This window comes from Methylomonas sp. Uni0009, from assembly GCF_054188105.3.
The window spans coordinates 2,238,515-2,294,456 of sequence record NZ_JBTAFN010000001.1; the positions used below are offsets into that span (position 1 = coordinate 2,238,515).

The window sequence follows — 55,942 nt, forward strand, 5'->3', positions numbered from 1 at the left end:
CGTTGAAACACAGCTTCGCCCGCGACATCGTGTTGATGAAGCTGGTAGGTATTAATCCTATCGTCGTGCATGGCGGCGGGCCGCAAATCGGCGACTTGTTAAAACGCCTGGGTAAAACCTCGGAGTTTATCGACGGCATGCGCGTAACCGACAGCGAAACCATGGATGTGGTGGAAATGGTGTTGGGCGGTCTGGTAAACAAAGAGATCGTGAATATGATCAATATGCAGGGCGGCAAGGCGGTAGGTCTGACCGGTAAGGACGGCAATTTCATCCACGCCCGCAAAATCAACATGACCAAGGCCGGCGCGACGCTGGATGATGCACCGGAAATCATTGATCTCGGCCACGTCGGCGAAGTCAGCAGTATCGATCCGGCGGTGGTGGAAATGTTGGGTAACAGCGACTTTATTCCGGTGATTGCGCCGATTGGCGTGGGTAAGGACGGACATTCCTATAATATCAATGCGGATTTGGTGGCTGGCAAGGTAGCCGAAGTGTTAAAAGCTGAAAAGCTGATGCTATTGACCAACATCCCCGGCATTATGGACAGACAGGGCAATTTGCTGACCGGTCTGACCTTGACCGATATTGATAATCTGATTGCCGATGGCACGATTTCCGGGGGGATGATTCCGAAAACCCGCTGCGGCACTGATGCGTTGAAGGGCGGTGTGACCAGTGTGCATATCATCGACGGGCGGGTTGAGCACGCGGTGTTGCTGGAGCTGTTCACCGACCAGGGTGTCGGTACCTTATTGTTGCGCCGCTAAGCTGGATTGAATGAATGGTGCAAAGGCTTGGCGAATACTTTGCGCCTTTGCTCCTGAACATAATTCGTTGCCCAGGCTGGATTGGCGGCAGCGAATATCCAGAAATATCTGCAAAGTGTTGTTACGCTCCAGTAGCGATACCGACAAGCTTAAATCGTCGTCTTTTTGTGGTGCTGCGCGCATGATCAGTTTCTCGCTTTCCACGTCTTGGCCGGTGGTGGAGTGAGTCGCGACAAATTCGCCGGCGATTTTCCAGGCTTTTTCGCATTGCCCGGCGTCCTGGCAAACAAACAGGCCTAACTCGTTGCTAGCGTTACTGGCCGCTAAACTATCGCCGTTAAGCGGTTTTCCGTCGTTGTTGTTGGCTTGGGTGAGGAATTGAAAGCGGGCTATGTCGGCTTTGAATTCTTTTTCGCTGTTTTGTCTGTCTTGTTGGTGACGCAAAAGCTCTTGTTTGCCCGCTTCTATCTGTTGTTTGCTGGCGGCAATATCCGCCAGTAATTTCGGCGGTATCTTGCTGCCGCCACGCTCAAGATTGGCGGCTTGTTGCTGTTGTTGCTGCAATTGCTGCTGAGTGCGTTCGATATTGCCTTCAATCACTTTTTGCCCGGCATCGAAGGACGCCATTTTATTGCTCAAGGCTTTATTCATATCATCAATGTTACGAAAAGTGCTCAGCAGGACTTTGTCGTTGGCGTTTTGCCTGGCAATGATCTTTTCCTGTTCCTTGCGTAGCGCATCCAGCCGCTTTTGCTGGGCTATTTGTTCGGCGGTTTTGGCTTTTTCCAGTACATCGAGCACACGGGCTTTCTCGCTTAATGTTTCCCGTTTGTGCTTTACCTGATCCGGCGGTACTTGGTCTGAGAAATAGACGTTACCGTTTTCATCCACCCAACGATACATTTTTTTGGCATATGCCGGCTGACCCAATGCACATAGCAAGGCTAGAGCGACAAATGAGGTTCGTTTGAAGGGGGCATGTCGCATGGTAATACAGGCTAGAGGCCTAGCCCAGTAGGCTGACCAATTGATGCAAGGGCGGCAAAATCATCATTTTTGCCAGTTGCAACAATACCAGCGCCACCAGCGGCGATAAATCTATCCCGCCCAGGTCAGGTAAAACCTTGCGACACACGTTCAGCAGCGGATCAGTCAAACTGTACAAAATCGATGAGGCGGAGCCGTAGCTGCCGGGGGCGAACCAACTGAGGATGGCGCCGGCAAAAATGGCGTAAACGAAAATATCGATCAGCATTTTCAGCAAGTCGGTAAACGACAATAACGTCAATGCCACAAAACTCACGGACAAGCCTTTAACAGCCAGTATCGAGAAGTTGGCGACTATTTGCAGCAACAAGGCCAGTACCAGAGAAGAGCTATCGATGCGGCCGATAGACGGGATGAAACGGCGCATGATCCTTAGCGGCGGGTGGGTGATTTTCACCAGAAATTGCGACACCGGGTTGTAAAAATCGGCCTGGGTCCATTGCAACAAGAAGCGTAATGCCACCGCTAAAATATACAAAGAAAACAGGGTGTCTATCAGGAACACTATCGGGTCGGTCATGTAATTGCTGCCCATTAGTCGGCTCCTAGTTGTTTTGACATTTCAATGGAACGGTCATTGGCGGCATGCAAGGCTTTGGCAACCAGTTCGACAAAACCGTTTTGTATAAATGTTTCTATGGCTTGCTGAGTGGTGCCGCCCGGCGAGGTAACTCTGGCGCGCAATTGGGCGGGCGATTCGGCCGATTCCAGCGCAATTTTGGCGGCGCCCAGCGCGGTTTGCTGAATCAGCAGTCTAGCCGAGCGTTCGTCCAGGCCCAATTCCAGGGCGGCTTTTTCCATCGCTTCCATCAGCAGGAAGAAATAGGCCGGTCCGCTGCCGGAGACGGCGGTCACCGCGTCAAGTTGGTTTTCGTCGTTGACCCACAGGGCCAAACCGACAGCACGTAAAATATTTTCGGCCAGATCTTTTTGTTCGTCATCAACATTGGCGTTGGCGTGCAATGCGGTTGCACCGGTTTGCACCAGTGCCGGTGTGTTTGGCATGCAGCGCACGATAGCGACCTCGCTACCCAGCCACTTAGACAGGCTTTGTTGGGAAATGCCGGCGGCAATCGATACGACCAGCACATTCTTTTGTTTCAGGCTGGGAGCGATTTGCAAAGCAACATCGCGCAATATTTGCGGTTTAACTGCCAGCACCACGACTTCGACTTCGTTAATGACTGTCTCGTTGTTGGCGGTAGTATTGACATGAAGTTGATCGGTGTGAGCCTGCAACGTGGCGGGCGCGGTATCCGACACCCATATCTGCTGCGGTGAATGGCCGCTGGCAATCAAGCCGCTGATTAGACTGGTTGCCATATTGCCGCCACCAATAAAACCGATTGTTTTTGTTTTCATAGCTTACTGATTAGTCTGTTGAATTGTTACGGAAACCGCTTTTCGCGATGCATTCTACATGACAATGGTGGCGTCGCAGAGAATCTCAAGTCGTTACGGATTTTTGCAAGCCGATATGCCGGGGGCGGATACCTAACAGTACCAGCGCCGAACTATAAATCAACATTGCCAAGCCGATTGTTATCCCCAGGTGCAGGCCTCGTTGTGATGCGCTCCAATTCAGCCAAAGCGTCACGTCGACAAAATAATATAAAAACGCCGACATCACTGCGTTGGCCACCACAACCCGTATTATGAATATTAGCCATTGCTCGCAAGGCTGGTAAATTCGGGTTTTTAACAACGTAAACAAAAGCAGGAGCGCGTTTAGGTATGCAGACAAGGTAGTTGCCAGGGCGATGCCAAGATGAGCGAAGGGAAATGCCAGCAGCACACTCAATATGATATTCGCGACGATGGAATGCATACCAAAACGCATTGGAGTTTGTGTATCCAGGCGGGAAGTGAAGCCTGGAACCAAGATCTTGATCAACATAAAGGCCAGTAAGCCTAGCGCATAAGCCATCAGGCTTTTGCCTGCCATCCGCACATCGTCGCTGCCGAATTCATTATATTGAAACAACGTCGATAACAAAGGCTCAGCCAGCAGTGTCAAACCCAGGGTGGCCGGTAAGCCGATCAGTAACACCAGTTTCAAGCCCCAGTCCAACGCTTTGGAAAAGGCCAGGGCATCTTCAGCGGCATGGTTCTCGGACAATCTCGGCAAAATGACTGTCGCCAGCGCCACACCCAAAATTCCGAGCGGAAACTCCACCAGCCTATCGGAGTAGTACAGCCAAGAAACGCTGCCCGAAGTTAAAAATGAGGCTACCAGAGTGCCGAACAGTAAATTGACTTGCACCACGGAGACCCCAAAAATGGCGGGGAGCATCTGCTTGAGCATGCGTTTCACCGCCGGGTCTTGGTAGCCCCAACGCGGCCTGGGTAGCAAGCCGAGCCTTATCAGTGCAGGGATTTGAAATAACAGTTGCACTACGCCGGCGCCAAATACGCCCCACGCTAAAGCCATAATCGGTTCGGCCATTAACGGCGAAATCCAGATTGCAGCGCCTATCATGCAAATGTTCAGAAATACCGGAGTCAGTGCCGGAATGGCGAATTTGCCACGTGCGTTCAAAATCGCGCCGGAGAATGCAACCAGCGTAACGAAGAACAAATATGGGAAGGTGATGCGCAGCATTTGCACAGCCAGTTCGTACTGGTCGCCTTCCCACAGAAAACCGGGCGCAAAAAGCAGGATCAGCAACGGCGCTGCAATGACGCCCGCCACTGTGAATAACACCAACAATACTGCCAAGGTGCCGGCGGTGCGGTCGATAAACAGTCGCAAACCTTCCTCGCTGTCTTTTTCGTTATAATCGGACAAAGCTGGTACAAAAGCTTGGGCGAACGCGCCTTCCATGAACAAGCGGCGCAGGAAGTTTGGAATCCTGAAGGCCACGAAAAACGCATCGGTTGCCGCGTTAACGCCAAAAATGTTGGCAAATAGCATGTCTCTTACAAAACCCATGATCCGTGAAATCATGGTCATACTGCTAACGATTGCGGTGGATTTAAACAGCTGCTTGCTCACTGCAGGCCTCAGATTGAGTTTGGGAACACTAAAAATTTGACAATCATAGCATCCAAAATGATAATACGCGGTTCCAGATTAACTCAAAAGAACTGATAGACTATGGCTAATTCACCACAAGCTAGAAAAAGAGCGCGTCAGGCTGAGAAAAGCCGTATTCGCAATGCCGGACAGCGCAGCAACTTACGCACTTTCGTTAAAAAAGTGATCGCCGCTGTTAGAGCAGGCGATAAAGAGCAAGCTCAAGCCGCGTTTAAAACCGCTGTTCCTGTAATTGATTCGGCCGTTAACAAAGGCCTGATCCACAAAAATAAAGCCGCTCGCAGCAAAAGCAGACTAAACGACAGACTGCGCGCAATGGCTTGATCTCGACGCAAAGTCGATAGATCAGCAAGGCCTATGCAACAGATGTTGCTTGGGCCTTTTTTATGCGCGGCGGTTTTATCTCGCGCAGATACCAGATGCTCTGGTTCCTAATCTTTCCGATAATCAAAGGTTGTTAGCTTTCAAGCAACTTATTTGGAATAAGTTGCTTGCGGCGCGTGGACATGCTGCTAATCTGATAGCTTTCAGCTCATCAGTCTAAGGTACTGTCATGAATAACCAAGACCAAGCCAAACTGCGTTGGGGCATTCTCGGCGCGGCCCGCATCAACGAACGCTTATTGCCGGCAATAGTCGAAGCATCCAATGCCGAACTGATTGGTATCGCCAGCCGCCGTCCCGGGGCTGCGGCGCAAACGTTGGCTAAATATGCCCCCTGCCATCCTGAGATACAGAGTTACGACAATTTAGATTCTCTGCTCAACGACGATGACGTACAAGCCATTTATTTGCCAATGGCGAATCATGAACACGCTGAATGGACTTTACGCGCCATCGAGCATCGCAAGCATGTGTTATGCGAAAAACCGATGGCGCTGACGGTTGCCGATATTGATGCGATAGAAACAGCGGCTCGCCGTTACGGGGTGACCGTGATGGAAGGCTTTATGTATCGTTTCCATCCGCAACATGCCCGTGTATTGGAGTTGATCGGCTCCGGACTGATAGGCGAAATTCGATCGGTACGTGCCAGCTATTCGTTCATGATGCGTCCGGCCCGGATGTATCGTTTAGCCGACGATGTTTCGCATGGTGGTGGTGCGATGTGGGATATTGGCTGCTATGCAATTCATTCGCTGCGAATGTTTTTTCAGCAATCCCCTTGCCGGGTAATGGCGTTGTCCAAATACGTGGAAAGCGGCGCCGACATCGCCACTAGCGGCGTGCTGGATTTCGGCGAAGGCAAATTCGCACATTTCGATTTCAGCTTTGAACGGGCTCGGCGCTGCGAATACGAAATCATCGGTACCCAAGGGGGTATCAAATGTCATGTGGTTTGGCAATTGCCCGGTGATGTGCCGGTGATTTCTTGGTGGACCGAGGACGGTCGCCAGTCCGAAGAGCGCTTGCCGGCTTCCAATCACTTCCGTCTGGAGATTGAACATTTCAGCAATTGCGTGTTGAGTGGTCAGGGGCCGCAGTTGTCCCTAGCCGATGCCCGGGATAATTGCAGAACGATAGTGGCCGCATTGCAATCGGCGGCGGAAGGTCGGGTCGTCGAAATTTAATGGCAACAAGGCGAGGACGTCTGAGCGAGTGCTGTCAAACTCTGCAAAAAGTCCATGTCTTTGAGCCTCGTTCGCGTTTAATTCATATGAGTTTGCGGCCTCAGGAGCTTGTCGATGAACGAAATATTATCCAAAATTGTTCGGTGTGATGTCTTACGTATCGTCGTGATGCTGAGTGTTCTTCAGGTGGGTTCTGTATGCGCCGTTGACGTGGTACAAGCCCGGAAAGATTTGCAGCAAATGGGTGTTGAATACACGGAACAGCAATTCGCGGCCTCCGCTGGAGCGGGCGATATGGCGGCGGTGCGATTATTTCTGGATGCGGGAATGGATATCAACGCTGGCGATAGTGCCGCTTTGGGGTTGGCGGCCGGTAGAGGGCGGACGGAAATGGTGGAACTGCTATTGGCGAACGGCGCCAAGCCGACAGCCAATGCGCTACAGTTTGCGAGAACCCGAGGTCATCGGGAAATTGCGAATATGCTGCTTCGAGCCGGGGCGAAGGAATAGCGGCCATGTACGCTCAGATTTGAGCGATTGATGGGCATGCCACGATTTTTCAACAAGAACGGAAAGGCGCGACTCCCTCAGAATAGCTAGAGGGAGTCACGCGGAGACTTAACGCGCGAGTTTTTTTCGGCCGTTGATTCCCAAAATACCTACGGCTGAGCCAAACAACCAAATCGCCGCTGGTACGGGCACTGCGGCAATATTGCTGGCGAACAACTGGTTATGGAATTCGATATTGCCGTTAAACGACTGAGCAACCAATTGGCCGTTCAATTGTCCGTAACCGCCAAATACGTTGGCCCAGGGCGCTAGAATCGAGCCCTGAGGGTTCTTGCTGCCCGCTAACGTTAACGACGTTGCGTCATAGAAATTGTAGATGACGTGTGTGGCGTCTATGCCGTTAAGATTGACTTGGCCGTTTTGAAATATCTGGCCGGTGCCGCTGACATTGATCAACACGGTGGAGTTGCTTGGAGCGCTGATGTTGATCGTATTGCTGGCGGTCAGTTCGGCGCCGTCTATGTCAAACACATTGAGTTCGCTATTGTTGCCGGTCAGATTCAGCGTACCGTAATTGTTACCGACACTGCCGTTGGCGGTCAAAGCGTTCCAGGCGTTGGAGATATTTTGATATTGGGTTTGCGCACCGGAAAAATCCACCAATGTTTGCGCGAAGACGCCGCCATTGGCGGTAAAGCTGCTTAGCAGGGTGCCGCCTGCATAGATGCTGCCGTTCTGACCGTTGCCTACACCGCCGTTGTTGGCGGTAAGCGTGCCGTTGACGACCAAACGGGCTGCGTTGCCACTGATTTGCGAGGCCACCGAATAGTTGGCCAATGTAATATTGCCGCCGGCAGCTAAGTTGCCTTCTGTATCGGAATTTTAGCTGATGAAGTTGCCGAATACGAAAATATTGTAGTCGCTGGCCGGCCCTACCAAGGCTGCATGGGCTGGAGAGATGGCGGCAGCCAATAATAAACTGGTAGTTGCTATAGTGTGTGACAAACGCATTTTCCTTTAACCTTGAATAAGTATGATGGCGGGATGCCTTAAATTGATAATGTGTCGACAATATCCGTTCCCATGCGGAAATGTCTTAAGCAAAACCGACGGTTCAAATAAGAGCGTGGCGATAAATACCTGACCACGCCGTTGATCGACCGGGGAAGTTGGCTTTTACCGATTCGAGACCTATATTAAGTGACGAGCCGTTAATAGTCGCTTATCCCGGATTGCGGCGATAAACCATGCACTTCCGGCGTCCATTCTATCTGATTTGAATTTCGGGTGATACGGCCGTTGGTACAGGTGACTGCCGGGTTAGAAAACTGCTAATCCGGCAGCTTATTCCAAGCCGTTTTTATTGGCTAAATGTCAATCCGTCATTTGCGACATCGATTTTGATCGAGTCCCCAGGGATGAAGCGTCCTGACAAAATCTCATTAGCCAGCGGATTTTCCAATTGCCGTTGTATCGCCCGTTTCAAAGGCCGTGCGCCGTAAACCGGATCGAAACCGGCTTCGCCGAGTAGATCCAGTGCGGTTTCGCTGACTTCCAGACCAATGTCTTTTTCCTGGAGACGACGGCGCAACAATTCGATCTGAATTTTACAGATGGCGCGGATTTGGCCCTGGCCGAGCGGATGGAAGACCACTGCTTCATCGACCCGATTGATGAATTCCGGTCGGAAATGCTGAGCTACAATCTCCATCACCGCATCTTTCATTTCGACATAGTTGTCTTCGCCCGCCAGTTCCTGGATCACGCTGGAACCCAAGTTCGACGTCATCACCACCACCGTGTTTTTAAAGTCCACAGTCCGGCCCTGGCCATCCGTCAAACGGCCGTCGTCAAGCACTTGCAGCAATACGTTAAACACATCGTTATGGGCTTTCTCGATTTCGTCAAGCAGGATGACCGAGTAGGGTTTCCGGCGCACGGCCTCAGTTAGGTAGCCGCCTTCTTCATAACCGACATAGCCGGGAGGTGCGCCGATCAAACGGGCCACGGAATGTTTCTCCATGAACTCCGACATGTCGATGCGCACCATTGCTTCCTCGGTATCGAACATGAATTCGGCCAAAGCCTTGCACAGCTCGGTCTTACCGACTCCTGTTGGCCCCAAGAATAGGAACGACCCGTTGGGGCGGTTCGGGTCCGACAGGCCGGCGCGGGAGCGGCGGATCGCGTTGCTGACGGCTTTCAGGGCTTCGGTTTGGCCGATTACCCGTTTGCCCAGCTCTTCTTCCATGCGCAGCAATTTTTCGCGCTCACCTTCCATCATTTTCGAGACCGGAATGCCGGTCCATTTCGAAACCACTTCGGCGATTTCTTCTTCCGTGACCTTGCTGCGCAGCAGGGTGGTTTCCTGCATTTCTGCTTGCGAAGCCAAGTCCAGTTCTTTCTCCAGTTTGGGTATGTCGCCGTATTGCAGCTCGGACATCCGCGCGTAATCCTGGCTGCGGCGGGCCGCTTCCAGTTCCAGGCGGGCATGTTCCAGGCGTTCCTTGATCGTTGCAGTGCCTTGCAATGCCGCTTTCTCGGCTTTCCAGATTTCTTCCAAATCGGAATATTCTTTTTCCAAGTCGGCGATTTCCACTTGCAGGATTTCCAGGCGTTTTTTTGAGGCCGCGTCGCTTTCGTTTTTCATGGCCTCGCGTTCGATTTTCAATTGAATCAAGCGCCTGTCGAGTTTATCCATCGATTCCGGTTTGGAGTCCATTTCCATCCGGATCCGGCTGGCGGCTTCGTCGATCAAGTCGATAGCTTTGTCCGGCAATTGCCGATCGGAAATGTAGCGGTGCGACAGCATGGCGGCGGCAACGATGGCCGGGTCGGTGATGTCGACGCTGTGGTGGATTTCGTAACGTTCTTTCAAGCCGCGCAAGATGGCGATGGTGTCTTCGACGCTCGGTTCGTCGACCAGTACTTTTTGAAAGCGGCGTTCCAACGCGGCGTCTTTTTCGATGTATTGCCTATATTCGTCCAGCGTCGTGGCGCCGACGCAATGCAGTTCGCCGCGAGCTAGAGCGGGTTTCAGCATGTTGCCGGCGTCCATCGCGCCTTCGGCCTTGCCGGCGCCGACCATGGTGTGCAACTCATCAATGAACAAGATGATTTGGCCTTCTTGTTTGGCAACGTCATTAAGTACGGCTTTCAGACGCTCCTCAAACTCGCCGCGAAACTTGGCGCCGGCGATTAATGCCGCCATGTCCAGCGACAATAGTTGCTTGCCTTTGATACCTTCCGGTACTTCGCCGTTAACGATACGTTGCGCCAGACCCTCGACAATGGCAGTTTTGCCGACGCCCGGCTCGCCGATCAGCACCGGGTTGTTTTTGGTGCGGCGTTGCAAGACCTGGATGGTGCGGCGGATTTCGTCGTCACGACCGATCACCGGGTCCAGCTTGCCTTGTTCGGCACGTTCGGTCAGGTTGATGGTGTATTTTTTCAAGGCCTGGCGTTGATCTTCGGCGTTGGCATCGTTGACGTTCTGGCCGCCGCGCATGTTTTCGATGGCTTTTTCCACGGCCGAAGCGGTGACGCCTGCTTGCTTGAGGATTTTTTGTAAGGAGCCGCTGGCCTCCAGGGCTGCCAGCAAAAATAATTCGCTGGAGATGAACGCATCTTTACGTTTCTGCGCCAGTTTGTCGGTCAGATTCAACATCCGCGACAATTCGTTGGAAATCTGCACATCGCCGCCGGCGCCGGAGACGCTGGCCAGACGATCAATCTCCTTGCTTAACTCATTACGCAAGGCGTTGACCTGAATGCCAACTTGCATCAGTAAAGGTTTGATACTGCCGCCTTCCTGATCGATCAACGCCAACATCACGTGCACCGGCTCGATGAACTGGTGGTCCTTGCCTAGGGCCATGCTTTGCGCGTCGCTGAGCGCCTGTTGAAATTTACTGGTTAATTTATCCATTCGCATGCTGCGTACCTCATTTGGGATATAAATTGTGTTGCCGCAGAGATGGGGCGCTACGTAACGCTTTTCAAGCGAGGGCTGGTGGATAATTCCACTATTTTTCGGGTGAAATTATTGCTACTGATTGGTGGCTTGAGATGGACATCGTTGGTAGCCTTGATAAATGATTCAAAGTACAATGCTCGCGCTCAGATAACAGATGTTGAGGGATTATGGCCTTTGCTAGTCAGCAGGTCCGGTTGTCAATATTGTCGGTCTGCGTAACCATTAGTTTTATTTTGTAGGAGTTTTAGAAATGGCAACAGGCACTGTAAAGTGGTTCAACAACACCAAAGGGTTTGGATTTATCGAGCCTTCCGAAGGCAAGGAAGATGTGTTTGTGCATCATTCCGTAATTAAGGGCGAAGGTTTTAAAACCTTGTCTCCAGGCCAGTCGGTTCAGTTCGATATCGAATCCGGTCCTAAAGGTTTGACTGCCGCGAACGTCCTGCCCAGATAAGCGTTAACGGTTACGGGTAAAAAGGCTCTTGCTTGCAAGGGCCTTTTTTATGCCTGTTACAAAATGGATTTTTCGGTCGAGGACAATATAACCAAGCTATAATGCAGCCATCCCTTCCAAACCGGCGTAACTGACTATGGCACGCGAATTTTCTTCTTTAAAACAAATGGATACCCCGGTCAAAGTGCTGTTTACCGGCTATTTGACTACCGTGGCGGTTGGCTATCTGATGGCTTTGATCCAAATTCTGTTTACTCATGGTATGGCTGACGGCAAGTTTGGCCTGTCGATTGACGACATTGTTTACAGTTATTACGGCAACCGTTCGGGAACCGTGCTGGAAACCAAGCTGAACGGGTCCATGAAGGAGAATGCATCCGAACAGGAACGGTTTGACATTATCCAATGGGTACGCGATGGTGCCGACAAGGACGATTTTATCGACGATGGTATCGAAAAAATCATTCAGGAACGGTGTGTGATGTGTCACAACAAAGACGCACCCGTTCCGGATTTGAGCGATTTTAAAGTGTTGAAGGAATTGACCAAGGAAGACGAAGGCGCGACCTTTAGTTCGCTGACGCGGGTGTCACATATTCACTTGTTCGGCATCAGTTTTATTTTCATGTTTGTCGGCTTGATTTTCAGTTTTTCGGAAACCAGTACCATCAAGTACAAATGTATTGCGATCGGTATGCCCTATATGTTTTTGCTGGTGGATATTTTGTCGTGGTGGTTGACGAAGCTGAACCCGATGTTTGCCTGGCTGGTGATTGTGGCGGGCGGCGGTATGGCGGTGTCGTTTGCGTTTATGTGGACGGTGTCCGTCGCGGAAATGTGGTTGTTTGATAGGGTGTTTCTGGATGCTGACGGTCAGCCTAGAGTGCAGTGGAGCACAGTAGTAGAAGCCAAGTTTAAGCAGGTTGGCGGAGAGGCGGCGGCGAAAAAATTAGCTGAGTTACTGAAGCAAGTCGGTGTTTACGGCTGGTCGAAATTTCAGAGCCAAGGCCTGCCATTTCTGAAAGATATCTACGTAAAAATAGTCAAGAAAGACAAATAGTTACGTAAGTGTGACTAGGTATGCAAAACGCTGTTGAGAAGTTAAAGTTCCGCGCTTGGCAAGCCGATAACCGGGGCGGTATGATGCAATCTGGATTTGCAGGAGGTGTACCATGATTAGCAATGTAATGAATAGCGCAACCAGTCTGATCAGTAATGCTCAGCAGAAAGCCAGTACCGCGGCGCAAACGATTGCAAATTTGCCGGTGCAAGCTCAGGAAGTCGGCGGTTCAAAAGATGTCGGTTCGGCTGACTTATTCAAGCCGGTGCTGAGCTTGAAAGAAGCTGAGCTTGAAACTTCGGCTGGTGCCAAAATGATCAAGGTTCATGAAAAAACGCTCGGATCTCTTCTCGACGTGACGGCCTAATGGCTAACGCTGACATCATAGCCCAGCGCTTTGATGTCAGCGGCAAACGCATTCATTTCTTCAACACTCATTCTTTCCAGTTCGTCCGCTTCCATTTGAAACGATTGCCTGGCCACGCTGTAAAGCATAATTTCTTGCAGTTTAATCTGGCCAAACCGTAATTCCTGCAAAAGCCCTAAATAGGCCTGTTTTTCGCTGTCAGACCACGCTTGCCGATAATGCAACATGCAGGTTTGTAGTTTGGTTGGACAAAGGCTGGCGGCAATTTCTAGACGTTCCAATAACTTTTGCTGACTTTGGCCCGTGCTGTTGATCAACTTGCGGCCCTGTTCGGTCGCGCTATCCAGCTTGAACCATAATTCGCCGTTGTGTCTGCTCAATTCCGCCAAGCCCGCTTGTACTGTCGATTGGTGTATCAAACTGCCATTGCTGATCAATACAAATTTGCTGGCTGGAAATACGCCGGATTCCGCGGCGATCTTGCCGATCAGATGCACGGCTTTGTCAAAATCTATCAAGCTGGTCGGTTCGCCGTTGCCGGAAATGGCAATATCCTTGATAACGCGGTGATCGATTTCGACGTTAAATTGCTCAAAAAAATCGCCGTGTTGCACGTAATTTAAAAAGAAGCGCAGTTCCTGCTCCAGTAAGGCAAAATCCATTTCCGGCGCATTACCGCGCTGTAACTGCGGTACTTGGCAGTAAATACAGCGCCAGTTGCAGGCATTGTTCGGATTGAAATTGACACCTATCGATAAACCACCCGCACGGCGGGAGATGACCGGGTAAACATATTTCAGGCCAGCGACATTACGGTTGTGATTTGTGGTGGTGAGTATCGGTTTCACTTGAGATGCGCCGCGCAAACCGTAACGGGTTTGCGCGGCCATGAGTTAGATTCGGACTAGCACTTCGCCGCGTCCGGTTTCCGCCATATCGCCGCCGTAACGCTGCACGCGGTTAAACGCCGCACCACTGTCGGCAAAACGGGAGTTGAAGGATTTGAACGATGCGAACAGTATGGGCAGGAAGGCCAGTGTGTGGGAGCCGCAGTCGTTAAAGGTCGCTGATAATTGCGGCTGATTCCATAGCAACAAAGTGCCGCGCCGCATCGCATAGCCCAGATAGCGGCCGGTGTTACCCATAACCGCGATAGTGCCTGCCAGCATCCGAGAGCCGCAATAATCGCCGGCATTGCCTTCGATCAAAATCTGGCCTCGGCGCATATGGTCACCGGCACGCTGGCCGACATTACCTTTCACTAACACCGTACCGCCTTTCATGCCTTGCTTGTTACCGGGTAGGGCCCCGCCCAGAAAATCGCCGGCATCGCCTTCGATTTGAATCAAGCCGTTTTTCATTTCACATGCAGCATACAGGCCTGCATCGCCACTGACGTTGATCGTGCCAGATTTCAGTTGCATGCCCAGATAAGCGCCGGTATCGCCTTGTACGCTGATGCTGCCGCCGTCCAATTCCTTGCCAATGAAGTCCAGCTTGTTATTGCTATAGGCGATAATGATTTCTTGGGTGTTCATGCCGGTGATGTAGAACAGCTCGTCGACCCGGCGGCGGCTTTTGCCATTCTGTAGTTCGATGGCGGCAATCGCATCGACGTCCAAACCTTGCAGCTTTTGACAAACCAGCGGCGACATGTCGATACGCTGGTCGGTTGGCTGTTTCAGGGTAAAGGTTAACGCGCTCATGCCATGATCTCCTGCAAATGAAAGTGGAACGGTCCCAATTTGCCGCCGTAGTTGCCGGCGCTGATACGCTTGATGCCGTTAGCCGCGCCCAGATCGCAAACCGCTTGAATACCCACGCGCATAGCCTTGTCGATGTCTTCTTTGCTCAAGCCGTCGATGACGATCTCCATCACCGATTCGATTTCCGGCGACAAATCGGTTTTGGTCACACCTTTTAAAGTCGGGCAAAAAGCATCGTTTGTTGATGCGCCCAATGAGGCGTATTTTGAGCCAACCTTGGAGCCCGAGCGCACCACGCCGCCGGGGAAGGGCATAATCACATTCGGAATTTTGCGCATTTCCTCGATCGCCGCCTCGCAGGCTGCCAAAGCTTGTGGTTGCGATTCTGCTAGCACCAGGAAGTTGCCGCCGCCTACCGCATCCACCATGCCGGTGGTGGCTTCTGTAAGAAACTCGCCGTCCATGACTGGTACGCGCCAGTAGCGCTTGCCGCCGATCTTTTTTGCAATTTGAAAGCCATCGCCGAAGTAACGCAGGTTTTTACCCAACGGAATTGGCTTGCCGCCTTCGATGCCGGCAAATAGTGCCGAGGTTGGCGAGGTCAATACGCATTGGCCGGCGCGGGTTTCTAATTGTTTGGCCAGACCTTTGCCGCCCATCGCGTAAATCATGATGGCGACGCCGGGCCGTCCGTCGGGCGTTTCGTTCGGGCTCAACACTCGTTCGATGCCCGCCTCGCAGCCGCAAGCAATTACAGAGGTCGCGAAGCCGGTCATCGCTTGCGCGGAAATCATCGCCCATTTTTCGTTTTGCGCGGTGATGATGGCCCGCGTCGCCTTCATCGGAAAGGCTTCGGCGAAGGTTTTGTCTATGGTTACGCCATTAATGATCATGCTGCACCTCGCAACGGATGCGCCGTCAAGCTGCCGCGCCCGTCTTCGCTAATTTCGTCGTCGCTGATTTTAAAGTTGCCGAGTTTCATGGTCAGGTATTTGTCGAAATAAGGTTTGAGGTCTTTTTCGATGGATAGATCGTAGTCCGGTTTGACGATGTGGGTCGTGCCCCAGGTAACTTTCACCACTTCGCCGTCTTTGACGACCAGTTCGCCGTCCTTGAACACGTAATCGGGTTTGGTGAACATAGTCTGGCGGTCAGCGTTTTCGGTGTAGACAGTGATGTCTGCGAAGTTGCCTGCACTCAAAGCGCCACGGTCTTTCAGGCCGATGATGCGGGCTGCGCCGGCGCGGGTCATGATGGCGATTTCGTTTAACGTGTATTCGCGCTCGATCGAGGCTAGCGTGGTCATTTTTTGCGCTTCCGGATGGATGGTCGCCAGCATGTCGTTCCGGAAGCTGCGGTCCATCAATAGGCGGATCAGATGCGGATAGCTGGTGAACGGCGCGCCGTTGGGGTGGTCGGTGGTCAGGAAGATTCGCCAAGGGTCTTCGACCAACAGGAATATTTCTAAACCGATGGCCCACTGTAAGGCATTGACGAAGTTTTGGTCTTTGTATTTAAACGGCACCACGCCACAGCCGGCGTCGCATTCGATGTCCATGCACACCCATTTATTCGGGCTGGCGAAGCGGTGGTTAGCATGCTGGCGCATGTTGTCGCCGGACGCGGTGACAGTTTGGCCGAACAGGATTTGGCCGACGTCGGCGGTGATGTTCGGATTGCTATTGATTGCCTCGGCGATCTGCGCGGCACCGGAGGAGAATTTGAAATCGCCTTCTTTACCGTAGCTATGGAACTGAATATGCGTCAAGTGCATCGGCAAGCCGTCGATACCTTCGATGGTATTTAAGGTGGTTTCCAGATTGCCCGGTACGCCTAAATTGCAGCCATGCACATGTAAAGGATGAGTGATGCCGAGTTCTTGCACCGCTTTAGCTAAGGTTTGCAAGATTTGACGGGGCGTGACGTCGTAATGGCTGTTCTTCTCGTCCAAATCCAGTTTGCGCTGGTTGAATTTAAACGCATTGATGCCGCCGGCATTGACCACCTTAATGCCGATGCCTTTGGCGGCGTTCAGCGTCCAGGCCACGTAATCATTGATGGCTTTTTGATCTTTGTTGGCGGTCATCATGCGCAGCAAAAAGTCATCGCTGCCCAGCATCACGTAGCCGCCCTTGTCGACTATCGGTGTGTCGCCCATTTCCATATGTGCTTGGCGAGCGTTGATCGGCAAAACCGCCGGTTCGAAGCAGGCGGTGTAGCCCATTTCCGCATAGCGATAGCCCGCAACATAGGTGCTGGGCATCGCGTGGCCGTTACCGGAACGGGTAATCGATGTGCGGTGTACTGGGTCCTGGCGATGATCTTCCGGCAACAGGGTGCGGGCGATATTGCCTTTGCCGCCGCCGATGTGGGTGTGCATGTCGATGGCGCCCGACATCACCACTTTGCCGCGCAAGTCGTATTCTTTGTCAACCGGTCTGCCGTCTTTAGGCGCATCGATAATGCGGCCGTCCTGCACGTAAATGTCTTGCTGTTGTCCGTCGATGCCGCTGGCCGGATCGTAAACGGTTCCACCTGTAAGTTTTATCAACATGTGTTTGATCCTAAAGTGCTTGTTCGATAGCGGTCAGGACTTCGGCGGTACTGGGCAGGCCGGAGTCGCGCAATTTTTTCAGGCGGATCGCCACCACATTGTCCAGGCGGTAAGCGTGGCCGGAGTGGTCGATGCCGGGGGTGCCCACGGGAATAAACACATCCGGTTCTTTCTCAAACTTCATGCCGGAGCGGGCGATGACGATAGTCGGTAAGTGGGTTTTTGGGGGCAGTGCACTGCTGTTAAACGCCTGAACCCACAGCAAGGCATCGGCTTCGCCGTTACTTAGCAGTGTTTGGCTGTCGTAAAGATAAGGATCGTACTCTGGGTAGCCACGGGCAAAATTGACGCGCGCGGGGTAGCCGGTAGTCCAGCCGCAGACTTGGTTGGCGGTTTGGTCGCCTTCCTTGCCGCCCAACGGAAAACCGGAGCAGCGGGTGCCGGCTTGGTTAAGGTCTTTAACGATATTGCACAGCGTTTGCACGGTTAGCTCAGCTTGATCGAATGCCAATGCCGCCGCACCCCATAGAATGACACCATACTGTGCGGCCTTCAGTTTGTCGGCGATAAGCTGTAGTTCGCTAATGGCGATGCCGGCGACACTTTGTGCGTGTAACAAGTGGCCTTTAACCAGGGCCGACAATGCGGGTGTTACTTCTGGTAAATCGGCGTCCGCGCAATTTAGAACGGTGGCTTTTTGGCCGGACGGCGATGTCGAGGCGTTTCCGGAGGGGGCTTTGCCCAGATAAATAATTTCCCGGTTGGCCGTGTTGTCGAGGAACATGGCTTCCTCATTCCACACATACTTCTCGAAAAAACGCGGGGCAAAGGCCTCCAGATCGGTGCCGACCACCAGCAATAAATCGCAACGGTTTTTCAGTTCGGCTAACGTGGTATTCATCCAGCCGGAGTCCTGCAAAGCCAGTAAATTGCGGCGTGCGTTATTAAAATTGAGGTTATCGACCACCGCGCCGCTTTTGTCGGCTAAAGCCAGCAATGCGCGCATGCCGTTGACGTCGGTGGCGCAGCCGCCGATCACAGGTTGATGGGTGTTTCGTAGCAATTCCGCAGCTTTAGTGGTCGCCGCTTCCAAACTCGCTGCCTGCCCGGCAATGCGCGGCACGGTGTCCGCTATGGCTTGTTCGAATGCCGGTGTATTAACCGAGCAACCGTTTGCGGTCACTTTCAAGGTTGTGCCGTCCACCTGTATGCTCAGGTCGTCGGTACCCATGCCGCAAAAAGGGCTGGGTACCTCGGTTATTTCAGTCATGGAAAGTCCTCAATCTTTTTTAATATATTTGAATCGTGGATCGTCGGGCGTGCCTTCCAGGATGCCGGCGGAAGTTTCTGCCGCATCCCACATCAACACGTCCTCAATTTTTTGGGCTAACAGAAAATCTTTATCGGTGATGCCTTTTGCCGAATGCGTGACCAACTTGACGATCACAAATGCGTACGAAACGGTTAAATCCGGGTGATGCCAGGCTTTTTCCGCCAAGTGGCCGACGGTGTTGGCCACCATTAAAGTCGCTTTCCAGCCGCTGGTTTTGATTTTGCGGCGGATCCAGCCGTTTTCGTAATACCAGTGCGGCAGTTCCTGTGCTAAACGTTCGGCGATTTCGGTCTCGCTATAGACCTTGGCAGTATCGTGCGACATCGTTTACCCCCCGGATTGAAGTGACTCGGCATTCTATCGCACAGTTTAGTCGGTGTCTTTACGGTGTACAGGTGTTTGGCTGGATTTCAGTGCCAATTGTCGGCAACTGGAGGGGGCTTTTTTTAACTGGCTTGTTTAGGCGGGTTAAGGGAATGCCTCGGCGCAGAGGCATTCTTTTCGGCATGCGTTTGTTATTTGACCACTCTTAGTTGTGGTTTTTGCGGAGGTTTGGGCTCTGTCGGTGTCGGCGGGGTTTCGTCCTCATTCTCTTCCGGGTCGAAAATCATACCTTTGCCATTTTCTTTGGCATAGATGGCCAACACCGCTTTGCACGGCGCGATAATGCGCATGGGTTTGCCGGCAAACCGGGCGTTGAATTGGATTTCTTCATTGCCGAGCACCAAACCTTGAATGGCTTCCGGGCGCATATTCAGTACGATTCGGCCGTCTTCCACGAAGTCGCCCGGCAGCGTTACGCCGGGGTAGTCGGCGTTGACCAAAAGATGGGGGGTCAGGCCGTTGTCGACGATCCATTCGTAGATGGAGCGAATCAGATAGGGTTTAAGTGGGGTCATTTGCTTGGGGCTTGCATCATGTCTCTTTCTTCGCGGCTCAGGCTTTCTTGAAAAGCCCGTCTGGAGAAAAGTCGGTTGGCGTAGGCGGTGATGCCTTTGCCTAGGCCGGCAATGTCAATACCGATGCTGGGAAGTCGCCACAAGAATGGTGCCATCGCACAATCGATCAGAGAGTACTCGTCGCTCATAAAATACGGTGTCGCTTCAAATACCGGTGCGGCAGCCAGTAAGCTTTCCCGGAGTTGTTTTTTAGCCTTGGCGGCTTTTTTGTCGCCGTTGACCAGCACGTCATCCAGCAGCGGATACCACTCCTGATCGATGCGTTTGATCAGCATCCGGGCGTTGGCGCGGGAGACCGGGTCCATTTGGTGCAAGGCGGGGTGCGGAAAGCGTTCATCCAGATATTCCATGATGATGCGGGCGTCGTACAGCACTAAGTCGCGTTCCACGAAAGTCGGGGCATTACCGTTGGGGTTCAGTTCCAGCAGATCTTCCGGCGGGTCATTCGGGTCGAAAAACTCAACTTCCGCTGGCACGCCTTTTTCGTATACAACTAGCCTGGCGCAGTGGCTCATTATGCAGGCTGATGATGAAAAAAGAGTCATTGCGGATTTTCGGCTGGTGATGTTTGCCACGAAGTGAACCTCTTTGAGTAACAGGATTTAAACCGGGGCAGATTGTAGCATGGATGTTGGGGCTTTTGGGGGCGATGCCGGACGCATTCTGCCCTTGAAAATAACGGGCTGCACCCGGCTATTTTAAACGGCTTGCCGCACTATTCAGCCCAGTTTGACGATGATGTCTTCCAGTACATTCGCAGTGGCATGAACCTTGTCGGCGGCATTGGACAAATGCCGATAAAGTTCGCGTTGTTTAAACATATTCAAGTAGTCATCGCCTTGGAATAAATCGGCGATGGCCTTGCAGTACATCTTCTCGATGCGGCGCTCCGAGTGGCGGGCGGCAAAGGCGTGTTGCTCGGCCTCAGCAGGGTCTTTGCCTAATACGGCGAAGCCGCGCTCCAGTGCTTTGATGCCCACTTGCAACTCGATGACCATCGCTTGCGAATGGCTGTCGGGGTTCAGTTCCAGGGCTTCCATCTCGTTATACGTGCTTTTGCAATAGGTAACGATGCTGTCCATAGAGGCGATGGCGCGATAAATGTCTTCGCGATCAATCGGTGTGGCAAACGAGCTGTTAAGTTCGTGCAGATTGTGCATGCGGATTCGGTCGGCTTCGTGCTCGTCTTCTTTCAACATCTTGCCGGCTTCGACTGATTCGCTGGCCATGAAACGGGCCAGATTATCGACGGTGACGCACACCTGCTGGCACTGTTGGTGCAGCAATAGATAGAAGTCGGCGGTTTTCGGGAATATTCTCTGAAACAGCCGGGAGGCCAGTGAAAGCTTGGGAGATGACATGAAGATTACAGCGGCTATTTGAGAAAGTAGTCGAATATCAGAAAACTGATGCAGGCGATCATGGCTGCGCCGGGGATGGTGATCAGCCAGGTTCGCAAAATTTCCAAGGCTTTTCCCCAGCGTACCGCTCTGGGGCGATCAGATGCACCAATACCCATGATGGCCGATGCTACAACATGCGTCGTGGACACCGGGGCGCCAAGTAGTGAGCTGCCGAAAATAGTCAGGCATGCGCTCAGCTGTGCGTTTAGCGCGTGGATTGGGCGGATTTTATAAATGGCAAAACCCAAGGTCCGCACGATACGCCAGCCGCCGGTCAATACGCCTGCTGTCATTGCGCTGGCGCAAAACAGCATGACCCAGCCGGGCACTTTAAAGCTGTCGATTTCGCCGCTAAGCAACAAAATCAAGGTCAACACGCCCATGCTTTTTTGTGCGTCGTTGGCGCCGTGCGAAAAGGCCAGCGCGGCGGCGGTCAGCCATTGGACGTTACGAAGCTGCTGATTAATGCTTGGCGCTGCGGACCGCAATAAGAACATTGTCAGTCGCTGAATGATAAAGCCCACCAGAAAGCCCAGGACGGGCGAGAGCAATAAAGCCAGTAGAATTTTACTGAAGCCATGTATGCGGCCTTCACTTAAAGCGTTGAATCCCCAATCTATGGGTTTGCTGCCTATGCCGATTAGCGTGGCGCCGATCAAGCCGCCCATCAGCGCGTGAGACGACGACGATGGTAAGCCGCGCCACCAAGTAAATAAATTCCAGAATACTGCGGCGAAAAGTCCGGAGACTACGATTAACAGCGCATCCGCTTTCGGAATGGAGGATAAATCCACCAGGTTGCCGACTGTGTTGGCGACGGCGGTTCCGCCTAGCAGCGGCCCCAGGAATTCGAAGATTGCCACCACCAAAACCGCCTGCACCGGCGTCATAGCGCGGGAGGCGATGACGCTGGCAATGATATTGGAGGCATCATGAAAACCGTTGGTGTAATCGAATACCAGCACAATGATGATCGCAACACCGATAAACGAAACCAATGCCTCCAAAATAGTGACGGCCTAATGCAGATTAATTGACGACGTTATGGCCGCGCTGTCTCAGGCAGTTGCGATAGGCATTTTTGTAGCGGTCGTTGGCTTGTATGCCTTGCTGAGCGCCGCCGCCGATACCGCCGGCCGCTGCACCAATGGCTGCACCGGTGCCGGGGTTGCCGACTACCGCGCCAATGGCCGCGCCGCCCGCAGCGCCTATCAAGCCGCCAACTGCTGCGCCGGTGGCAGTGTCTTTAACGGTACTGGACGACTGCGAAGCCAGTTGCTCGCATTCCTGCATATCCTGATTCAAGCGGAACGCATTGGGATCGTTATAGGTGTCCACCGTGGGAGTCCAGCCGGTGGTGGTGGCGCAACCGGCGACTAACAGGCTGGTTGCTAAAATCGATTTAAGCGGTAATTTATGCATGACAAGTCTCCTTCATTAATGCTGAATGCATTGACAGTGTTCCAGAGAGTAGTCCATTTTGCACTGTTTTGGAAATTTACAAGTCAAATTGACACTGGCAAGCCTGTCACGTATGATTCGCAGCCTTTTTTATCCGTTTTTATCACCAAAGGCAGCAGCACATGAAAAGAACTTATCAACCCAGCAAAATCAAACGCGCTAGAACTCACGGCTTTCGTGCCAGAATGGCTACTGTGGGCGGTCGCAAAGTGATCAATGCGCGCAGAGCTAAAGGCCGCGCATCGCTGACGGTTTAATTGTCGGCGGAAGATTTCGGCTTTCCCGATCAGTATCGGCTAGGGACGCCCGCTGAGTATAAAAAAGTATTTACCAATCCCGTAAAGTCCACAGATAAATATTTTACGGTGTTGGCGACGAACAATATCCTGCCGCATCCGCGGCTGGGTTTGGCGATCGCAAAAAAAACTATAAAAAAAGCAGTCGCAAGGAACCGCATAAAAAGGGCTGTCAGGGAAAGTTTTAGATTACAGCGTCAACATATCGTCGGCATTGATATTGTTGTTTTGGCAAGAGGTGATGCAGCAAATGCAGCCTCGCCGATATTGAGGAAGTCATTGGAAAGGCATTGGCATAAACTGGTAGATCGATGCGATTCCTGCTCATAACCCTGATCAAGGTTTACAAATACTTCATAAGTCCTTTGCTGGGACCCAGATGTCGTTTTTATCCCAGCTGTTCAAGTTATGGCTTAGAGGCAATCCAGATTCATGGTGCTTTCAAAGGCTCTTACCTCACGCTTCGACGCTTATTAAAATGCCACCCGTTTCATGAGGGTGGCATTGATCCTGTTCCGGAAAAATTGAGTAAATAACAATGGATAACATAAGATTTGTACTGGTCATGGCGATGTTGATGATCTCCTACATGCTGTGGGAATCGTGGCAGATCGATTACGGCCCCAAGCCGCAGGCCCTGGTTTCTGATAAACCCGTATTGGCTGGCGATGTAGCAACAGTGTCCCCCGGACAAACGGCGGGAGATGCCCGAGCTGCTGCGGTGCCGACTGTCGCCCAAGTAGCTGCTGAAAATGTTATCAAAGTCAAAACCGATGTTTTCGAGCTGGAAATTGATCCTCAGGGCGGCACATTACGCAATCTGGATTTGTTGAAATATCCGCACGAGAAAATCAACACCGTAGTCGACAAAGCTTATGCCCTGATCGGCATGACGCCTCCGGAGAAAAACCTAAATCCGATTCGGTTGTTCGACAGCAATCCCGACAGCTTGTACCTTGCCCAAAGCGGCCTGATTGCCAATGCCAATTCCTTGGCTGCCCCCGATCATAAAAGCCTGTTCACCGCCGAAAAAACCGAATATCAGTTGCTTGATGGGCAGGACGAGCTGAGAATCCCCCTGACCTGGACTAACCCACAGGGATTGACGGTCACCAAAACATACACCTTCAAACGCGGCAATTATGCCGTTGGTCTGGAGCAAAAGGTCAGCAACCATTCCGCTCAGGACTGGTCCGGCAAGCAGTACAACCAACTGGTGAGAACCCAGTACAGCGACAAAAGCAACAACAGCTTTATTCGGACATTCTCCGGCGGCGTGGTTTACACCGAAAAAGACAAATTCCAAAAAATCAAATTTGAAGATATGGCGGATGACAAGTACGACGTCAAAGCCAAGGAAAACGTGCACAGCAAAGGCGGTTGGAGTGGCATGATCCAACATTATTTTGCAGCGGCGTGGATTCCACCAGCCGATCAGGACGCCCAGTTTTACACCAACGATCTGAAGGATTCCCGTTTCCAGGTCGGTTCCTTATCCCCCGATTTGACGGTTCCAGCCAATGGCGAAGCCGTGTTTAGCAGTCAGTTGTTTGCAGGTCCGAAAATTCAGCCAATCATGGAAGCTTTGGCGCCAGGTCTGGAACTCACCGTCGATTACAGCTGGTTGACGCCGATTGCCAAAGGTATTTATTGGCTACTTAACCAAATCTACGGTTATGTCGAAAATTGGGGCGTGGCGATTCTGGGCGTCACCTTTGTCATCAAGGCCTTGTTCTTTAAACTGTCGAAAGCCAGCTTTCAGTCGATGGCCAAAATGCGCAAGATTCAGCCGCGCCTGAAAGAACTGCAAGAGCGTTATGGTGAAGACCGCCAGAAATTCAACACCGAAATGATGGCGATGTACAAAAAAGAAAAGGTCAATCCTTTGGGCGGTTGCTTGCCGATTATGGTGCAGATTCCGGTATTCATCTCCTTGTATTGGGTATTGATTGAGACCGTCGAAGTGCGTCAGGCCGATTTCGCCCTGTGGATTCAGGATTTGTCGGCGCAAGACCCGTTCTATCTGCTGCCGATTTTGTACGGCATCACCATGAAAATTCAGCAAAGCTTGAATCCGGCGCCTATCGATCCGCTGCAAGCCCAGGTGATGAAAATGTTCCCTATCGTGTTCACCGTGTTCTTCCTGTTCTTCCCGTCCGGTTTGGTACTGTACTGGATTTGCAACAACAGCTTGTCGATCATCCAGCAGTGGTATATCACTAAACACGTGCTTGAAGAGGATGCGCACAAGCATAGCGTAGTACCTTAATGCTAGGCGGCGACACCATAGCCGCTATTGCCACGCCGCCCGGTAACGGCGGCGTCGGCGTCATTCGCATCTCCGGGCCATCCGCGTCCGGCATCGCCCAAAGCCTCACCGGCAAAACTCTTCCCAAACCCCGCTACGCCCAGTTTGTTCACTTCCTTGATGCCGATGGCCGGGTAATCGACAGCGGCTTGCTGCTGTATTTTGCCGCGCCGGCTTCGTTTACCGGTGAACAGGTTATCGAGCTGCAAGGCCACGGCGGCAGTGTGGTGCTGGATATGCTGCTGCGACGGGTGTTGGAATTGGGTGCGCGTTTGGCTAACCCCGGCGAATTTAGTCAAAGAGCTTTTCTAAACAACAAAATCGATCTGGCGCAAGCCGAAGCGATAGCCGACCTGATCAGCAGCGGCACCGAACAAGCCGTGCGCTCTGCGCAGCAATCCATGCAGGGCGTGTTTTCCGAACAAATCAACGAACTGATAGACGAACTGATCGAGCTGCGGGTGTTTATCGAAGCGGCCATCGATTTTGTCGATGAAGAAATCGACTTCCTGGGCGACGGCGTGGTGGCTGGGCGCATAGCACGCTTGCAAAGCAAACTTGCCGGCATCGGCAAAACCGCCCAGCAAGGCCGGCTGTTACACGACGGCATGACCGTGGTATTGGCCGGCAAACCTAACGCCGGCAAATCCAGCTTGTTGAATGCCTTGGCCGGTCACGACGCGGCGATTGTCACCGACATCGCTGGCACCACCCGCGACGTATTACGCGAACGCATCCAACTGGATGGCATGCCCTTGCATGTCATCGACACCGCCGGCTTGCATGACAGCGATAACCCTGTCGAACAAGAAGGTATCCGCCGTGCTCGCCAGGAAATTGCCAAGGCCGACCGGATTTTATTGTTGATAGACAGCACCGACCCGGACAGCGCCAGCTTGGATGCCAGCCTGCCGGCCAACATTGCGGTCACCAAAGTTTTCAATAAAATCGATCTGATCGGCGGTCAACCCAGGGTCATGGAAACTCAGCAAAGCACCGAAATCCATTTGTCCATCAAACATAAACATGGTCTGGATTTGCTGCGCCAACACCTGAAACAAAGCATGGGTTTTACGGAAAGCGTGGATAACGTATTTGTCGCCAGAACCCGCCACATCCAGGCCTTGCAACTTGCCGCGCAAGCCGTGGACCGCGCCGCCGAGCAATTGCTGCATCAAGCGCACGAACTGGTTGCGGAAGAATTGCGCCAGGCGCAAACCAGCTTATCCGCCATCACCGGCGAATTTACCTCCGACGATCTACTAGGCGAGATTTTTTCCAGCTTTTGCATTGGTAAGTAAGCGACTAACGCGGACTTATCAATCGATTTGCTCCAATACCACCGGCTTGGCGCTAAAGACTTCGGCAACCAATTCCAATTGCGCGGCAAACAACGGCAGGGTCGGAATTTTCCAGGCTTTGCCGGTGAACTTGGCCAGGATGTTGTTCAGCCAAGGCCGGTCGGAGCTGGCGTGGTGAATGATGAAACGGTAGGACTCGCCGTCGTTGAATACTGCAAAATCTTCCAGGGTCACTTCTATGGTGTGTTCCTCACCGTATAGCCGGGTTTGCACATACACTTTCCTGGCATCGAGATCGAAGTTGAACTGGGTCAACTCGGCGATGCCTTTCATGATGATGTTCGCCCCCCAAATGATCAGCGCGTTGGGGGTCAATTTGATGACGAAACGGATCAAGCTGGATTTAAAACTCATGGCGGGCCTTTAGTGGTTGGCTGGGTAAAGCCATGATTTTAAACATTGTCGGCGGGATTGTTGCGTAAATATTTCAACGATTGTCACTCAGGTGCCAAACCTCAAGCAAATCAGGCGCTGGCGGCCGACTCGCTCAAATGCGCATAGGCCGGAAAGGTTTGCAGCCGGCTGTCGTCCAGCGGTTCGCCGATAGTAAAATGATACAGGCTTTGCCAGCCGTTATCTTTTAAACCCAACACACCGTGTACCGCATCGTCAAAAAAACAGCCGATGCCGGTGCCGCGCACGCCGGCGGCTTCCGCTTCCAGGTATAAAATTTGCCCCAGTAGGCCGCTTTCCCAGAACAGCCGGCGATAGCGCCAGGCTTCGGCGTCCACATTGTCGGCAAAGCGCGCCAACATCCCTAAGCTAAACGCGCTGTCGCTGGCGATGGGTTGGTGGCAGGACAGGGTTTTTGCGGCTTGCCTGACGCTGCCGGCCGTCAGCCGATAAAATTCGAACGGTGCCTCGACGGCCTGCCATTCGTAATCGGCGGAACAAAGCGGTTTTAATTCCGTCGCCGCATCCGCCGTGCGCGGCAGCACATATAAGCCCGGTTCCAGGCCGGCCACCCGATGCACAAATAAGACGATATTGACTTGCGCCGGCCAATTCCAGGCAGTAAACGGCGGTTTGGCGTTGGGCAGCAGCGCGGCCAGTATTCTGTGAAAATCCGCCAAGGGCAGCTCCGGGGATTTGCCGTTAAAGTGCTGCGCGCTACGGCGTTGGCGAATCAACACGCTGGCAGGCAGGTTGTGGCTGGGCGCCGGTAGATCCAGGTTCGGCAGGGTTAAACGTTCGGCAACTGTCGTCGGCTTGACGGCTTGGGCGGAGACTTCATCGATAATCGGCCAACGGTAAAAATGCCTGCCGCTCAAGCGCTCGGCCTTCCCGAACCATTCGGCGCTTTGGCTAAGTGTTGCTAAATGTGCGGTGGAAAACTCGCCGCCCGCCGTTTGGCTGGCATGCAGCCGGCAGAATAAATCCGGCGTTTCGTGTTCGGTCGCGACAAAATCCTCGCTGCGATCCAGCCCCAGCCAGGCGGCGATGTCGGCATCGGCAGTCTCGCTCAGCAATTCTATCGACCAACCCAAGCAGGCGGCGGCATAACTCAGCGCGGCCAGTGCATGACCGATGTCGTGTTGGCAGTAGCGAAAGGCCCGTTCCCCGTATTTCCAGGCTTCCCGCCAATGAATTGAGGACAGGCCAATATAAACCTCTTTAGCTGCCGTTTCCGCAGTAAACCGGCTGCGCCGCTCCAGATGATGATCGTGACTGACGTAGTGATAGACGCCAGGTGGCAATAGCTCCGGATCGGTACAAAGCACATACGCTTCCGTGGGATGCAAATTGCCGCTGGACGGATTGCAGCGCAAAGCCCAGCGGTCCGGACCAAATTGTTTCCAGGCCGACAAGCCGAACGACAATTCCAATAACAGGCCCAGATTGGTTCGGTTTAACGGCTGCGGTGCTATCTGTTCCGGTTTGTCCAAGTCCGCGAACAAACAACTTAGTTCGGCACCAGGTGGCGGCAGTTTTACCGCTTCACAACCGCTAAAACGCCGAAACGGATTGGGCTGGTCGTCCCAATCCAAAGACTCCGGGCCTTTGGCGTAGGCGTTTAATTGGTGTTTGGTACGGTTGTGGTAGCTAATGACAGCGTCTGCAAGGTTGTTCATTGGGTTCTCTCTATACATTCAATGCTGTGTGGATGGAGCGGAGTATTTTCTGAAAATTAGCAATGTTCAGCATGTTTCGTGCCTGATCTCCCACGATTATATGGGCTGCCGTCCGGAGGTTTAAAGTCTCAGGCTCGCAACAGAAATATTCGCGTTCTTCAAGGTAAGCAAGTGTTGGTGGATTTCCACTATATACCCGTCTGACGCTCGGCTAATTAACATAGTTTCGATAGTAAGGGGTGGCTGTTGGCGCTGAAAAATTTTATAAAGCACTGTTTTTTATAGATATTTTTTGGATGGTCTTGTTTTTGCCTTGGTTGGGTTCGATAGTTTTGCAAGCATCCGGCTTGCGCTTTGGTCCGGATGGGGTGCTGGGTAGACAGCACTATTTTATTCAGCGTAGTTAAAAGGTTCGGGAGCGTCGCAATGTCCACAAGTTATCCTTTTGTGTCGGAACAAAAATTGTCCGACAAATTAGTGTCGGGGTCCTTTCTAGGCAATTTCAAAACCGCTTTCAAGAAAATCACTCTGCGCAAGTGTCTGTTGAAATTGCATCTGTATATTTCCTTGTGGTTGGGTACGCTACTGGTGATTGCCGGGGTTACCGGCAGCCTTCTGGTTTACGAGCATGCTCTGGATAAGTGGCTGAATCCCGACATGATGAGCGTGGCCGTTGGCGAACGCTGGTTACCCATTGCGGATTTAGTGGCAATCGCGAACCGCGTCTCGCCCATTCCAGAGCCACCCTCCCATCTACAGATGCCTGAGGACCCGAGTGAAGCGCTCATCGTGCGTTATCAAGCGGCGGCGATGCCGGGCCACAAAGGCCACAATCATCACTTTCACGAAGTTATGGTGAATCCGTACACCGGTCAGGTGCTTGGTGATCGGGATAGAAACGACGCCTTGATGACATTTATTTTGCGCCTGCATTTCAGCCTTTTGGCGGGTGATTTCGGTAAGCTGGTCATGGGGATTACCTCCTTGCTGACCTTGGTATTGACGGTTACCGGCATTTATTTGTGGTGGCCGAAACTCGGCAAAATCAAGCAGGCTTTTCTGATTAAACGTAACGCCAGCGCCACGCGCTTTAATTTCGATCTGCACAAAACCACCGGTATCTATACCGCTATAGTCATGTTGGCAGTGGCCTTCTCCGGGGTATATTTCAATCTGCCGCAGTTGTTTAAACCGGCGGTTAATTTTTTCTCACCTCTCGAAGACATGCCGCGCGGCATCAAATCAACAGCAAATGGCGGCACGGTAATTCAACCGGAGATAGTCAAGGCCAATATTCAAGCCGCGTATCCAGGGATTCAGATTCAACGGATTTTCCTACCGGTCGGTGAGAACGGCAGTTACATGGTCTCTGCTCGGCAGTCCGACGAACTGCGCAGCAAAGGCTCTACCAGCTTTTGGGTCGATCAATACGACGGCGCGATTTTGGCGGTGCGCGACCCGAAAAAATTCAACGCCGGTAACGCTTTTATCAATTTGCAACTGCCTTTGCATAACGGCGAGATTCTCGGTACTCCAGGGCGCATCGCGGTACTAGTGGCGGGGTTTGCGCCGTTAGTGATGATGGTCACCGGCCTGATCCATTGGTTGAAAAAGCGTAAAGCTAATCGTGCCCGTCGAACCGGTTTGAAAGCCGCCGCTAGCTAACGTTTTTCCCACGATGACGAACTAACAAAATCCGGCGCGTGCCTGCGCGCCGTTGAGGAGCTTTTGTGCTCAATCCCGACCCTTCCGTAAACTTTAAAGGACTTTGAGGTTATCGATGTTACCTGCTCGTGCCACCACCAAAAACATTGCTGTGGTATTACCTTTGATCATGCCGTTGAATTTGGCCGCTGTGGAAAAAGCGCCTGATGAGTTGGATGAAATGGTGATTACCGCAACCAAAACCGAACGCAGTATTCGCGATGTATCGGCTACGGTGACAGTGATCGATAGGGAGCGTATCGAAAAATCCAACGCGACAACCGTCGATCAATTACTCAAGGGCGTGCCGGGTGTGTATGCCAGCCGCATGGATGCCTCGTCTCCCAATCGGATTGCCCAGACCTATACCCGAGGCCTGCCGGGCAATGGCCGCACCTTGGTATTGATCGACGATGTGCCTATGAATGTGTCCTACGACAGTCAGGTGGATTGGTCGCAACTGGGCACTATTGACGTGGATCGAGTGGAAATTGTCAGAGGCGCCGGTTCGGCCCTTTACGGCAACCATGCGATGGGTGGTGTAATAAACGTTATTTCTAAAGCGATTACGCCCGGCGTGAAAGGCAAAGTGGATAGCGAATACGGCAGCATGGAAACTATCCGTGAAGCAGGTATCGTCTCTTACGGCGGCGAGCACAGCGGCGGTTCGGTATCAACCAGTTATTTGGAAAGCGACGGCTATAACATGTGGCGTCCGGATACGAGTGTGGCTTCGATTCCCTTATCGCAACGCGATAAAACCGGCACGCGAAAAACCAATGTAGGCGCCAAATTTACGCACGAATTTGATGCCTCTAATCTGCTGGATCTGAGTTTTTCCTATTTGAGCGACGTTGCAACAGGCTTATATCGAATTCCTGATTACATAGCCCAAGATAGAGAGCAATACCTGGGTTCGGCACGTTATCGCTATTTGGGGGAGCGTTCTGAAGCCACGGTAGTCTTATACAGCCGTATTGGCCGAATGGATGCCGATAGTGCAAACGCTGCCAATGCAACCAGTCCGGATGTGGCCCGCCCCGGCACGATGGCCGCCAGTCTGATTTCCTATCGCGGCGATTTTGACGATATGGAAGCCGGTATTCGCGCGCAATATAGCCATTACATAGGCAGCCATCACAAATTGACGGTGGGCGGACAACATGCAGACAGTCAAATGACCATGACTAACCAGTTTCCCGCGGAACGCGGCAGAGAACAGCTTGTCGAGGGCGGCATTCAATTGAGCGGCATATTTTTGCAAGACGAAATCAATTATGGACCGTTGAACGTAAGCTTGGCCGGGCGTTGGGATCTGTGGCAGACAGACGGCCAATTCAGAGATACCAAAACCAGTTTCCCTGGGCAAGGCCAATGGGGTAATCATGCGGAGGACTCGTTCTCGCCTAAGGGTGGGTTTTCGTACAAGCTCACCGATGATTTAGTGCTGCGCGGCTCGATAGGTCAGTCGTTTAACACCCCGGATGTTTCTCAGCTCTACGGCAATAGCAGGCGGGGTGGGACGACCGTGGCTTACGGTAACCCGTATTTGACTCCCGAAAAAGCCGTTTCCGGCGATATTGGCTTGGATTATTACTTTGGCCGGCAGGGATATATCAAAACCACGATCTATAACACCACCGCGGAGGATTTTATCGCCACAGTGCAACGAAGCGGCGCGACGGTCGGCACCACCGACAAAATTAATATCGGCGCCATTCGGGCCGAGGGTATTGAGGTCGAAGGGATGTGGAAGCTAGGCGATTTCCTGACTTTGTACGCGAGTTATACCAAGAACGATTCGATTGTCACCAAGCACGATAGGAATCCTAATTTGATCGGCAAGCAACTTACCAATGTGCCGCAAGATCAAGGTAGTTTGCGGGCTGATGTTAGCCTGCCTTACGGCTTTTCGGTTTTCGGTGCTTTCAATTACGTCGGCGACCGATACTCTACCGAGACCAATTTACCTACCGCACCGGGCGGCTCTGCCGTGTATAAAAGCTACGCAACCTACGATTTAGGGGTGGCCAAGACCCTAGTCAAGGATGTTACCGCCCGGATGACCTTCATGAATATCGGTAACGATAAGTATGAAGGTATTGGGTATATCGCGCCGGGCGCCACCATTACCGGCGGTATCAGCGCCAAGTTTTAAAATTGAACCGGCGCGAATAGGTTGTCGGGCGATTTTATAAGGGCGAAATGCGGTTAATGGGTAAGCAACTCTTTTTCCGGAACGACCAAGTCCTCGGTCCAGCACCCAATCGGCCGGCCCAGATTTAGGTCCTGGTCTTCGAAGCGGACTAAAAACACGGTGAGTCCAGGATCTTCTTCAACATGGCCTTTCATCACGATCACGCCGCGGGCGCCTTCTTGCGCCAGCACTTCGCCTTCTTCGCTGTCCGGCATACTGCCATCGTCAATAATCGTATGCGCGGCATATACCACGTCGCCCAAATCCAAATCTTCTACGTTCATGCTGTGCTCCTGTGAGAGTTTTGTAGTAAAGCCGACAAAAACCTCGGGTTTGTTGTGAAACGGCGTGCCGATTAAGGTTGGCCTGCTGCCTTTGGCTGAGTAATTTCAGCGTCTTAGCTGAAATTTTCGCGTATGGCATGCAGGTTGCTTTAACTGTTTACAAGATCAATGCCAAACCGTTCAGGAGACTTAAAGATGATTACATTAACCGAAAGCGCCATCCAAGCCGTGGGTCGTTTTATCAGCAGTTCCGACAAGCCGACCGGTGGGCTGCGCATCGAAGTGACCGATGGCGGTTGTTCCGGTTTGTCTTATGGCATGAAACTGGAAGCAAAAGAAAATGCGGACGATACCGTCATCGACTGCGGCGCGGTCAAAGTATTTGTGGACCCGCTAAGCTTGCCCAGCCTGAATGGCATGTCCATCGATTTCGTCGACAGCCTGGAAGGGTCCGGCTTCAAATTTACCAATCCCAACGCGGTGAAAAGCTGTGCCTGCGGATCATCATTTACCACCGGCGAAAGCGGCGGCACACCAAAAACCTGTTCTTAAGCATTCGAGGAAATAGCTATGTGGGATTATTCAGATAAAGTAAAAGATCACTTCTTTAACCCTAAAAACGCCGGCGCGGTGGCGGGTGCCAACGCGATTGGCGAAGTGGGTTCCATCAGCTGCGGCGACGCTTTGCGGCTGACTTTAAAAGTCAATGACGACACCGAAGTGATCGAAGATGCAGGCTTTCAAACCTTTGGTTGCGGCTCGGCGATTGCCTCGTCTTCGGTGCTGACCGAAATCATCAAAGGCCTGACTTTAGACGAAGCGTTGAAAGTCACTAACCAGGACATCGCCGCCGAATTGGACGGCCTGCCGCCGGAAAAAATGCACTGCTCGGTCATGGGCCGGGAAGCCTTGCAAGCGGCGGTGGCTAACTATCGCGGTGAAGAATGGAAAGACGATCACGAAGAAGGCGCGTTGGTCTGCAAATGCTTTGCTATTGATGCGGTGATGATCGAAGAAATGGTCTGGGCAAACAAACTACGCACCGTTGAAGACGTGACCAACTACACTAAAGCCGGCGGCGGTTGCGCGGCCTGCCACGAAGACATCGAAGCGATCCTGGAAAAAGTCCTGAAAGAGCGCGGCGAGACTTTCGATCCGAATGCGGCGCCGGTCGCCAAACCCGAGCCTGTGGTTGCCAAAGGTCCGCTGACCAATCTGCAACGCATCAAGAAAATCGAAGAAGTGATCATGTCCTTCCGGCCGCAATTGATGGCCGACGGCGGCGACGTCGAATTGGTGGAAGTGGTGGATAAAACCGCTTACGTCAACATGACCGGCGCTTGCAACGGCTGCCAAATGTCCGCCATGACCATTGCCGGTATTCAGCAACGCTTGATGGAAGTGATGGGCGAATTCATTAAAGTCGTGCCGGCCTCGCAAATGCCCAAGTTGGTGACGATAGAGGAGGCCAGTCATGCCTGATATTTATCTGGATAACAACGCGACCACCAAGGTGGACAGCGCGGTGGTCGATGTGATGATCCCGTATTTTACCGAGTACTTTGGTAATCCATCGTCTATCCATCGCTTCGCCGACGGCGTGGCCAAGGCCATCAAGAAAGCGCGCTCGCAGGTGCAAGAGTTGATCGGTGCCGAGCACGATTCCGAGATTATTTTCACCTCCTGCGGCACGGAGTCCGATTCCACGGCGATCTTGTCGGCGATCAAGGCTCAGCCCAATCGTAAGGAAATCATCACTACCTCGGTGGAGCATCCGGCTATTTTGGCTTTGTGCGAAAACCTGGAGAAAGAGGGCTACACCATCCACCGCATGCCGGTGGACAAATGCGGCCGCTTGAATCTGGAAGCCTACAAAAATCTGTTATCCGATGAAGTAGCAATTGTCTCGGTGATGTGGGCGAACAACGAGACCGGCACCATCTTTCCAGTGGTGGAAATGGCCGAAATGGCCAACGCGGCCGGCGTGATGTTTCATACTGACGCTGTACAGGCGGTCGGCAAGATTCCGATGATGTTGCAAGACACCAAGATCGATATGTTGTCGATTTCCGGCCACAAATTGCACGCACCGAAAGGTATTGGGGTGTTGTACTTAAAGCGTGGCACACGCTTTCGCCCGCTTTTGCGCGGTGGACATCAAGAGCGCGGCCGCCGAGCCGGTACTGAAAACACCGCGTCGATTGTCGGCTTGGGTAAAGCCTGCGAATTGGCGATGGAGCACATGGAATACGAAAACGTGCAGGTCAAAGCCATGCGCGACCGGCTGGAGCAAGGCATCGTAGCCGCCGTGCCGCACTGTTTTATCACCGGTGATTTAAACAACCGCTTGCCCAATACCACGGACATTGCGTTCGAGTATATCGAGGGCGAAGCGATTTTGATGCTGTTGAATAAAGCCGGTATCGCGGCTTCCAGTGGTTCGGCTTGTACATCGGGTTCTCTGGAGCCGTCGCACGTGATGCGGGCCATGGACATTCCCTACACCGCCGCGCACGGCACCATCCGCTTTTCGTTCTCGCGCTATAACACTATGAGCGAAGTCGACGAAGTGTTGAAGGTGATGCCTAGCATCGTCGCTACTTTGCGGAAATTGTCGCCGTATTGGGACAGCATCAACAACGAACCGGTTGCCGACCCGGAACAGGCTTTCCAACCCACTTATGCTTGATTGAGTGTATTGATTGGTCGGGTTTGCTCTGGTGATCAATCACGCCAGGCGCAATCCGGCCAGTTTGGTTTTGAATTTTGAGTCAACGCGGTTTAAGCCTGTGTTGACACCAAAAATTTTCACTGAGGATTGTTATGGCTGAAACGCTTGCTGATTTACGCGCGGTATTGTCCAAGATGGAAGCTGCATTGAGTTCCATCACCGAATTCAACGCCGAGGTGCTTGAGTTTGTTGATGTTCACTATTCGAGTTTGCTGAATGATCAAAAAGTCGTCCAGGTTTTCAAGAATGTTGGCGATGCTGAGGATGAACTGCAAAGACAACTGAATTTTCTGCGCTCGCGTTTGACTGCCGGCATAGCAGAATTTAAAGCAGTTTGTGAGGCGGAAGGCTGAATGCTGTAAGCCAGCAACTTGGATTAAATCGGTAGCGAAGACCTGTTTAACCCCCAGCAAATTGAGATAGTTCTGAGCCGTTTATTGCATTGGAGGGCATCCAATGTCGGCTTAAGCCCCGATCACAGAACCAAAAAAGGCGGTTGTTCAACCGCCTTTTCTGTATTTTGGCAGAGCAGTTCGCTCAAACCTTTCTGGTTTTTCGGTTAAGGCCCAAACCAACCAACGCACTGCCGAAAAGCCATACCGCACCGGGTACAGGCACAGCGGCGACATTGAAGTTGATATTGTTAATACCGTTGTTCCAATCGGTGCCTAGGATAATTCTGATCGAATGAGCAGTAACGCCAGGGGTGAAAGTATGAGGTGCGTCGCCGGGTACTGCATAAGGTGCATAATCGACAAAAATGTTGGTAGGGTTGGTACCATCAACCACTCTCAAGTCGCTCGCATTGCGAGTGAAATTTCCCGGCCCTGGATACGCAGCAACGTCGAAGCTTTCCAAGGTGACGCCCTGATTTGGATTGATTGCCGTCAGCGTAATGCTCAAAAGCAGGCCTGATGTATGAGCAAACGCCGCTGAGTTTAAAGTGGCATAACCGGCATTCCACAATAGAGCATCGTTATAAGCCGTTGTGCCATTGAGGTTTAGACTGGAATACGATACCGCCACGTCCGCGGTAGAACCGTAACCTGCTGGAACCGGGGCGTAATTGTCAAACGGCTGTAGCGCATCGAAGTTAATCGTCGCGGCTTGTGCGTTGAATGCGGCGGTAATCAGTATTAACGGATAAAGCTTTTTGGATAACATCGGCGACCCCTTCAAACGGCGTAAAAATACGCCTATCAATTGACAGAAACTCAAGAACAGTAGGCGCTGTTCCTGATTCCGAGATTAAAAGCAAAATACGTTCCATTTTGTATGTTGTTTGTTTTTGCCAATAACTTCAATAGGTTGAGTTAGCAGGTATTGAGCGGTATTAGGATAATGCCATTTAAAACGTTGAGTGATGTAAAAAATGCCGACATCGGTAGTGCGCAAGCGCAGACATCAAATTCGATATACCTTAGTCTGTTAGAGGATGTTTCGCGCAACCGCAGCAGCCAGGCCAGCCTTTTTACTGCTGCCAACCCAGCCGGCAAATCCGGAAACAAACAACCAAATACCTGCCGGAATCGGTACGGCCGCCGGTGCGGCTACGTCAAAGGCGATCTCGCCAATTTCCGAAACCAGATAGGCTTCGTAATAAGAGTTGATTTGTAAGCGCACATAGCGCGCTTCGCTGTCAATCAAGTCGAACACCGTTGCCGGGTAGGGTGGTGTGGGGTCCAAATCGCTGGGCATTTCGGGGTTGGTGAAGTCGCCGGCTTTATTGGACGTGGAAAAATCGGCTTCCAACGATGTGAACAAACTGATCGACGCGACGTTGGCGCCGCTGTTAGAGGCCATATTCCATAAAGCCATTTTCTGTATCTTGTAAATGGCCCCCAAATCGAAATCCAGAATACCGGTGCACGGGCAATACGCCGGGCTGATCCAGCCGTTACCGATTTCCGGGCCGGCACCAATATGTGTTGGGTTTAAGTTCATATAATCGGCAAACGCGGTGGCGCCACTGCTAAAACCGGCGGATAGACCGGATTGGTTAAACATAGGCTTTTCGTCGGTTTTGGCCGGAAATCCCGCAATACCCGAATAGTTGCCTATGGTGTTGTTGATCACCGCCACCGGTGACAAGATGGTGCCGGCTGCTGCCGGTTGTGCCAATGTGACAATACCCAACAGGCCAAACATGCAAGCCCAACCATTTTTACGTGAAGTCATACGTGTTCCTCCTAAGTGATGTATCCGGAAACATGCTGAATAGGCGGCGCCGGCGCTACCTGCCGGGCCTCCAAGTCAAGAATGTAAGCTAGTAAAAATAATCAGTCAAAATATTTTCGAGGCCAGTTTTTTGAATATAAGAAATGTGTGTCGGCTTACTTTAACTACCAGTACGGTGGGCATTGTGGAATTTGCGTACCACTGGCGCAGGCTGCGAACAGACCATTGTCGGGTTTGCGACAATTTGCCTTTGCGGTTGCGAGGTTGTCTTGTCGATAGTCTGCCAATCACACAGTAAAGCCCAAGGATTCCGCAGATTTAGCAGTTGGCAAGCGAATTGCTTAATCACTAGCAAAGGAGTAGCCAATCTGGTTGCTCAGTTTTAGACACCGGCAGTATGAGGCTTGGCGATGACTTCTGATCCCCGCACCATCATTATCGACGACACCACGCTCCGCGACGGCGAGCAGTCGGCCGGCGTGGTGTTCTCGTTGGAAGAAAAGTTGGCGATTGCCAAGCAGTTGTCCGCGCTGGGTGTGCCGGAGTTGGAGATTGGTATTCCGGCCATGGGTGTACAGGAACGCGACGAAATCAAAGCCATTGCTCAATTGAAATTGCCCAGCAATTTATTGGTATGGTCCAGGATGCGTGAAGAAGATTTGCAACACTGCCTGGGCTTGGGCGTCGGCACCGTGGATTTATCGATTTCCGCGTCCGATCAACATATCCAACATAAACTGAAACAAAGCCGGGCTTGGGTGTTGGCTACCATCGAGCGCTGTGTGAAAACCGCGGTCGATGCCGGCATGCGGGTTTGCGTGGGGGCCGAAGATGCGTCTCGCGCCGATAGCGACTTTCTGGCGCAAATGGCCGAGGCTGCGCAAAGCGCCGGCGCGATAAGAATTCGCTTTGCCGATACGGTCGGCATCATGGAACCGTTCGGCGTATTTGAAGCGATTCGCAAACTGCGCGTCGTCACCGACATGGACATCGAAATGCACGCCCACGACGATCTGGGCTTGGCCACCGCCAATACTCTGGCCGCCGCATATGCCGGCGCTACCCACGTCAATACCACCGTCAACGGTTTGGGCGAACGGGCCGGCAATGCAGCACTGGAAGAAGTGGTTGTAGGCTTGAAGCAACTGTACGGTTTTGAAACCGGCGTGGATTTGCGCAATTTCCCCGGCCTGTCGCGTCAGGTGGCGACCGCTTCCGGCGACACGATAGGCAGCCGCAAAAGTTTGATCGGTCGCGATGTGTTCAGCCACGAAGCCGGCATCCACGTCGATGGCTTGCTGAAAGATCCTAACAATTATCAAGGTGTCGACCCTGCCTTGGTCGGCCGTAGCCACCAGTTGGTGCTGGGTAAACATTCCGGTAGTCAAGGCGTGATGCACGCCTACAAGCAACTAGGTATCCAAATTAACCGCTGGCAGGCCGGCCGCCTGCTGCCGCTGATTCGCGAGTTTGTCAGTTTGCACAAACGCGCACCGCAATCTACCGATTTGAATCAATTTTTACACAGCCTATAGTGAGGTGTCAGATGAGTAGCAATCGTCAAAAACCAGCCGTGCCCAGCACCGCAAAAGTGGACGTGCCGCAGCAAACTGTGGCGCAGCACGAACTGCCGGATGACCGTTACCCCGGTTCGTTCTTCCGGGTGCCCGGCGTGCCTATGCCAGGTAAAACCACCTGGAGCTTGGCAAAATGATGTTCTTCTCGCCGTCGCATCCCAGCGTTGCATCCGGACTCTGGCAAGACTGGCGCGACGATGTGGCTTGCGTGTTTGCCCGGGATCCGGCAGCACGCGGCTTACCGGAAGTGTTACTGGCTTACCCCGGCGTGCATGCCGTGTTGCTGCACCGAGTCACCCATCGCTTGTGGCACGCCGATTGGAAATTGACGGCGCGGTTATTGGCGGCCTTTGCACGCTGGTTGACCAACGTCGATATTCATCCGGGCGCGACGATAGGCAAACGCTTTTTCATCGATCATGGAGCGGGCGTGGTGATCGGCGAAACCGCTGAGATCGGTAACGACGTGACCATGTATCACGGCGTGACGCTGGGCGGAACCACCTGGAACAAGGAAAAACGCCATCCGACGCTAGGTAACAATGTGTTGATCGGTGCCGGCGCCAAGATCCTCGGCGCGATCAATCTGGGCGATAACGTCCGGGTCGGCGCCAACTCGGTGGTGATTAAAGACGTGCCGCCATGCTGCACCGTCATCGGCATTCCCGGCCGGATTATCCAGCAAAAAGGAATAAAAATTCAGGATCCACGCGGTATCGACCTCGATCACCATTTAGTGCCGGACCCGGTCGGCAAAGCGCTGAGTTGCTTGGTGGACCGCTTGGACGAATTGGAAAACAATCAAAAACGCTTTGTGGTAGCGGAAGAAACCTGCGGCAGCTGCGAAGCGGAAGGTGTCTGCCACGGCGAAGAAGTGGTGGTCCTGAAGCAGGCGGCGGGTGGCAAGTGATGGAAATGGATCTGTTGCAATTCGACGCCAAGGATCTGTACTACGAGAAGGCGGACAGCCAGGAAGTGGAGGATTTGATCCAATACGCTTCCGAACTTTACGCCAGCGGCGAAGCGGAACTGCCGTTATTACAAGCCTATTTGCGGGCGCCGGAATCCTTGAATGTGCTGGTGTCGCTAAATCGATTTTATTACTACCAGCATCGCTTGGCCGAAGCTTTGTTGATTTCCGAGAGAGCGTTGGAGCTGATACGGCCCGGCATCGATTTCCCGGAAGATTGGCGGCAATTGGAAAGAGCGCATATCAGCGAAGCGCCGAAAGACTTGCTGACCCGGATCAGGCTGTATTTATTTACGTTGAAATCCATCGGCTTTTTGAATATGCGCTTGGAGAACCTGGAACTGAGCAAGGCGATTTTTGAAAAATTGGTGTCATTGGATGACAAAGACCGGATTGGCGCGCGAGGTTTGCTTGAGTTAGTCGTGCGTCGTCAAGAAGCGGCAGAAGGCATTTTCCGGATGCCGGAAGTTTTCGGGTAGGCATCGCCCACTAATCAGATGCAAACGATAAGTGATGTTTGTTGTTCCGCGCAATTAACCTAAAGGTGATCGCCATGATGAAGAAACAAAAATCCGATCCATTTTTGGCCCAAACAGCTGTGATGCTGGTGGTTTTATTAGTGGTGTACGCATTGGGAGAACAACCTGCCAATCTTGATCACCTGATGATGAGGTAATGACGATGAGTTTAGAAGAAGATATGGAAGAGCTGGAAGCCGCGGAAGATTTTCTGCGGTATTTCGAGCTGGAATACGATACTACCGTCGTCCACGTCAACCGGCTACATATCCTGCAGCGCTTCCACAATTATCTGAGTCAAGCCGGCGAGAACATGCCGGAAGACGAAGATGCGCAACGGGAAGTCTACAAAAAGCTGTTGCATCGGGCTTACAGCGACTTCGTGGACTCCGACGCACAGACCGAAAAAGTATTTAAGGTCTTTAAGATGATGGAGCCGCAAACCGTGTTTGTTTCCCTAGGGGATATTAAAACATGATAGACGAACGTTACGATGAAGAGCGCTTCGAATTCGGCGAGCGTGTTAGGCTGACACGTAACGTCCGCAATGATGGCACGTATCCGGGCATGGATGTCGGCGACTTTTTGCTGCGCCGGGGTAGTGTCGGCAACGTGATTGAAGTGGGCACTTTCTTGCAAGATCAAGTGATCTACACCGTGCATTTTTTGGATGCGGGACGCATGGTAGGGTGCCGGGCCGAAGAATTGATCCCGGCCGATGCGCCCTGGAACCCAAGCCGTTTCGAGTTCCGCGACCAGGTGGTGTGCACGATAGACATCCCCACCCAAGAGGGCAGTTACCCCGCCGGCACCCAAGGTGAAATCCTGAAAGTATTGCGGGACAGCGATCCCATGCTCTACCACGTGCGTTTTCCGGGTAAAACCATGCAGGTGCCGGAAAGTGTATTGGAGCCGGCGGATCCGGCCACCTTCAAAGAACCGGAGGCATAATGATGAGCCAGACGTCGATAGAGCCTTACACCCTGTTGCGCGCCGCCTTGAGCCTGTTCCAGAAAGCGCCGGCCGAATTGGAGCAACTGCAACTGCGCCAGGTGGAAGTGCAAGCCAAAAACGAATACGAAATCGAAGGCCGAGTCCTGAACTCCGCCGAAGCCACCGGCGTGGTTATTTCCGATACAGAGCTGGACCGCGCTTACAAGGAAGTGCGCGGCCGCTTTGAAGATGAAGACGCTTTTTTAGCGGCATTGAACGCCAACAGCCTGGATGTCGATATGCTGAAAGCGGCTTTGTATCGGCAGTGCAAAGTCGATGCGGTGATGGATAGAGTGGCCGCCCGCGCACCCAAGGTTAACGAGGTGGAAATCGGCATTTTCTACCACTCGCACCCGGAAAAATTTCATAAACCCGAGACGCGCCAGGCCAGACATATCTTGATCAGTATCAATCCGGATTACCCAGACAATACCCGCGAGGCGGCGTGGCGGCGGATTAATGAGATTCTCGGCACCTTGAAACGTAAGCCGCATAAATTTGCCGATTTGGCGCTGAAGCATTCGGAATGTCCCACGGCAGTGCAGGGCGGCGAAGTGGGGACGATGGCCAAAGGCACCTTGTTTCCGGAGCTGGATGCGGTATTGTTTAATTTGAAAGAAGACGCCATCAGTGATGTGGTGGAAACCGAGATGGGTTTTCATGTGATTCAATGCCTGAAAATCATCCCGGCCGAAACCATGTCGCTGAAAAAAGCGACACCGAAGATTCAGCAGATCATGCAGGATCGTTACCGCAGAAATTGCCAGCGCACGTGGCTGGCCAGTCTGCCCGCAGTCAACAGGAGTGCCTAACATGTTAAAAGAACCCAAACATTGTTCGTTTTGCGGTATCGAAGCGTCGGCGGCCGTGCCGATGATTGCCGGCACGGAAGGCTACATCTGCGAAGCCTGCGTGATGTTGGCCAGCCAGGTGGTATCCAGCTGGGGCAAGAAGAAAGAATTAGCCGATATGCAAGGCCCCTTGCCCAAGCCCGCCGAGATGAAAGCCATGCTGGATCAGTATGTGATCGGCCAGGATTTGGCTAAGGAAATTCTGTCGGTCGCGGTATACAACCACTACAAGCGCTTGAAAAACGTCAGCCGTAAAGTCGGCGGTTTGGGCGAGTCCGACAACAGCGTGGAAATCGGTAAATCCAATATTCTGATGATAGGCCCTTCCGGTACCGGCAAAACCTTGCTGGCTAGCACGCTGGCGAAAATCGTCGGTGTGCCGTTTGCGGTTGCTGACGCCACCACGCTGACCCAGGCCGGTTATGTCGGCGACGACGTGGAAAATATCCTGGTGCGCTTGCTGGATGTGGCCGACGGCCAAATAAGCAAAGCCGAATGGGGTATGGTGTATATCGACGAAGTGGACAAAATTGCCCGCAGCCCGGAACAGGCGTTCGGTACCCGCGATGTGTCCGGCGAAGGCGTGCAGCAAGCCTTGTTGCGGCTGGTCGAGGGCTCGCATGTCAAGGTTCCTTCCAAGGGCCGGCGCAAGGATCACAGCGGTAATGATTCGGTCATGGTGGATACCAGCAATATTCTGTTCATAGCCGGCGGCGCGTTTCCGGGCCTGGAAAAACACGTGGAAAAACGTTTGTTGCCACCGAAAACCGCTATCGGTTTTCATGCCGAAGTCAGCAACCCGGACGACAAACCGACGCTGGAAGCGATGCTGAATGCCACACAGCCGGACGATTTGAAACGCTTCGGCTTGATCCCGGAATTTATCGGCCGCTTCCCCGTGTTGGCGCCGTTAGAGCCCTTGGATGTGGATGCCTTGATCCAAGTCTTGACCGAACCGAAGAACGCTTTGGTTAAACAATACCAACATCTGTTTGCCTTCGATGATGTGGAGCTGGAATTCACCCAGGATGCCTTGGTGGAAATCGCCGAAAAAGCCATCGCCCGCAACACCGGCGCCCGCGGTTTGCGCGGCATCATGGAGCACGTTTTGCGCCGCACCATGTTCGATTTACCCTCCAGACCGGACGTCGAGCGCTGCATCGTCAATGCCGAGGTGATACGCGGCGAAGCCGAAATTGAAGTCGTGCCGCGCGACAAACCCACAGACGGTGACGGTTTGAAACGCTTGTCGGGCGGAGAGTGAATTTGGCGGCCGGGCTGCACAAGCTGAAGCCCGGTCGTTGCATTGAAAAGTTTTAGTTAATCGAGAAACCTACTATGAGCGTTAAAGAAAAAATCTTGCAACAACTTGCCGAAAATCCGGTGATTATTTACATGAAGGGCGTGCCTAGCGCTCCGGAATGCGGGTTTTCCGCGAAGACTGTCGGCATCTTGAACGAAACCAAGATCCCTTACGCTTATGTCAACGTCTTGCAATCGCCGTTCATCCGCGAAAAGCTGCCGTCCATTTCCAAATGGCCCACTTTCCCGCAAGTGTTCATCAAAGGCGAACTGATCGGTGGCGCCGACATTGTCGAGGCCATGTACAAGGAGGGGACTTTGTTGCCGCTGTTGCAAGCGACCGTTCAGCCCGCCGAGAGTGCGGACGCCAGTCAAACCATTACCCATTCCGAAGTGGAAGCCTTGATTCTGGCGGCCTATCCGGGGGCGACCATCGGCATCGAAGGCGCCGGTTGCGATTTGAACATCACCGTGGTCAGCGAATTGTTCGCCGATCAACCCATGATCAAACAACATCAAGGCGTAATGGCCACATTGAGTGCACCGCTGGCTTCCGGCCGTTTGCATGCCGTCACGCTAAAGACACATACGCCTGAAGCTTGGGCCGCTCAGCAACCGGCGGCAAATCCGGGCTTACTGCAAATTCAAATCTGATCTAGTTAACAAGGAGACAACACTATGGCAAAAGTAGGCATTTTTTTCGGTACCGATACCGGCAACACACGCAAAGTAGCCAAGACCATTGCGACGAAATTGGGCGATGTGGCCGACAAGCCGGTCAATATCAATAAAGCCTCCGTGGACGATTTGTTGGCCTACGATGTCTTGATCGTCGGTTCGCCGACTTACGGCGAGGGCGAACTGCCGGGCATGAGTGCCGGACACGATAACGAGAGCTGGGAAGAATTTCTGCCCACATTGGCGGGCGCCGATTTCTCCGGCAAAACCGTGGCGATCTACGGTTTGGGCGACCAGGAAGGTTATCCCGGCAATTTCGTCGATGCCTTGGGCTTTTTATATGACGCCTTTGCCGACGCCGGTGCCACCATCGTCGGCATGACCAGCAGCGAAGGTTACACTTTTAAAAAATCCAAAGCCTTGCTGGGCGACCAATTTGTCGGATTGGCCTTGGACGAAGACAACCAGAAAGAACTCAGCGAAGGCCGGCTCAGCGCTTGGCTGGATTCTATTTCCTCCGCCTGGGCTTGATAGGCTAGCCATGATCGAAGAAGCGGCCGTCGTTACCCGCGTTAGCGATGGCCGTACCTGGATCAAAAGTCTGCAAAGCAATGCCTGCAGCGGCTGTTTGCAACAACAATCCTGCGGCACGGCGACACTGGCAAAAGTGCTCCCCAAGCGCGAATTTCCAGTCGATTGCGACATAAACCTGCAAGCCGGCGACCACGTGATGGTGGCGATAGACGATGGTCAACTGCTGCTCACGTCGCTGTTACTCTATCTGGTGCCGTTGATTTTTATGCTGCTCGGGGTGGGTTTGGCCGAAGCTTGGCTTCCCGCTCCGTATAACACGGGTTACTTGCCCGAAGTGGCGTTAAGCACATTGCTGGCCGGTTTTTGGTTGATAAACCGCTGTCAAAATCTGCTACTGCTCCATCTTTGTTTTAAGCCGCAGATCGTCAAGAAACTCGGTAGCGATTGATTCTTCGCTTGTTGATGCGGATTCCGATAAAAACCGCCATCCATTTCGATACAAATTCAGCAAGATTTTGAGTGCCACGGATCGGCCAAAACCCGCCGGTCGAGGACGCTTTCCAATTTCAAAAATTAAGGCATCCAAAAACCACTTGAGTGTCCGGATTTAGGCGAGCAATTTGATGCTATGACTGTCTTATCCAGACTAAAACCCACCCGCCTTCCCTAGGAGCCTGTCCGAGAATGCAGAATCATAAAAATTGAACACAATATACAGTGGTTTATTTGAATAATTTACGCTGTATATTGTGTTAAAAATTTTAATTCACTTGTTCTCGGACAGGCTCCTAGGGAAGCGCTGATTAAATCCCCTTCGCCAGGAGATGAGATAATAGCCCTTATCTGATAGTACCGAGACAAACCGATGAATATCTGCCAGGTATGAGTCACCGACACATAGCCACAATCCGGAACTGACTTTAATTTTGCAGTTGATGTTCACGTAGCTGATGTTGTTCGCGCTCGCGCTCACGCTCTTGTAACTGCCATGATCCGTCTTGTTGATTGCGTTCTTGCTGCATTTCGCGGTTTCTCTCCTGCATTTGTTGTTGCTGGTTTTCCCGGCGCGGGTCTGGATGCGTTTGCCATACGCGGCCTTGATTGCCTCCGCCTTGCCGTCCACCGCCACCCGGTGCCGCCGAAACGGCGCTTAAAAAACCAGTTAGGAAAATTAACAATGCTATTTTGTATGGATGATTTTGGTTCATGGCTTCAACTCCTAAAGCAATTCGGACCGATAGTGCAAGTAAGCTCAAACTATCGGTCGCCTAAGCTATTCTAATTTTATGGTGTTTGGGCAGAAGACGCGGCAACTACATGTTGAGCGCCAGACGCCAGTAATAGGGTATTAAATACCTAACTGTCAGTAGTTGTGTACTCTAGCCTTTCAAAAACTGGGGAACTTTAACTTTTTCAAAAGGTTTACTATTTCACAACAGTAGTAACAGTCGCCTGATCAATATCTGGGTCGACGTCGCTGATGGTCGCATTCCAGGTAATGATACCTTTGGCAGCCGCTTTATAGGGTTCGAAGTTGAAGCTCGTGCTGCCTTTGCTGTTATTGTCATAGACATTCAAGCTGCGGCGATACACTTCCACACCATTCTGTACACCCACCACGGTAGCCAAAGCCTGCCCCAGGACTGCGCCCGGATTCTCGACCGAGAGCTGAATTGCGATGGTTTTGCCGAGCGTGGTTGTTTTAGTCGCCTTTAGCGCGGCGATGTCCAGATCAAGCACCGCGCCTGCGGAAATCGTGGCAGTGGTCGAATTGCTGTTGCTAACGCCTTCGTCATCGACCACCGTCAGGCTTACACTATAAGTGCCCGCCACGCTGTAAGTATGTTGCGCGGTCATACCTGTGTCTGTAGTGCTGTCGCCAAAATCCCAGCTGTAGCTGGCAATCGCGCCGCCATCACTGTCATAGGATCCGCTACCATCGAAAGTAATAGGCACATCCACATAGCCCGAATAAGGTCCGCCTGGGACCGCAACCGGATCGCCATTAGCCGGCGGATCGTAGGGAAGGGGCACGCTGGAAGGTACGCCAATTGACGTGCCAATGGCCACACAATTAGCACCCAAGGTACCATAAAGCGGGTTATTCGCACCCGTCGTCCAACCAGGCTGGGCGCTGGCTTCGATTTCTTGCAGATTGGTTGATCCGGAAGAATCGCTGTCCGAATTCACGCCTTCTATGGAAAGTAGATAGTTCGTTATATCAGCAGGCACGGTGCCATCAAAAGAACGGCAGAGTTCTGCGCCATAGGCGTTAAGATTACTGGTACTGCTGCCGTGACAGACGGCACAATCGGCATCGCCCGTGGATGTCAAAGTGTTTGGATAAAGGCTGTCCCAGTTCTTGCTAAAACTGTTGAGCGCCTGGGCGGTTGGAATGGTCACCAGTAATCCGGTAGTTAATAGCGAAAAGGTCAGTTTTCGCAAAATGGGTAAGTTTTTATACGACATGGTTAGGCTCCTCTTGTTCTTACTTTCCGGCAATTGCCCTTGCAATGTGCTGCGGGAATAGCCGATATGACCGGTAATTTATGGGGCACCTGCCCGGAATAAATTCCGAGCAGGTGCGATAGCGAGGTTACTAATTAGCGGGTGTACCATCTCCACTGCCTTGACCAAATATCCAGGCATCGATAGAGGAAATGAAGTCGTCAATCCACCACACCCTGCGCGCCATGGCATCGGACTCGGTGACAGTACCAGTCGATTCGTCCCATTGTGCCCAGACACCATAGAGAAACTGGCCACCAGGGTTGGCCGTCAGGCTGGCTTCGCTGGCTTGCAAGCCTTGGATACCTTGGTCGAACTGATCGAACTCATTGCAGAAACCAGACCCAACCAGTTCAGCCGGCACTTCGTTGCCATGTGGGTCGGATGGATAGCATACGCTGGTATCGGTCTCTTCCGCCCATACTTGGTAATGATCGCCAAATTTCACTGCTCGGCTGTAAAAGAGGTCATCCGGCTCTGGTTCGCCCTCGGCAGTGGTATCGTTGTCGCCAGTCTCGTAGACAACAAAGTAGCGCGATGGATCTCTTACGTCCTCACCGTAGGGATTAACCGCCGTGCCAAACGGATTAGTCGTGTTGCTAACACCCTGAGGCGAACCGGTAATGGCAAAGCGTGGATCAAGCGTGGTGGTTTTCATCGACTTGATCTGAGTCACGTTGCGAGCCTGTTCGGCAGCCCCCGCCGTATAACTGTTGCACACCTTGGGTTCGGTCGGATCAGCATCCCCAGTGACAAGGCTGCGGAAGCTTTCGCAGGTAACCGTGCCGGTACCGGAGTACTTAGCGTTATCCCAGGTAGTAAAGTTTTTAGGCAACGTCGTCCAGCTGGTAGCGCCGTCAAATGAGCGGCGGATGTAAAGGTCGTAACGGTCGTTACCCACGCGATTTAAGCGCCAGTTGGGTGACCAGGCATATAGCATCATCACAAAGTCGCCATCCAGGAAGCCACGGTGGCCTTTGGCCAGATCCAGTGGGTTGTACCAGGATTGGTCACGCAGAGTGCCGATAGCATTTTTCGAACTGGTGTCAGTTCGCAGGTCGTTGTCGCAGTTGACCAACACGCTGCCTTCTGTGGAGCTCACCGTGGTAAAACTAGCTGGACATTGGTGCCAGGACAGAACCTTGGTGGTATTGCTCTCATTCTGCACGAGACCTTGCAGGATCGGATTGGTGTTGCCAATACCAAAGCTGGTGCCTTGCGTCAAATCGATCGAAGGGCAGGCGACGGTTGTACCCGTTCCGGAATCGGTGCAGGTGTCAGGGATGGTAGCCGACAGGTTGATGGCCGGATCAAGGCAGACGCCCCCAGGGTAGTAGGGGTTTGCAGTTTCCGCCCATTTGCTACAAGCCATGTTGCGGAATGCATAAGGATTACCGTGTTCGCTGAGTAACCAGGCGCCTTTTTTACCAGGAATCACGATGCGACGTGACATCACATCGGCAGGACCGCCCTGGTTCATAATGCCTTGTTTCCAGGTGGGCAGGGCGAGCAGGCCGTTGACTGCCTTGGAGGTGTCCTTATGCACCTTGTAAATATCTTGACCTAGCCAGCTACCACGACGGGCGATTTCGGTATTGTAGATGTTGTAATTGTATCCACCGAAGTCCCATAACTCGCTGGTGTTTTTCACTGGATAAAACTCGCCGGTTTGCCAGTTCACCTCAGGTTGATTGAGCATATGGCCGGCTTGGGTCAGGTTGGCCAATAAGGTGTCCTGGGTCTTGCCGCCGACGGTATCCTTCAGAGACATACCAAAGGTGAAATAGCGGATATTCTTGCCTTCGTCGAAGGTAAAGCAATCCGGATCACTGTTCCCGTCCTGTGTGCAAGGGTTGCCTGTCGCATCGAAGGTAAATGCGCCAAGCCCCTTGTCTTCCTCGGCCACGACGACCGCAAAGGCATTGTCGATCACCGCGTCTTTCACCATGCCGTTAGAATCATAGCCATACAAGCCCAGGCGGGGACGGGTCGAAGCGGTGTTGCCGATCATGGCCAAACCGTTGGCGGTCACACAGACCGGTGTAGGCGTATCATCCTTGCCTGTTGGAATGTCAATGGTATCGGCGCACATATCCTTCATACCATAAGCCAAAGGATTTTTGACATCAGGAAAATTCGCCGAAATAGCTGAACCATTACAGTAAGGCTTAGGATTGGTCGTATTACATTTGGCGTTGTCGGTTAAACGCATCGGCATGGCGAAAGGCACAAAAGGTTTAGGCTTTTGCGTGATGTCGCCGATAGCTGCTGCCTCATAAGCGGCGAAAGTCATGGGCGTTGCACCCGTTGCATCCGTGGGGTTCTGCACCACATCGAAATGTTCCGCGTCGATATAGGAATACCAGACGTCGGTTTGGCTGTTGGCAACCGCGCCGCTCCAGCCTTCCCCAGGACCTTCACCTTGACCTGGACGCAAGCCTTCGGGATCTTCTTGCCAGGTAATGGCGCAACCGGCACCCGCAACGCAAACGGTTTCAATGCGGTTGACATCACGCACGCCGGAAGTCAGCCGTTCGGCTTTGAACCAGCGCATGTAACTTTTCTCGACGACGTCTGTGGTCCGCGGATCGTCACCGTTATTGAGTTCGCCACGCGCGGTCCACAAACAGTTGAATGGCACCACGCCGGCAGGGTGATTCAGCTCGAATTTGTCTTCGGCATAATCGACAGAACCTTGCTGGCCGCCGACCCCGTACATGTCGATTAGGTAAAGGTCATCCTTGGAAGCATTGGCTAGGTCGATACCCAGATGGGTGGCAATGGCCGCGCGGCGGGCAGCTTGTTCAGGCGTTGGTGCCGCCGTATCGAGGGAATAGCTTGGTTGACCGCTTGAACAATAACGGCTGGGCCAAGCCACCAACACTTTGTTACCCATGATGCTGTGAAAGACGTTGACGACGTCGCCGGGATAGGCGCCGGTTTCACCAAAAAGAGGGATGTCGGTGCGGACAACATCAGAAGACACTTCAGAAGAAGATTCGGAAAGATTGGTTTTTTTCCAGGTAACGCCGTCGTCCAGACTCACCGATGCAAAGGCATCACGCTTGCCGTGACCGACGAAACCTAGCCCATCAATAGTTTCCACAGGGCCGTTGATGTAGACATTGACCAAGGGTTTAGCGAGGGTGCGCGTCGTCACCAGTGAACCATCGACATTTTTATATTCGCCTAATGCCGCCGTGCCGTCGGATTTTTGGGCGTTGACATAGAATTTCATCATGCCGGTGAAGGCGTGTTCGGCCTCGTCGACATATCCTTGAACCGAGGGAGTTGCTTCGTGGGACATGCTTTTTCTAACGAGGTCACCATCATCGGCAAGCGCTTGACCGCCCCACAGTGTCAACACACTGGATAGTAGAGCTAGTGAGAGTTGCCGGGGATTTTTTATAATTTTAGTTTTCATGTGATACCTTCCGTAGAGCGAAAAACTGCATTAAATGTATTTACCAAGTTAATACTCAACTCGGCAGCTTCCGCGATGCGGCCTTGTGGTTCGCCATCGCTGCTAGTTTCTTCATTTGCAATACCGCATCATGTAAAACGCTCACCGTTATAAAGCCGCGGTTTATCGGGATTTCGAACGTGCCAGCACGCTATTTCATAAGAAACTAATATGCTTTCTACGCCGATGATGTCCTAAAGGCCATGTCTAAAAATGGGATATTTAGGGGTATGAAATGGGTAGAAAAACTACCCATTCAGAAGCAATTGTCAGAAGGATTAATGCGTATTAGTCAGACAATGATTTGAGATAAACCTGCAAATTGTCGGATTTATTCTCCAAACCCAGTTTCTTGCGGATTTGTTTTCGATGTACGCTAATCGTGCCGGGTGCGATGTTTAAGGTCAATACGATCATTTTTGTAGGCAATCCGTGCCTGATCAAAGTGGCGACCTGGACTTGAGTGGGCGTCATGTGTTTGAGCGCAGACGAAAAGGTTTCGGCGTGTCCATAGGACGCCACAAGATTCATCAGGTTGCTCTCTATAATATCGATCAAGCGGGTGGACTGACGGTGCCCCGTGCTTGCGCCTTTTAATTTTTTCAGGAAAGGTAATACCGTGGCCTCGACTTCATGCAGAAGCGCGTTTTGCGCTTCTTCTTTATCGGATCTCTGCTGTTTCAGCAGAACTTTGAGCGCCGTATTAATCTCGTTGATTTCTCTGGTACTATGCAATAGTGCGTTTTGCGCATCAGACACCTGTGTTTCCAGACGGATACGGTTTTCATTCAACGCGGTTTCAATCTGTTTTTCTGAGGAAATATCTCTGAAAGCCCCTACATAACGGATAGTTTGGGTGTCTGCATCAATTACAGCAGTGACTGTCAACGATAAGGGGAATATTGCGCCGTTTTTATGTTTGTCCCAAATTTCGCCTTGCCAATAGCCTTTCTCTGCCACGGTTGACCACATACGTTGGTAGAACGCCGCATCGTGTTTGCCTGAATGCAAAAACGTCGGCTTTTTGCCAATCGCTTCGCTTGCGCTGTAGCCAGTAATGCGGCTAAAGGCTTTATTCAAACGCAAGATGGTTTTATCGGCGTCAGTCACGATCATACCGTCTTCGTTTTCAAATGCGGCGGCGGCAACGCGTCGGGTTTCTTCCTGGTTAATACGTTCGGTGATGTCAGTCAAACACAGCAGCATGATGGGCGCATCAGCTGATAACACATTCCGGCAATCAAGCGATACTATTAAATTCCTCCCATCGTTGCAGAGCAGAGATAACTCGCAGTGTTGACCGACAGTTTGTTTGCGTGCGTTATTAAAAAACAGGTGCCAGCGGTCAGCCTCTGAAGGACATAAATACTGGGTAAATGGCGTGTCAATCAAGGTTACTCGTGCAATACCGAATAAATCGCTAGCACTGCAATTGGCAGTGAGAATTCGACCGTTTTCGGCGATTGTCAGAAAAGCGACGGGAGCAAGCTCATAGAGCTGTACGTAATTGCGGTAAATACTATCCAAATCCGCATAAGCCCGACACAACGCATGATTCTGCATTTCCAATTCGAGTTTATGCAGTTCAAGCACTTGCAATACATTCTCGGTCTTTAGCGCATTACTCATTCAACATCCTTCTTTGAGAAAAACGCGACGGGTATCCAGCGGTGAATGAGCGCTAAGCTTTCCCATAATCACCGACATCTCAATCCGGCTAACAGCGCCGTTGTAGTAAGCAAAAGTGCATTTCCCAGACTGGCAAATAGGCTGGTCTTTTGGGTATTCGGGTTTTGATTTGGAAAAGAAAATCCAGCAGAGTTAGTCTTTGATAGGCTGTCTTTAAGCAATGACCCGACATTGCAATGTGTTAATTGAGGACAATTAACACAGTTCGATCTTGCCTCGGACAGAAGACCGGTTTGCCCTTCTTTTGCAATGGACTCAAGTAATCGTGTGACAGATGCCAGGTCAGATGTCTGCGGGGTAAAATGAGGGTAGTCTAAAGCGTACAATAATGCGCCTGCCAACTGCGCTTTGAGATCGCAGACGTCACACATCGACACTTCTTTCAAGTATCGTGAAAGCGGGCAGTCCTTGCCGATTGCTGGTTTGCTCATTATTAGTAATCGTTGGCTTACAAAAATAAGCCAATACTAAAATAATGAACTTATAAAACAATCCCAACGATGCAGTAGTTTTCTACCGCGTTTGTGTAAAGTTCGTCAGGCTTGGGCCTCCTATTTGCCAATCAGCAGATCATGATCAATGGCAAATCGCGTCACTTCGGCGGCGCTATGCAGATCAAGTGTTGCCATGAGATTTCGGCGGTGCGTAATGACGGTTGCCTTGGATAAATTGAGGCGGTTGCCGATTTCCGCCGAGGTCATCCCGGCGGCAATCATCCCGACAATCTGCCGTTGCCGCTTGGTCAGGCTATCGGCAAGGTTGGATTTTTCTATTCTGCCTGGCGAAGGCGACAAGCTTTCGCGTATCAGCGATTCGAATCGCTTCAGCAATTCCGAGCCTTCCTCATTCAGGCGTTTGCGCTGGGTAATATCCAAAATCGTGCCGACCATGCGCAGCGGGCTGGTGTCTTTATCCCGACGAATAACCTTGCCTCGGGCTTCGACCCAAACCCAATGACCCGCCTTATGCCGTAAACGGTGTTCGCTTTCGAAGTTGGCCGTTTCACCCTGTAAATGTGCTGCAAGCTTTTGCCTAAAGCCTTCAAGGTCGTGGGGATTGATCAAATTCAGCCAATCCTCTTCGTCGTTGCCCAACTCCTCAGGGGTGTAGCCGAGCAATTCGAACCAGCGATTGCCTGCTATGACCTTGCGCTTAGGAATGTGCCAATCCCACAACACCAATCCCGATCCCTCCAGGGCCAGTTCCAGACGTTCATCGCTCTCACGCAGGTTTAATTCGACTTGCTTGATGTCGGTGATGTCCTGCACTGTTCCGACCGCTTTGACCAATTGCCCGCTATCATCGAATTGCAATTCCGCATGAGCCCGAATCCAGCGAATCTGGCCTTGCACCACAATGCGGTAAGTCAGGTCATAGGGGGCACCTTGTAAAGCAGCTAGCCAAGCCGTTTCTACTTTGTCTTGGTCGTCGGGATGCACTCGCGCGAACCATTCTGCGAAGGTGGTAACGCCGGTATTGTCAAGATCGAACAACCGGGCGGTTTCTTGGGTCATGCTGAACGTTTTAGTGTCACTATTCATCCCAAAACTGCCAATTTTCGCTACCGCCTGGGCACGATGCAGCCTTTCGTCACTTTCCTGCAGGCTTAATTCGACTTGCTTGAGCCGGGTGATGTCGCGACCGACCGATTGAGTTTTCTTGAGGACACCCGCAGCATCGAAAAAACCTCGATTAACGAACTGCATCCAACGGATTTCTCCACTGGCCACAAGTACCCGGTTCTCAATGATCACCACTGGGTTTTCCGGGGACATCTCACGCAGTCTAGCCTCAATCATGGGCAAGTCGTCGGGATAAACGACTGGATGCCAGCGTTGTCCAATCAATTGTTGGGGCGTTTTTCCAAACAATTGACAGTAGACATCATTGACGAACAAGAAAGTACCGTCCGGTAAGAAACGACTAATGACCTCGGTCTGGTCTTCAACGACTGTGCGGAAAGTATTTTCCGCTTCCGGCTGCACCTCTCCCTGAAACTGTACGATAAGCGCTGACACAACTGCGGCAAATAGATCCAGCATTTCTTGCGTCTTTGCATCGGGACAATGCGGCGAACGGTAATGCGTGGAAAGCATGGCGATGACTTGTCCTGCCTGGTTGAGCACCGGTGTTGACTGCACGGCGCGCACACCTGCTTTGAGTTGTATATCTAGGGCCGGAGTGCCGACAAATATTGGGCTTTGTACGACATCTTCGACGATCACACGCTCGCCCAAGGCAATCGACGTGCCGCAATCGCCCTGTCCAGCACTTACCGTATTCCAATAATCGATCCACCAATCAGGAAAGCCCTGATGCACAAATATTCTAAGGTGACCGTTCGAATCAACAATTTGAATGTTGCCAAAATCCGCCTTTGCCAACTCAATAACCAGGTGCAAAGTTTCGCTAAGAATCTCCGAAAGGTTCCGCTTCAGCATTTTTAGCGGCACCGTGCGTTTAGAGGACAAGGTAAATTCATGGTTCAAGATAATCAGTCAATCAGATGAGGAAGATGCTATCAGTTTTCATCATCGCGCCAAAACAAGCTTTTATCCGCTGCGCGTGCAGGCTGGCCAATGTCCGCTTTATAGAAGTCCAGTTTGCAGACTTTAGATTTGATTGTCTGGCCGGTTTGGAGAAACGCGACCGGCAGGAATGGGTCGATTGCGACAATCCGTTACCGGAATTGGCGGCAGACTTTCCATTACCAGACCATCTCTATTCCGGCAGACAAAGCTGCCATGTAGGCTTCAGGCGTGTAAACATTTCCATTCCTTTGAGTTCGAGTTGCAAGATTTGCCAGCGGGCCAGATCAAACGAATCCCGATACAAACACGCAACCCAATCCGCCAGTCGCACGGCGGCATAGGTCTCGGCATCGTAGGTGTCGCAGGTAGAAAGACTGGCGCTGTGTTGGTAGCCGGTGATAACGCTAGCCGCGTCGTAGCCCCAGCGATGCAACGCCAGCGCCGCCAGGCCGGCATGAAAGGTCGTCTCCTCGGGCAGATGCGATTCTGCCGCCGAGGCCACCGCATTGAGCGCCGCCGGCAGCTCGGAAAAATGCATGTCGGCAAATAAGGTTTGCACGTGCGCGGCAAGCTCGGGGGTATTTGCCGTATGCCAGAAATTGAAAACCAGGCTTTGCCGTGGCTGAATAGCCTCTGTGACGCCATGGTATGAATCGGCATGCAGCAAAAAGCCGAAGGCTTTGTTGTATTCCGGATTGACACGAAAAACCGCGTCACTCTCCTGCGAGGCGAATAACTCCAGCACCCCGCCATGCTCGGGTTGCCATTGCTTATTCAGTTGCACAACCAGCCGGGCAATCTCATAACCCACCAGCGGCCGGTCGCTGTGTCTGCCAATCACTTGTCCAGGCAGCATGCGTTGCGCCGTGACTAACAGACGATTCGTCAGCGGCAATCCGGTAATCTCGCGCATTCTAGCCAGCACTTCGGTTTGAAATGCCGCTGGAATGTGCTCGGTTACGTCTCTAAGCGAGCACCGGTAAAACG

General features: G+C 52.3%; 59 protein-coding genes and 1 pseudogene (2 of these 60 cut by a window edge). 30 read left to right on the forward strand and 30 right to left on the reverse strand.

Annotated features, from left to right (window positions below; genetic code table 11):
• Positions 1-773: the 3' portion of an acetylglutamate kinase gene (argB, locus tag ACWAU0_RS10615; protein WP_033159176.1), read on the forward strand. The gene continues 121 nt to the left of window position 1, outside the view; only the last 773 of its 894 coding nucleotides appear in the window; its start codon lies beyond the left edge, outside the window; its stop codon occupies positions 771-773.
• Here the strand turns inward: argB and ACWAU0_RS10620 are convergent.
• The 4 genes from ACWAU0_RS10620 to murJ form a co-directional block, all read right to left on the reverse strand.
• Positions 756-1,760 (reverse strand): DUF4124 domain-containing protein, encoded by a 1,005-nt coding sequence (locus tag ACWAU0_RS10620; protein ID WP_458139103.1) that lies wholly within the window; start codon positions 1,758-1,760, stop codon positions 756-758. The genes argB and ACWAU0_RS10620 overlap by 18 nt on opposite strands.
• Positions 1,761-1,779: 19 nt before the next feature.
• Entirely contained in the window at positions 1,780-2,355 is a 576-nt protein-coding gene (locus tag ACWAU0_RS10625) for a YggT family protein (RefSeq protein WP_445367928.1), read from the reverse strand.
• Positions 2,355-3,182, reverse strand: a complete 828-nt coding sequence (gene proC, locus ACWAU0_RS10630; RefSeq protein WP_458139104.1) for a pyrroline-5-carboxylate reductase — start codon at positions 3,180-3,182, stop codon at positions 2,355-2,357. Before proC ends, ACWAU0_RS10625 begins: the two co-directional genes overlap by 1 nt.
• An 85-nt stretch (positions 3,183-3,267) precedes the next feature.
• Positions 3,268-4,815 carry a murein biosynthesis integral membrane protein MurJ gene (murJ, locus tag ACWAU0_RS10635; protein ID WP_458139105.1) on the reverse strand — a complete coding sequence of 516 codons (1,548 nt, stop codon included), beginning with the start codon at positions 4,813-4,815 and terminating at the stop codon, positions 3,268-3,270.
• Between the two features lie 102 nt (positions 4,816-4,917).
• Here murJ and rpsT point away from each other — a divergent pair, with 102 nt between their 5' ends.
• The 3 genes from rpsT (at position 4,918) to ACWAU0_RS10650 (ending at position 6,937) form a co-directional block, all read left to right on the forward strand.
• Positions 4,918-5,181: a 30S ribosomal protein S20 gene (gene rpsT, locus ACWAU0_RS10640; protein WP_020483383.1), complete on the forward strand. Its 264-nt coding sequence runs from the start codon at positions 4,918-4,920 to the stop codon at positions 5,179-5,181.
• A gap of 229 nt (positions 5,182-5,410) precedes the next feature.
• Positions 5,411-6,427, forward strand: a complete 1,017-nt coding sequence (locus ACWAU0_RS10645) for a Gfo/Idh/MocA family protein (protein ID WP_458139106.1) — start codon at positions 5,411-5,413, stop codon at positions 6,425-6,427.
• A 114-nt stretch (positions 6,428-6,541) separates the two neighbouring features.
• On the forward strand, positions 6,542-6,937 hold the full coding sequence (locus ACWAU0_RS10650) for an ankyrin repeat domain-containing protein (protein ID WP_415879123.1): 396 nt from the start codon (positions 6,542-6,544) through the stop codon (positions 6,935-6,937).
• 108 nt (positions 6,938-7,045) lie between these two features.
• Here the strand turns inward: ACWAU0_RS10650 and ACWAU0_RS10655 are convergent.
• From ACWAU0_RS10655 to clpB, 3 genes and pseudogenes are all read right to left on the reverse strand, one after another.
• A pseudogene (locus ACWAU0_RS10655) lies at positions 7,046-7,807 on the reverse strand (choice-of-anchor A family protein); the annotation flags it as partial.
• Positions 7,808-7,819: 12 nt separating this feature from the next.
• Positions 7,820-7,942: a hypothetical protein gene (locus tag ACWAU0_RS10660; protein ID WP_458139107.1), complete on the reverse strand. Its 123-nt coding sequence runs from the start codon at positions 7,940-7,942 to the stop codon at positions 7,820-7,822.
• Positions 7,943-8,297: 355 nt separating this feature from the next.
• The gene (gene clpB, locus ACWAU0_RS10665) at positions 8,298-10,871 is read right to left on the reverse strand and encodes an ATP-dependent chaperone ClpB (RefSeq protein ID WP_033159148.1); all 2,574 of its coding nucleotides are present in this window, start codon (positions 10,869-10,871) and stop codon (positions 8,298-8,300) included.
• A gap of 292 nt (positions 10,872-11,163) precedes the next feature.
• Between clpB and ACWAU0_RS10670 the strand changes: the two genes are divergently transcribed.
• From ACWAU0_RS10670 to ACWAU0_RS10680, 3 genes are all read left to right on the forward strand, one after another.
• Positions 11,164-11,367, forward strand: coding sequence for a cold-shock protein (locus tag ACWAU0_RS10670; protein WP_020483379.1), 204 nt, complete (start codon positions 11,164-11,166; stop codon positions 11,365-11,367).
• A gap of 136 nt (positions 11,368-11,503) precedes the next feature.
• On the forward strand, positions 11,504-12,427 hold the full coding sequence (locus tag ACWAU0_RS10675; RefSeq protein ID WP_458139108.1) for an Aq_1264-related membrane protein: 924 nt from the start codon (positions 11,504-11,506) through the stop codon (positions 12,425-12,427).
• A 112-nt stretch (positions 12,428-12,539) separates the two neighbouring features.
• Positions 12,540-12,794 carry a hypothetical protein gene (locus ACWAU0_RS10680; protein ID WP_171697552.1) on the forward strand — a complete coding sequence of 85 codons (255 nt, stop codon included), beginning with the start codon at positions 12,540-12,542 and terminating at the stop codon, positions 12,792-12,794.
• Here ACWAU0_RS10680 and ACWAU0_RS10685 read toward each other — a convergent pair.
• The 11 genes from ACWAU0_RS10685 to ACWAU0_RS10735 form a co-directional block, all read right to left on the reverse strand.
• A complete protein-coding gene (locus ACWAU0_RS10685) occupies positions 12,791-13,684 on the reverse strand; it encodes a radical SAM protein (RefSeq protein WP_458139109.1) in 894 nt (297 codons plus the stop codon). The two genes, ACWAU0_RS10680 and ACWAU0_RS10685, sit on opposite strands and share 4 nt — an antisense overlap.
• Before the next feature lie 3 nt (positions 13,685-13,687).
• Positions 13,688-14,500: a formylmethanofuran dehydrogenase subunit C gene (locus ACWAU0_RS10690; protein WP_033159151.1), complete on the reverse strand. Its 813-nt coding sequence runs from the start codon at positions 14,498-14,500 to the stop codon at positions 13,688-13,690.
• Positions 14,497-15,393 (reverse strand): formylmethanofuran--tetrahydromethanopterin N-formyltransferase, encoded by an 897-nt coding sequence (gene fhcD / locus ACWAU0_RS10695; RefSeq protein WP_192393120.1) that lies wholly within the window; start codon positions 15,391-15,393, stop codon positions 14,497-14,499. The genes ACWAU0_RS10690 and fhcD overlap by 4 nt, the downstream gene beginning before the upstream one ends.
• Entirely contained in the window at positions 15,390-17,054 is a 1,665-nt protein-coding gene (locus tag ACWAU0_RS10700; RefSeq protein WP_458139110.1) for a formylmethanofuran dehydrogenase subunit A, read from the reverse strand. Before ACWAU0_RS10700 ends, fhcD begins: the two co-directional genes overlap by 4 nt.
• A gap of 10 nt (positions 17,055-17,064) precedes the next feature.
• On the reverse strand, positions 17,065-18,324 hold the full coding sequence (locus ACWAU0_RS10705; RefSeq protein ID WP_415879117.1) for a formylmethanofuran dehydrogenase subunit B: 1,260 nt from the start codon (positions 18,322-18,324) through the stop codon (positions 17,065-17,067).
• Positions 18,325-18,333: 9 nt separating this feature from the next.
• Positions 18,334-18,711: a 4a-hydroxytetrahydrobiopterin dehydratase gene (locus ACWAU0_RS10710; protein ID WP_415879116.1), complete on the reverse strand. Its 378-nt coding sequence runs from the start codon at positions 18,709-18,711 to the stop codon at positions 18,334-18,336.
• Positions 18,712-18,902: 191 nt separating this feature from the next.
• Complete coding sequence (locus tag ACWAU0_RS10715) at positions 18,903-19,286, reverse strand: ClpXP protease specificity-enhancing factor (protein ID WP_458139111.1); 384 nt, start codon at positions 19,284-19,286, stop codon at positions 18,903-18,905.
• On the reverse strand, positions 19,283-19,891 hold the full coding sequence (locus tag ACWAU0_RS10720; RefSeq protein ID WP_458139112.1) for a glutathione S-transferase N-terminal domain-containing protein: 609 nt from the start codon (positions 19,889-19,891) through the stop codon (positions 19,283-19,285). Before ACWAU0_RS10720 ends, ACWAU0_RS10715 begins: the two co-directional genes overlap by 4 nt.
• Positions 19,892-20,065: 174 nt before the next feature.
• Positions 20,066-20,707 (reverse strand): DUF47 domain-containing protein, encoded by a 642-nt coding sequence (locus ACWAU0_RS10725; protein WP_458139113.1) that lies wholly within the window; start codon positions 20,705-20,707, stop codon positions 20,066-20,068.
• Positions 20,708-20,721: 14 nt separating this feature from the next.
• Positions 20,722-21,756, reverse strand: a complete 1,035-nt coding sequence (locus tag ACWAU0_RS10730; RefSeq protein WP_458139114.1) for an inorganic phosphate transporter — start codon at positions 21,754-21,756, stop codon at positions 20,722-20,724.
• A gap of 22 nt (positions 21,757-21,778) precedes the next feature.
• Complete coding sequence (locus ACWAU0_RS10735; RefSeq protein ID WP_171697561.1) at positions 21,779-22,171, reverse strand: YMGG-like glycine zipper-containing protein; 393 nt, start codon at positions 22,169-22,171, stop codon at positions 21,779-21,781.
• Between the two features lie 161 nt (positions 22,172-22,332).
• On the opposite strand from ACWAU0_RS10735, the gene rpmH reads away from it, so the two are divergent.
• The 5 genes from rpmH to mnmE are packed head-to-tail and all read left to right on the forward strand — an operon-like array spanning position 22,333 to position 26,115.
• Complete coding sequence (gene rpmH / locus ACWAU0_RS10740; protein WP_020483365.1) at positions 22,333-22,467, forward strand: 50S ribosomal protein L34; 135 nt, start codon at positions 22,333-22,335, stop codon at positions 22,465-22,467.
• Positions 22,468-22,836, forward strand: a complete 369-nt coding sequence (rnpA, locus tag ACWAU0_RS10745; protein WP_205451345.1) for a ribonuclease P protein component — start codon at positions 22,468-22,470, stop codon at positions 22,834-22,836.
• Positions 22,818-23,042, forward strand: a complete 225-nt coding sequence (gene yidD, locus ACWAU0_RS10750) for a membrane protein insertion efficiency factor YidD (protein WP_081733834.1) — start codon at positions 22,818-22,820, stop codon at positions 23,040-23,042. The genes rnpA and yidD overlap by 19 nt, the downstream gene beginning before the upstream one ends.
• A 2-nt stretch (positions 23,043-23,044) precedes the next feature.
• Complete coding sequence (yidC, locus tag ACWAU0_RS10755; protein ID WP_458139115.1) at positions 23,045-24,775, forward strand: membrane protein insertase YidC; 1,731 nt, start codon at positions 23,045-23,047, stop codon at positions 24,773-24,775.
• Positions 24,775-26,115: a tRNA uridine-5-carboxymethylaminomethyl(34) synthesis GTPase MnmE gene (gene mnmE, locus ACWAU0_RS10760; RefSeq protein WP_458139116.1), complete on the forward strand. Its 1,341-nt coding sequence runs from the start codon at positions 24,775-24,777 to the stop codon at positions 26,113-26,115. The genes yidC and mnmE overlap by 1 nt, the downstream gene beginning before the upstream one ends.
• A gap of 18 nt (positions 26,116-26,133) precedes the next feature.
• Here the strand turns inward: mnmE and ACWAU0_RS10765 are convergent, their stop codons facing one another.
• Both ACWAU0_RS10765 and ACWAU0_RS10770 read right to left on the reverse strand, forming a co-directional pair.
• The gene (locus ACWAU0_RS10765) at positions 26,134-26,529 is read right to left on the reverse strand and encodes a hypothetical protein (RefSeq protein ID WP_033159164.1); all 396 of its coding nucleotides are present in this window, start codon (positions 26,527-26,529) and stop codon (positions 26,134-26,136) included.
• A 110-nt stretch (positions 26,530-26,639) separates the two neighbouring features.
• Entirely contained in the window at positions 26,640-28,247 is a 1,608-nt protein-coding gene (locus ACWAU0_RS10770; RefSeq protein ID WP_458139117.1) for a SagB/ThcOx family dehydrogenase, read from the reverse strand.
• Positions 28,248-28,673: 426 nt separating this feature from the next.
• Between ACWAU0_RS10770 and ACWAU0_RS10775 the strand changes: the two genes are divergently transcribed.
• Both ACWAU0_RS10775 and ACWAU0_RS10780 read left to right on the forward strand, forming a co-directional pair.
• The gene (locus ACWAU0_RS10775) at positions 28,674-29,912 is read left to right on the forward strand and encodes a PepSY-associated TM helix domain-containing protein (RefSeq protein WP_458139118.1); all 1,239 of its coding nucleotides are present in this window, start codon (positions 28,674-28,676) and stop codon (positions 29,910-29,912) included.
• Positions 29,913-30,027: 115 nt separating this feature from the next.
• Positions 30,028-32,109 carry a TonB-dependent receptor gene (locus tag ACWAU0_RS10780; RefSeq protein WP_458139119.1) on the forward strand — a complete coding sequence of 694 codons (2,082 nt, stop codon included), beginning with the start codon at positions 30,028-30,030 and terminating at the stop codon, positions 32,107-32,109.
• A 53-nt stretch (positions 32,110-32,162) separates the two neighbouring features.
• On the opposite strand, the gene ACWAU0_RS10785 is transcribed toward ACWAU0_RS10780, so the two are convergent.
• Entirely contained in the window at positions 32,163-32,432 is a 270-nt protein-coding gene (locus tag ACWAU0_RS10785; protein WP_319961898.1) for a nitrogen fixation protein NifZ, read from the reverse strand.
• A 195-nt stretch (positions 32,433-32,627) separates the two neighbouring features.
• Between ACWAU0_RS10785 and ACWAU0_RS10790 the strand changes: the two genes are divergently transcribed.
• The 4 genes from ACWAU0_RS10790 (at position 32,628) to ACWAU0_RS10805 (ending at position 35,516) form a co-directional block, all read left to right on the forward strand.
• On the forward strand, positions 32,628-32,984 hold the full coding sequence (locus ACWAU0_RS10790) for a HesB/IscA family protein (RefSeq protein WP_033159169.1): 357 nt from the start codon (positions 32,628-32,630) through the stop codon (positions 32,982-32,984).
• An 18-nt stretch (positions 32,985-33,002) separates the two neighbouring features.
• A complete protein-coding gene (nifU, locus tag ACWAU0_RS10795; protein ID WP_020483356.1) occupies positions 33,003-33,914 on the forward strand; it encodes a Fe-S cluster assembly protein NifU in 912 nt (303 codons plus the stop codon).
• Positions 33,907-35,121 (forward strand): cysteine desulfurase NifS, encoded by a 1,215-nt coding sequence (nifS, locus tag ACWAU0_RS10800; RefSeq protein ID WP_033159170.1) that lies wholly within the window; start codon positions 33,907-33,909, stop codon positions 35,119-35,121. Before nifU ends, nifS begins: the two co-directional genes overlap by 8 nt.
• 134 nt (positions 35,122-35,255) lie before the next feature.
• Positions 35,256-35,516, forward strand: a complete 261-nt coding sequence (locus tag ACWAU0_RS10805; protein WP_033159171.1) for a hypothetical protein — start codon at positions 35,256-35,258, stop codon at positions 35,514-35,516.
• Between the two features lie 184 nt (positions 35,517-35,700).
• Here the strand turns inward: ACWAU0_RS10805 and ACWAU0_RS10810 are convergent, their stop codons facing one another.
• Together ACWAU0_RS10810 and ACWAU0_RS10815 are read right to left on the reverse strand one after the other, a co-directional pair.
• Entirely contained in the window at positions 35,701-36,327 is a 627-nt protein-coding gene (locus tag ACWAU0_RS10810) for a hypothetical protein (RefSeq protein WP_523070785.1), read from the reverse strand.
• A gap of 264 nt (positions 36,328-36,591) precedes the next feature.
• Positions 36,592-37,341 carry a hypothetical protein gene (locus ACWAU0_RS10815; protein ID WP_458139121.1) on the reverse strand — a complete coding sequence of 250 codons (750 nt, stop codon included), beginning with the start codon at positions 37,339-37,341 and terminating at the stop codon, positions 36,592-36,594.
• 410 nt (positions 37,342-37,751) lie between these two features.
• Between ACWAU0_RS10815 and nifV the strand changes: the two genes are divergently transcribed.
• The 12 genes from nifV (at position 37,752) to ACWAU0_RS10875 (ending at position 45,212) form a co-directional block, all read left to right on the forward strand.
• On the forward strand, positions 37,752-38,876 hold the full coding sequence (gene nifV / locus ACWAU0_RS10820; RefSeq protein WP_458139122.1) for a homocitrate synthase: 1,125 nt from the start codon (positions 37,752-37,754) through the stop codon (positions 38,874-38,876).
• Between the two features lie 11 nt (positions 38,877-38,887).
• Positions 38,888-39,055, forward strand: coding sequence for a hypothetical protein (locus ACWAU0_RS10825; protein WP_192393148.1), 168 nt, complete (start codon positions 38,888-38,890; stop codon positions 39,053-39,055).
• Complete coding sequence (cysE, locus tag ACWAU0_RS10830; RefSeq protein ID WP_458139220.1) at positions 39,055-39,828, forward strand: serine O-acetyltransferase; 774 nt, start codon at positions 39,055-39,057, stop codon at positions 39,826-39,828. The genes ACWAU0_RS10825 and cysE overlap by 1 nt, the downstream gene beginning before the upstream one ends.
• The gene (locus ACWAU0_RS10835) at positions 39,828-40,367 is read left to right on the forward strand and encodes a hypothetical protein (protein ID WP_313733395.1); all 540 of its coding nucleotides are present in this window, start codon (positions 39,828-39,830) and stop codon (positions 40,365-40,367) included. The genes cysE and ACWAU0_RS10835 overlap by 1 nt, the downstream gene beginning before the upstream one ends.
• Before the next feature lie 74 nt (positions 40,368-40,441).
• Positions 40,442-40,564: a hypothetical protein gene (locus ACWAU0_RS10840; protein ID WP_256438917.1), complete on the forward strand. Its 123-nt coding sequence runs from the start codon at positions 40,442-40,444 to the stop codon at positions 40,562-40,564.
• A gap of 5 nt (positions 40,565-40,569) precedes the next feature.
• Positions 40,570-40,884, forward strand: a complete 315-nt coding sequence (nifW, locus tag ACWAU0_RS10845) for a nitrogenase-stabilizing/protective protein NifW (protein WP_026146992.1) — start codon at positions 40,570-40,572, stop codon at positions 40,882-40,884.
• Positions 40,881-41,357 (forward strand): nitrogen fixation protein NifZ, encoded by a 477-nt coding sequence (locus tag ACWAU0_RS10850; protein ID WP_020483343.1) that lies wholly within the window; start codon positions 40,881-40,883, stop codon positions 41,355-41,357. Before nifW ends, ACWAU0_RS10850 begins: the two co-directional genes overlap by 4 nt.
• Entirely contained in the window at positions 41,357-42,211 is an 855-nt protein-coding gene (gene nifM / locus ACWAU0_RS10855) for a nitrogen fixation protein NifM (protein ID WP_458139123.1), read from the forward strand. The genes ACWAU0_RS10850 and nifM overlap by 1 nt, the downstream gene beginning before the upstream one ends.
• Position 42,212: 1 nt before the next feature.
• On the forward strand, positions 42,213-43,514 hold the full coding sequence (gene clpX, locus ACWAU0_RS10860) for an ATP-dependent Clp protease ATP-binding subunit ClpX (RefSeq protein WP_458139124.1): 1,302 nt from the start codon (positions 42,213-42,215) through the stop codon (positions 43,512-43,514).
• A 74-nt stretch (positions 43,515-43,588) separates the two neighbouring features.
• Positions 43,589-44,206, forward strand: coding sequence for a Grx4 family monothiol glutaredoxin (gene grxD / locus ACWAU0_RS10865; RefSeq protein WP_033159089.1), 618 nt, complete (start codon positions 43,589-43,591; stop codon positions 44,204-44,206).
• A gap of 24 nt (positions 44,207-44,230) precedes the next feature.
• The gene (locus tag ACWAU0_RS10870; RefSeq protein ID WP_458139125.1) at positions 44,231-44,761 is read left to right on the forward strand and encodes a flavodoxin; all 531 of its coding nucleotides are present in this window, start codon (positions 44,231-44,233) and stop codon (positions 44,759-44,761) included.
• Between the two features lie 10 nt (positions 44,762-44,771).
• Entirely contained in the window at positions 44,772-45,212 is a 441-nt protein-coding gene (locus ACWAU0_RS10875; protein ID WP_458139126.1) for a SoxR reducing system RseC family protein, read from the forward strand.
• Between the two features lie 472 nt (positions 45,213-45,684).
• Here ACWAU0_RS10875 and ACWAU0_RS10880 read toward each other — a convergent pair whose 3' ends face one another.
• From ACWAU0_RS10880 to ACWAU0_RS10910, 7 genes are all read right to left on the reverse strand, one after another.
• On the reverse strand, positions 45,685-46,020 hold the full coding sequence (locus ACWAU0_RS10880; protein ID WP_458139127.1) for a hypothetical protein: 336 nt from the start codon (positions 46,018-46,020) through the stop codon (positions 45,685-45,687).
• 169 nt (positions 46,021-46,189) lie between these two features.
• The gene (locus tag ACWAU0_RS10885; protein ID WP_458139128.1) at positions 46,190-47,233 is read right to left on the reverse strand and encodes a PKD domain-containing protein; all 1,044 of its coding nucleotides are present in this window, start codon (positions 47,231-47,233) and stop codon (positions 46,190-46,192) included.
• Between the two features lie 130 nt (positions 47,234-47,363).
• Positions 47,364-50,696, reverse strand: a complete 3,333-nt coding sequence (locus tag ACWAU0_RS10890; protein ID WP_458139129.1) for a choice-of-anchor O protein — start codon at positions 50,694-50,696, stop codon at positions 47,364-47,366.
• A 327-nt stretch (positions 50,697-51,023) separates the two neighbouring features.
• Positions 51,024-52,262 carry a PAS domain S-box protein gene (locus tag ACWAU0_RS10895; protein WP_523070786.1) on the reverse strand — a complete coding sequence of 413 codons (1,239 nt, stop codon included), beginning with the start codon at positions 52,260-52,262 and terminating at the stop codon, positions 51,024-51,026.
• Between the two features lie 170 nt (positions 52,263-52,432).
• Positions 52,433-52,855, reverse strand: coding sequence for a hypothetical protein (locus ACWAU0_RS10900; RefSeq protein ID WP_458139130.1), 423 nt, complete (start codon positions 52,853-52,855; stop codon positions 52,433-52,435).
• Between the two features lie 120 nt (positions 52,856-52,975).
• On the reverse strand, positions 52,976-54,913 hold the full coding sequence (locus ACWAU0_RS10905; protein ID WP_458139131.1) for a PAS domain-containing protein: 1,938 nt from the start codon (positions 54,911-54,913) through the stop codon (positions 52,976-52,978).
• A 232-nt stretch (positions 54,914-55,145) separates the two neighbouring features.
• Positions 55,146-55,942, reverse strand: partial view of a 2OG-Fe(II) oxygenase gene (locus ACWAU0_RS10910; protein WP_458139132.1) — the 3' portion only. Its footprint extends 133 nt past the window's final position; the window shows 797 of its 930 coding nt (coding positions 134-930); its start codon lies off the right edge, out of view — the gene reads right to left on this strand; its stop codon occupies positions 55,146-55,148.

Coding starts and splice junctions, on each gene's coding strand:
- ACWAU0_RS10620 (WP_458139103.1), bottom strand. CDS start 1,760: ATGCGACATGCCCCCTTCAAACGAACCTCATTTGTCGCTCTAGCCTTG.
- ACWAU0_RS10625 (WP_445367928.1), bottom strand. CDS start 2,355: ATGGGCAGCAATTACATGACCGACCCGATAGTGTTCCTGATAGACACC.
- proC (WP_458139104.1), bottom strand. CDS start 3,182: ATGAAAACAAAAACAATCGGTTTTATTGGTGGCGGCAATATGGCAACC.
- rpsT (WP_020483383.1), top strand. CDS start 4,918: ATGGCTAATTCACCACAAGCTAGAAAAAGAGCGCGTCAGGCTGAGAAA.
- ACWAU0_RS10645 (WP_458139106.1), top strand. CDS start 5,411: ATGAATAACCAAGACCAAGCCAAACTGCGTTGGGGCATTCTCGGCGCG.
- ACWAU0_RS10650 (WP_415879123.1), top strand. CDS start 6,542: ATGAACGAAATATTATCCAAAATTGTTCGGTGTGATGTCTTACGTATC.
- clpB (WP_033159148.1), bottom strand. CDS start 10,871: ATGCGAATGGATAAATTAACCAGTAAATTTCAACAGGCGCTCAGCGAC.
- ACWAU0_RS10670 (WP_020483379.1), top strand. CDS start 11,164: ATGGCAACAGGCACTGTAAAGTGGTTCAACAACACCAAAGGGTTTGGA.
- ACWAU0_RS10675 (WP_458139108.1), top strand. CDS start 11,504: ATGGCACGCGAATTTTCTTCTTTAAAACAAATGGATACCCCGGTCAAA.
- ACWAU0_RS10680 (WP_171697552.1), top strand. CDS start 12,540: ATGATTAGCAATGTAATGAATAGCGCAACCAGTCTGATCAGTAATGCT.
- ACWAU0_RS10685 (WP_458139109.1), bottom strand. CDS start 13,684: ATGGCCGCGCAAACCCGTTACGGTTTGCGCGGCGCATCTCAAGTGAAA.
- ACWAU0_RS10690 (WP_033159151.1), bottom strand. CDS start 14,500: ATGAGCGCGTTAACCTTTACCCTGAAACAGCCAACCGACCAGCGTATC.
- fhcD (WP_192393120.1), bottom strand. CDS start 15,393: ATGATCATTAATGGCGTAACCATAGACAAAACCTTCGCCGAAGCCTTT.
- ACWAU0_RS10700 (WP_458139110.1), bottom strand. CDS start 17,054: ATGTTGATAAAACTTACAGGTGGAACCGTTTACGATCCGGCCAGCGGC.
- ACWAU0_RS10705 (WP_415879117.1), bottom strand. CDS start 18,324: ATGACTGAAATAACCGAGGTACCCAGCCCTTTTTGCGGCATGGGTACC.
- ACWAU0_RS10710 (WP_415879116.1), bottom strand. CDS start 18,711: ATGTCGCACGATACTGCCAAGGTCTATAGCGAGACCGAAATCGCCGAA.
- ACWAU0_RS10715 (WP_458139111.1), bottom strand. CDS start 19,286: ATGACCCCACTTAAACCCTATCTGATTCGCTCCATCTACGAATGGATC.
- ACWAU0_RS10720 (WP_458139112.1), bottom strand. CDS start 19,891: ATGACTCTTTTTTCATCATCAGCCTGCATAATGAGCCACTGCGCCAGG.
- ACWAU0_RS10725 (WP_458139113.1), bottom strand. CDS start 20,707: ATGTCATCTCCCAAGCTTTCACTGGCCTCCCGGCTGTTTCAGAGAATA.
- ACWAU0_RS10735 (WP_171697561.1), bottom strand. CDS start 22,171: ATGCATAAATTACCGCTTAAATCGATTTTAGCAACCAGCCTGTTAGTC.
- rpmH (WP_020483365.1), top strand. CDS start 22,333: ATGAAAAGAACTTATCAACCCAGCAAAATCAAACGCGCTAGAACTCAC.
- yidD (WP_081733834.1), top strand. CDS start 22,818: ATGCGATTCCTGCTCATAACCCTGATCAAGGTTTACAAATACTTCATA.
- yidC (WP_458139115.1), top strand. CDS start 23,045: ATGGATAACATAAGATTTGTACTGGTCATGGCGATGTTGATGATCTCC.
- mnmE (WP_458139116.1), top strand. CDS start 24,775: ATGCTAGGCGGCGACACCATAGCCGCTATTGCCACGCCGCCCGGTAAC.
- ACWAU0_RS10765 (WP_033159164.1), bottom strand. CDS start 26,529: ATGAGTTTTAAATCCAGCTTGATCCGTTTCGTCATCAAATTGACCCCC.
- ACWAU0_RS10770 (WP_458139117.1), bottom strand. CDS start 28,247: ATGAACAACCTTGCAGACGCTGTCATTAGCTACCACAACCGTACCAAA.
- ACWAU0_RS10775 (WP_458139118.1), top strand. CDS start 28,674: ATGTCCACAAGTTATCCTTTTGTGTCGGAACAAAAATTGTCCGACAAA.
- ACWAU0_RS10780 (WP_458139119.1), top strand. CDS start 30,028: ATGTTACCTGCTCGTGCCACCACCAAAAACATTGCTGTGGTATTACCT.
- ACWAU0_RS10785 (WP_319961898.1), bottom strand. CDS start 32,432: ATGAACGTAGAAGATTTGGATTTGGGCGACGTGGTATATGCCGCGCAT.
- ACWAU0_RS10790 (WP_033159169.1), top strand. CDS start 32,628: ATGATTACATTAACCGAAAGCGCCATCCAAGCCGTGGGTCGTTTTATC.
- nifU (WP_020483356.1), top strand. CDS start 33,003: ATGTGGGATTATTCAGATAAAGTAAAAGATCACTTCTTTAACCCTAAA.
- nifS (WP_033159170.1), top strand. CDS start 33,907: ATGCCTGATATTTATCTGGATAACAACGCGACCACCAAGGTGGACAGC.
- ACWAU0_RS10805 (WP_033159171.1), top strand. CDS start 35,256: ATGGCTGAAACGCTTGCTGATTTACGCGCGGTATTGTCCAAGATGGAA.
- ACWAU0_RS10810 (WP_523070785.1), bottom strand. CDS start 36,327: ATGTTATCCAAAAAGCTTTATCCGTTAATACTGATTACCGCCGCATTC.
- ACWAU0_RS10815 (WP_458139121.1), bottom strand. CDS start 37,341: ATGACTTCACGTAAAAATGGTTGGGCTTGCATGTTTGGCCTGTTGGGT.
- nifV (WP_458139122.1), top strand. CDS start 37,752: ATGACTTCTGATCCCCGCACCATCATTATCGACGACACCACGCTCCGC.
- ACWAU0_RS10825 (WP_192393148.1), top strand. CDS start 38,888: ATGAGTAGCAATCGTCAAAAACCAGCCGTGCCCAGCACCGCAAAAGTG.
- cysE (WP_458139220.1), top strand. CDS start 39,055: ATGTTCTTCTCGCCGTCGCATCCCAGCGTTGCATCCGGACTCTGGCAA.
- ACWAU0_RS10835 (WP_313733395.1), top strand. CDS start 39,828: ATGGAAATGGATCTGTTGCAATTCGACGCCAAGGATCTGTACTACGAG.
- ACWAU0_RS10840 (WP_256438917.1), top strand. CDS start 40,442: ATGATGAAGAAACAAAAATCCGATCCATTTTTGGCCCAAACAGCTGTG.
- nifW (WP_026146992.1), top strand. CDS start 40,570: ATGAGTTTAGAAGAAGATATGGAAGAGCTGGAAGCCGCGGAAGATTTT.
- ACWAU0_RS10850 (WP_020483343.1), top strand. CDS start 40,881: ATGATAGACGAACGTTACGATGAAGAGCGCTTCGAATTCGGCGAGCGT.
- nifM (WP_458139123.1), top strand. CDS start 41,357: ATGATGAGCCAGACGTCGATAGAGCCTTACACCCTGTTGCGCGCCGCC.
- clpX (WP_458139124.1), top strand. CDS start 42,213: ATGTTAAAAGAACCCAAACATTGTTCGTTTTGCGGTATCGAAGCGTCG.
- grxD (WP_033159089.1), top strand. CDS start 43,589: ATGAGCGTTAAAGAAAAAATCTTGCAACAACTTGCCGAAAATCCGGTG.
- ACWAU0_RS10870 (WP_458139125.1), top strand. CDS start 44,231: ATGGCAAAAGTAGGCATTTTTTTCGGTACCGATACCGGCAACACACGC.
- ACWAU0_RS10875 (WP_458139126.1), top strand. CDS start 44,772: ATGATCGAAGAAGCGGCCGTCGTTACCCGCGTTAGCGATGGCCGTACC.
- ACWAU0_RS10885 (WP_458139128.1), bottom strand. CDS start 47,233: ATGTCGTATAAAAACTTACCCATTTTGCGAAAACTGACCTTTTCGCTA.
- ACWAU0_RS10890 (WP_458139129.1), bottom strand. CDS start 50,696: ATGAAAACTAAAATTATAAAAAATCCCCGGCAACTCTCACTAGCTCTA.
- ACWAU0_RS10900 (WP_458139130.1), bottom strand. CDS start 52,855: ATGAGCAAACCAGCAATCGGCAAGGACTGCCCGCTTTCACGATACTTG.